We start from the raw sequence: 57671 nt of genomic DNA, 5'->3' as shown, positions 1-57671 counted from the left end.
CGGCAGGCCATTCGCACGCAGGAAGTCTGCTACCTCGTGGAAGGCTACCTCGATGTGCTGAGCTTGTACCAGGGCGGCATCAAGAACGTGGTGGCCTCGTCGGGTACCTCGCTCACTGAGGGTCAGATTCGGCTCATCAAGCGGTATTCCGACAACGTGACGGTGCTGTATGACGGCGACGCGGCTGGCATCAAGGCTTCGCTACGCGGCACCGATTTGCTGCTCGAAGGCGGCCTGAACGTGCGCGTGGTGCTCTTCCCCGACGGCGACGACCCCGACTCCTACATCCGCAAGGTGGGCGACCAGCGCTTCACCGAATACATCGAAACCAAGAGCCAAGACTTCATCAGCTTCAAAACCACGCTCGTGGCCCGCGAAGCCTCCGGCGACCCGGTGAAGAAGGCCGAGGCCATCCGCGACGTGCTACACAGCATCGCCAAGGTGCCAGACGCCATCAAGCGTCAGGTGTTTTTGCAGCAGACTTCAGGCATTTTCGGTATCGATGAGCAAGTGCTTATCACCGAGTACAATAAGCTGGTAAAATCGCCCGGCGCGGCAGCCAAACCCAGCGGCCCGCCCGATAACCGCGGCAACTACGGCAACGGTGCCGGCAGCGCCAATTCCGGTTTCCCCCCCAGTTCCAACCCGCGCTCAGCCCCCTCGCCGCGCCCGATGACGGACGAGGAAGAGGCTGAAATGCTGATGTATGGCGGAGCCGAAGCGGCCGCTGCCCTGCAAGGCATGAGCGCCGGTTTCCCATCGGGTGCCGCGCAAAAGGAGGAGGAAGAGGACCTGCCCGACATGCTTAAAGTGTGCGAGCGGGAGGTGCTGCGCCTGCTGGTGCTCTACGCCCCGCGCGAAGTGGAGGAGGAAATCAGCGTGGCGGCCTACCTGCTGGGCCAGCTCGACGAAGCGCCGCTCAAGACGCCACTCTTTGCCGAGATGTGGGAAATCTGTCGGCAGGAGTTGCTGGCCGGCCGCTTCCCCGACGCCCGCCTGCTGGCCCAGAACGAGCGGGAGGATATTCGCCAGCTCATCACCGACCTGGCCACCGAGCGCTACGAAATCAGCCCGAATTGGCGCACCAAGGAGATTTACGTCTTCAACGAAGTTGACCTGCCCAAGCTGGCCTGCGACAACGCCGTGCTGCGCCTCAACAAAGTGCACGTGCAGCGTGAGCTCGACCGGGCCATGGACCGCTTGCGCCTGCCTGGCCTCGACGACGTGGAAATGTTTGAGATTCTGGGCAACATCAAGAATCTTAAGCTGCTCGACAACCAGCTGGCCGGAATGCTGGGTACAGTTATTCCGCGCGGCACTTAATCCATCGGTTTGTCAATGCTCAATCGCCTCAATATCAACCGGCTGATTCTGGCCGTCGTCCTCACCGTAGCCAGCCTGGTCATTGGCATGACGGGCTTCACCTACATCGAGCACTACGGCCCCGTCGATGCGTTTTACATGACCGTGACGACCATTGCCACGGTGGGCTTTGGCGAAATTCACACGTTTTCGGAAGCAGGCCGGCTGTTCGTCTCCTTCTACATCCTCTACAACCTGGTGGTGGTGGCCTACCTCGTGTCGGTTTTCTCCTCCTTTATCTTTGACGGCGAGCTGCGCAAAATTTATAAGATGATTCGAACCGACCAGGAGATAAAGCGTTTCAGCGGCCACGTCATTGTGTGCGGTTTCGGCCGCAACGGCCGCCGCGCCTACCAGGAGCTGCGGGCCAGCGGCGCCCGCGTGGTGGTGGTCGAAGCCAATCAGGAGCTGATGAAAAACATCACCGAGGGCCACACCGGAGAGGATTACGACGGCGACGGCGCGCCCGGCGGCAACATCTTCACCGTCTTCGGTGATGCCACTACCGACCTCGTGCTCAAACAGGCCGGCGTAGAGCGGGCCTCGGCCCTCATCACCTCGCTGCCCAAAGACGCCGACAACGTATTTGTGGCCCTCTCGGCTCGCGCCCTTAACCCGCGCCTGAAAATAATTGCCCGCGCCTCGCTCAAAACTTCGGAAAGCAAGCTCCTCTCGGCCGGGGCCGACTCGGTGGTGATGCCGGACGAAATCGGCGGCTCGCACATGGCCAAGCTGGTGGTGCGTCCCGAAGTCATCCGCTTCCTGGACCTGATTTCGGGCCTCAGCGCCGATAAACTACGCCTCGAAGAAATGACGTTTCAGCAGCTGCGCCGGGATTTGCACGGTCGCAGCATCCGCGAGCTTGACGTGCGCTCCGTCACCGGAGCCACCATCATCGGCCTGCGCCAGGCCGACGGCTCCCTGCTCGTGAGCCCGCCCGTGGACTACGTGCCCAAAGCCGGCGACGTGCTGTTGGTGCTCGGCAGCGAGGAGCAAATTGAAAACTTCGAAGTGCGCTTCCGGCAACTGTAAATCTGAGTTATGAATTACGAGTTAAAAGTTATGAGTTGTGATAACGCCAACCGAACTGACCTAACTCCTAACTCCTAACTCTCAACCCATAATTCACCCAAGTGCACATACTGCAGCTTTGTCCCCGCGTTCCTTACCCGCTCACTACCGGGGGCGCTATTGCTATGTATGACGTGGCCGCCGGCCTGGTGCAGGCCGGCCACCGCGTCACCATGCTGGCCATCAACACGCCCAAGCACCACCAGCCGGCTGATGCGCTCGACCATTTGGGGCCGAATTTCCGGTTGGTGACGGTGGACGTGAACACGGACATTACGCCGGTAAAGGCCCTGAAAAACCTGCTGCTGAGCCGCCAGCCCTACATTGTGGAGCGCTTTATCAGCCCGGCTGTGGGGGAGACGCTGGTGGAGATTCTGCAAAGCGAAACGGTAGACGCGGTGCAGTTTGAGGGCACGTTTGCCGCCTGGTATGCCGAACTGCTGGGCCGCCGCGAAAATGCCAGCCTGCGCGTGCCGCCGCTGGTGCTGCGCGCCCACAACCTGGAGCACACCATCTGGCAGATGCTGGCCGGGCGCGAGGGCAACCCACTCAAACGTTTCTACCTGCGCGACATGGCCGCCCGGCTGGCGCGTTTCGAGCGCCGCCACCTGGCCCAGTTCGATGCCGTGGCCGCCATCACCGACGACGACGCGCAACGCCTGCGCGCCCTGGGCTGCCCCGAGCCGGTGGTGTTCATTCCCGCTGGCGTTGATTTTACGCGCTTTCAACCTGACCCGGCCGTGAAACCCAAGCCGCGCACCCTGTTCATGATTGGTTCGCTGAACTGGCTACCCAATCTGGAGGGCCTGCACTGGCTGCTGCGCGAAATCTGGCCCACCATCCACGCCGAAATGCCCGACGTGGAGCTGCACATCGCTGGCAGCGGCACCCCCGACGAGCTGTTGCGCCCGCGTACCGACAACGTGTTCGTGCACGGCTTTGTGGAATCGGCCCCGGCTTTTATGCAACAATATGAGTTGATGCTGGTGCCGCTGCTCAGCGGTGGCGGCATGCGTATAAAGATTATCGAGGCCATGGCGCTGGGCAAGGCCGTCCTAAGCACCCCGCTGGGCGCCGAAGGCATTGCCGTGCGCGATGGCCACGACATCGTGCTGCGCGACTCGGCCGCCGCGTGGCTGGACGCGCTCCGGGCCTGGGGCCGTCAGGAAATGCCCGTGGCCGCCATTGGCGCAGCGGCCGCCCACACTGCCACCCACGTCTACGACCGCCGCCGGGTAACCGAGCAGTTCGTGGGCTTATACGAGCGGCTACGGCCGGTGCCGGTTAGCTGATGGTGGCGGTTGTCCTTCAAGTAGTGTTTTGGGGCTGCCTGCTGCTGGTTGCGCACACCTACGTGCTGTTTCCGGTGCTGCTGGGCTGGCTGGCCCGGGGCCGCCAGCAAAACCCCGACGTGTACGCCCCCGGCGCGCCCGGCCTGCCGGCCGTGGACATCCTGCTGGCCGCTCACAATGAGGAGGCTGTAATTGAGGAGAAAATCCGCTCCACCTTCGCCACCACCTACCCGCTCGACCGGCTGCGGCTGCTGGTGGGCTCCGATAATTCCTCGGACCAAACCAACGCCCTGCTGGCCGCGCTGGCCGAAAAACACCCGCAGCTGCACTTCGAAGCCTACCACCAGCGCACCGGCAAGCCCGGCGTGATTGACCGCCTGGCCCGCCAGGCCACTGCCCCGGTGCTGGTGCTCACGGATGCCAACGTGTTTTTTGCGCCCGATACCCTGTTTGAACTCGTCAAACATTTTCATAACCCGGCCATCGGCCTGGTGGGCGGCAATATTCTCAACCCCGACCACCGCGCCGAAGGCATTTCGGGCCAGGAAAAGGCTTACCTGGAGCGCGAAAACCTGATGAAATACCAGGAAGGCGTGGTGTGGGGCGCCATGATGGGCGCGTTCGGCGGCTGCTTTGCGGTGCGCCGTGCCTGCTACCACCCGGCCCCGGCCGAGTTTCTGGTCGACGACTTCTACATCACCATGGCCGTGCTGCGCGACGGCTACCAGACCATCAATGAGCTGGACGCCCTTTGCTACGAGGACGTGTCGGACCACCTGCCCGAGGAATTCCGGCGCAAGGCGCGCATCTCGGCCGGCAATTTTCAGAACCTGCGCGAGTTTCGGCGGCTGCTGTGGCCGCCGTGGCGCGGGGTGGCGTTTGCGTGGTGGTCGCACAAGGTGCTGCGCTGGCTTACGCCGCAATTGCTGCTGCTGCTGCTGGCCGCCACGGTGGGGCTGGTAGTGGGCGGCGCGGGGTGGTTCTTCCAACTGGCGCTGGCGGGGCAGCTGGGACTGCCGCTGCTGCTGCTGCTCGATAAAGCCCTGCAGCGCACCGGCCGCCACCCCCGGCTGCTACGCTTCATCACGCACTTTTATAGCATGAACGCGGCCTTGCTGTTGGGCTACTGGCGCTACCTGCGGGGCATCAAAACGACGGTGTGGCAGCCCACGCAGCGCTTTCAGCAGGCGAAGTAGTGGCACTGTAAGTCGGTTTTTGTCCGTCTGTCATCCTGAGCGCAGCGAAGGACCTTATCGCCATGGAACGAAAGCCATTCTAGCTTGATAAGGTCCTTCGCTGCGCTCAGAATGACCGGATTTTTGATTTTCTAGGCTGCTTTAGCGTCTGGACGCAGCCATGGAAGCCACGCAGCCGTCGGAGGCTAACTTTGTGGCCGCCCTCGTTGTTATGGGCCGAAATACTCCACCCCATGCTTGACACCATCGAATCCGCCATTGCCGACATCCAGGCTGGCAAAGTGGTTATTGTCGTCGACGACGAGGACCGCGAAAACGAGGGCGACTTTATTTGCGCAGCCGAGTGCGCCACCCCCGAAATCATCAATTTCATGGCCACCCACGGCCGCGGGCTGGTCTGCGCCTCGCTGCCCGAAGAGCGCTGCGAAGCCCTGGGCCTCGACTTGATGGTGGGCCACAACACGGCCCTGCACGCCACGCCGTTCACGGTGTCGGTCGATTTGCTGAAGAACGGGGTGACCACCGGCATCTCGGCTTCCGACCGCAGCAAGACGATTCTGGCCCTTATCGACCCCACCACCAAGCCCGAGGAGCTGGGCAAGCCCGGCCACATTTTCCCCCTTAAAGCCCGCAAGGAAGGGGTGCTGCGCCGCGCCGGCCACACCGAGGCGGCCGTGGATTTGGCCCGCCTGGCGGGGCTGGCCCCGGCCGGGGTGTTGGTCGAAATTCTGAAGGAAGACGGCGAGATGGCCCGCCTGCCCGACCTCGAAATCGTGGCCAAAAAGTGGGACCTGAAACTGATTTCGGTGCAGGACCTCATCAAGTACCGCTTGGCTACCGAAAGCCTCATTACCCGCGAAATTTCGGTGAAGATGCCCACTGAGGAAGGCGACTTCGACCTGTACGCCTTCACTCAGAACTCGAACGGGGCCAAGCACCTGGCCCTGGTGAAGGGCGACATCAGCGGCCCCGAGCCGGTGCTGGTTCGCGTGCACAGCTCCTGCGTGACGGGCGACATCTTCGGCTCGTGCCGCTGCGACTGCGGCCCGCAGCTGCGCCAGGCCATGCGCCAGATTGAGCGCGAAGGCCGCGGTGTGATTGTGTACATGAACCAGGAAGGCCGTGGCATCGGCCTGCTCAACAAGCTGAAAGCCTACAAGCTGCAGGAGCAGGGCCGCGACACGGTGCAGGCCAACGAGGACTTGGGCTTCAAGGGCGACGAGCGCGACTACGGCGTGGGCGCGAGCATCCTGCGCGACCTGGGCGTGCGCCAGATGCGCCTGCTCACCAACAACCCCAAGAAGCGCACCGGCCTCATCGGCTACGGGCTGGAAATCGTGGACACGCTGCCCATCGAAATCAACGCCAACCCGCACAACGAGGCTTATTTGGCCACCAAGCGGGATAAAATGGGCCACACCATTATGAACGTTGTACCGGTCGAAACGCCGGCGGCTTAAGCTATACCGCATATTTGCCATAAAGGCCAGCCCACCGGGCTGGCCTTTTTTGTGTAGTCTCAGTGCTAAATCAAAGTGTGACAGTAAGCCTTTCTTTGAAAAATCCAGCCTGTATAGCAGGAATCAGTAAAATTCAATAACTTATAGTTCATTGGACTTGCCTTTCCGGTTCGAGGCTATGAATACTAGGTTTTTAGTCTGTTCACTGCTTTTGGCGCAAGTGCCGGTGTACGGTCAGGGCAACAGCGGCGTCCGATTAGACTTCGAGTTCAGTCGCATTGTCCTTGCCAGCGGCGACACGTTGGCGGGGCCGGTGGCAATGCACTACGCTACCGATATGCTGTACCTGGCGCAGCCCGATGGCACCATCCGGACCCTGGTCCCGGCTGCGGTGGCCGCTTTTGCAGTGCAGGGCGAAAGATTTGCGACGGGGCAGGGACGCTACCGGGCGGCCCATGCCGCCGACCCCACGGTGCTGCGGCTGTTTCGCACCCTGCCGTGGACCGGCGAACGCCCGGAGCAGCGGCCGGAGCCGTATTTCTTCGAGCAATTGGCCGAAGGCCCTGTCCTGCTGCTGCGGCGACAGTTGCTGGTGCCTCGCCAGATTGCCCTAAATATGTCGGGGCCTGCGCGCGGCGGTGGACTGAGCCGCGCCCTGCCGGTTGCGCCGGGAAAGCAACCAGTGGTAGACATCGCGCCGGTGCAATACCGAACCGTCAACGAGCTGCAGGATATTTTTTATCTGGCCTGGCCCACCGGCCTAATTCGGCCCCTGCGCAATCTCAAAAAAGACCTGTTGGCGGCTTTTCCTGGTCAGGCACAAAAGATACAGACTTATGCCAAAGCGCAGAGCTTAGGGTTTGCTACCGCTCATGAACTGCACGTTTTGGTGAGCTATGCCAATTCTCTAGCCATTGCCACTACGCCGTAAGTTAGGTGAGGCTACAAGTCAACTGCTGCCGCAGCATCGTGAGCATGGATTGGGCGGCGTGGAGGCGTACTTTGCAAGTATGTTGAGCCGCCTGTTGCTATCCTTGGTGCTGTTGTTCCTGTCGCTGCCGGCTGCAACTTATTTCGTTCAGGCCCAAGATGGAAGCAGCGAAGCCCCAAACCCCTGGATAACCCAGCCTTGTGACGACAGGCCCGACGAGGAAATTTTTCGCAAGCCCTCTGAAACCGGACACGGCGTAGACCAAGGGTTGGTGGACCTGATACACGGCTTTGGCAACCTGCTGCTGTTGCTGTGGTGGCTGTTCGCCGCCGGGCTGTTGCGATTGGTTATTGCCCTATTTAGGAAAACCGTTGCGGTGTGGGTAGTAATATGGCTGCCGTTTCTATTAGTGGGCTGGGTGGCGCTTGCCCCTCTGCAGGAGCTTCGGCAGAAATTGCGCTGGGTTGAGGAGTTTCAGGCGCAATGCCGTGCCTACGACCCACCCAGCCGGGCTTTATTGGCCTATAAACAGCGAAAATGGAACGAGGCCTTTCCGTATATCAGCATGGTCGTTGCCATGACCATGCTGTATGTTCCGGCCATTGGCCATGTGGTGAAGTACCAAAAACAGCCGCCATTGCTGTGACAAGCGCCAACGTGCAAAATAATTAGCTGTTTGCCCAGCCTGCGATACCCCCCCGTACCGCAATGGTGCTGAGGCTTGTCGCAGGCTGGGCTGGTGGCTGAAAACAGGACGGATTACTACACTTGCAGCGGCCGCACCTCCGCCTGCGCCAGCTGCTGCCGCAGCATCGTGAGCATCGATTGGGCGGCGTATTCCGTGTTCAGGGCCCGGCCCCGGTCCAGCACGTACTCGCGGGTGATGGTCTGGGTGGCGTCGGAGTAGGCTAGGCACACGGTCCCGACTTTCTTGGTTTCGGTGGCACCAGTGGGGCCGGCAATGCCGCTGATAGCCACGGCCACATCCACGCCCAGGCGGTGGCGGGCACCCTCGGCCATCTCGCGCACGGTGGCCTCACTCACGGCCCCGAACTCGGCCAGGGTTTCGGACTTCACGCCCAGCTCCTGCTGCTTGATGTCGTTGTGGTAGGCCACGATGCCGCCCCGGAAATACGCCGAACTGCCCGACACGCTGGTAAGGCGCTGCGCCACCATACCGCCGGTGCAGCTCTCGGCCGTGCCCACGGTGAGGCCTTTGGCGAGCAATAACTGGCCAATGGCAGCTTCGAGCGTGGTTTCTTCTTCGGCAAAAATGTACTCGCCGATGCGCTCCCGCAGGGCGGGCAGCAGGGCCAGCATCCGGCCGCGCAGGTCGGGCAGGCCATCGTCGGAGCCGGTGAGGCGCAGGCGCACGGCCCCGAAGCTGGGCAGGTAGGCCAGCTTGATGTTGGCGGGCAGGGCGTCTTCCCAATCCTCAATCTGCTTGGCCAGAAAGCTCTCGCCCAGCCCGGCCGTCATCACGACGACGTGCTCAATGGGGGCAATGTGGAACTGCGCCTGCAGGCGCGGCAGCACGTGGTCGGTCATCAGGCGCTTCATCTCGAAGGGCACTCCGGGCATGCTCACGAATATGGTGCCCTGGTCCGAAAACCACATGCCAGGCGCCGTACCTACGGCGTTGTGCAGCACCTCGCAGTTGGCCGGCACCAGGGCCTGCTGGCGGTTCACGTCGAGCATGGGCCGCTGGAAGCGCTTGAAAATCTCCTCCACGTGGCGCAACGTGGGCTCGTGCATCACCAGCTCAGAGCCAAAGTAGCGGGCCAGTACATGCTTGGTGAGGTCGTCTTTGGTGGGGCCGAGGCCACCGGTGATGAGCACCACCTGCGCCCGCTGCCGGGCCTGGTCGAGGGCGGCCACGATTTCATCGGCCCGGTCCGACACCGAGGAAATCTGCCGCACGCGCAGGCCAATCTTGCCCAGCTCCTGACCCATGAAGGCCGAATTGGTATCGATGACCTGACCGTAGAGCAACTCGTCGCCAATGGTCATGATTTCGACATCGGGCGGCGCGGCGTGGGGGAGTTGAGGGGCGTTGGAAGCAGGGGTGGGCTGGGCCGTGGGCATGAGTTAGGCGAAAAAAATAGGTTTGGCCGCAAAATTGTCTTCACTTTGCAGCAGCGGCGGCCTTAGGACAGCCACAGGGGCCTTCCGGTTTTCCCGTCGCAGCAGATTATTCCATGTTTACTCGCATTGCTGGTTCTGTGTTGGTAGCGGGCCTGTTGGCTGCCGCTGCGCCCGCCGCCCACGCCCAAACCAAAGCCAAGACCACGACCACCAAGAAAACTACCACGACCAAAACCACCACCCAGACCGCTGCCCAAAAAGCTGCTGCCGCCAAGGCGGCCGCCGCTAAAGCTGCTGCCGACAAAGCTGCTGCTGCCAAAGCCGCTGCTACTAAAGCTGCCACCACCACCCCAGCCCCGGCGCCCCTCACCGAGGCGCAGGCCAGCGCCGGCATCAAAGAAGCCCTCAATAAGGGCATCGTGAAGGCCGTGCAGTTTGCCTCCGAGCCCGACGGCTTCAACCTCAACGACGACATTCACATCCCCACGCCGCCCGACCTCGACATTGTGAAAACCACCGTGGGCCGCCTGCCGGGCATGAACACGCTGTTCACCCAACTCGAAACCCAGCTCAACCGCGCGGCCGAAGCTGCCGCGCCCAAGGCCAAGGACATTTTTCTGAACGCCCTCACCAACATCAGCATCACCGATGCCCTAACGTTGGTAACCAGTGGCCAGACCGACGCGGCCACGCAGTTCCTGCGCAAGTCGACCCAGCAGCAGCTGATTTCGGCCTTCCACCCCGACATCGAAGCCGCCATCGACCAGGTCGGGGCCGGCCGCGCCTATGCCACCATCACCAATCAGTACAACAAAATCCCGCTGATGACGCCCGTCAACCTCAGCTTGGCCGACTATACCACCCAGAAAGCCGTGGATGGCCTGTTCATCCTGCTGGCCAACGAGGAAGCTAAAATCCGCAAGAACCCCGCTGCCCGTACCAGCGACATCCTCAAAACGGTGTTCGGCCGCTAGTCGGTTATCACCAGATGGTTTGATTGAAAAAGCCCCGACTGGAATTCCAGCCGGGGCTTTTTTTGCGTTGAAACGCGGGGGCTTAGTAATCGTCGCTATCGAAGCTGCTGCCGCGCCGGCTGCCCCGGCCGCTGCTGTAGCCTTCGTCGTCATCGTCGTCGTCATCGTCGGCGAATTCGTCATCGTCATCGTCGAGGCTGGTAAAACCGCCGCGGTCGGAGTTTTCGGCGCGTTCGGCTTCCACAAATTCTTCTTCGCTCATGTTGGCCAGGTCAAGGGCTTCGTCATGCGAAGAGCCCGTGTCGGTCCACATCAGGTAGTCGGCGTATTTGGCCGAGAGGCGGTCTTCGGTGTTGCCGATGGCGGTAGCGCCACCTTTCTTGGCATACGTGTCCAGGTCGTCGTCGTCGGCGAGCAGGTCGTCGTCCAGGTCGTCGTCATCAATCATGGCCAGGGCGGATTAGGGTGAAGTGAAAAATGATGCTTGAGTAGGCCGCGAAGATACGGTCGCCGCGGATTTTCGTTTCTCTTTCTGCGCCATTGATTCCGAGAAAAAGGTAAGCTCAAGCTTAGAAATGACGTTTTTGCCAGATTGCCAGTGGCTATTTTCGTCAATAAATCAGGGGGGTGAAAGCCTGAAAAATGTGGGTGCTATCCGCGCACCAGTTGAAAATCCGTCACCACCAATTGCTCGTCGCAAAAGCCGTATTCGGCTGGCACGTTGGAGCTGAGCAGCAGCGTGCGGCCGGCGCGGGTGGCCTGCACATGTTCCTGGTACCAGGCCACGCCGGTGGTGTCGAGGTTGGTGGTGGGCTCGTCGAGCAGGAGCAGGGGCGCATCGGCATACAGCGCCAGGCCCAGCTTCAGCCGCTGCTTCATGCCCGACGAAAACTCGCGCACCAGTTGGTGCCGCGCCTTCTCCAGGTACATGATGCCGATGAGCTGGTCGAGCGTCACGCCGGGCCGCAGCGGCTTGAATTGGGTGTGAAATTGCAGCATCTCCAGCAGCGTCAGTTCTTCCAACAGCTCCAGGTAAGGCGCGGCGTAGGCCAGGTGCCGGGGCACGTCCTCCACGGCCAAATCCTGGCCCGCCAGCGAATAAGCCAGCGTGCCCTCGGTGGGTAGCAACTGCCCCGAAAAGGTATTCAGCAGTGTGCTTTTGCCCGCGCCATTGGGGCCGAGCACAGCGGTGGCGCTGCCCGGCCGGAAAACACGTGTCAGGCCTCGGAAAATCCAGTCGCGCTGGAAGCGCTTGCCCAAGCCGGTAGCGGTGATTTGCAAGGGGGGAGGTTGATTTGTTAAGTGGGGCAAGGCCGTCATGCCGAGCGCAGCGAAGCATCTTTACCGTAGTAGTAATTGAGTTTACTATTGCGGGCAAGATGCTTCGCTGCGCTCGGCATGACGGCCTTTACTGATACAAAACGGGCGTGCTTCTTACTCCGATTCGCTGCCATCGGGCCGGCCACGCTTGGGGCCTTTGATGATGCCCCGCGTGGCGGCACGCACAAATTCTACGGCCAGGTCGCGCTCGGGCGAAACTGGCAGCTCCCGCTCAATCTGGGCCAGCGCATCGTGGTTGTTCAGGCCGCCCAAAAACAGCGTGCGATACAACTGCTGCACCATATTGATGGCCTCTTCGGTGAAGCCCCGGCGGCGCAGGCCCACCGAATTTGCCCCGGCGTAGGAGAGGGGCTCACGGCCGGCCTTCACATACGGCGGCACATCCTTGCGCACCAGCGAGCCGCCCGAAATCATGGCGTGCGCCCCGATTTTAACGAACTGGTGCACCGCCGACGACCCGCCCACGATGGCGTAGTCGCCCACCTCGACATGCCCCGCTACCTGCACGGCATTAGCCAGAATGCAGTGGCTGCCGATAACGCAGTCGTGGGCGATGTGCACGTAGGCCATCAGGAGGCAGTGGCTGCCCACGCGGGTTTCGCCGCGGTCCACGGTGCCGCGGTTCACGGTCACGCACTCCCGAATCACGGTGTAGTCGCCGATAACGGCCGTGGTTTGCTCGCCGGCAAACTTCAAGTCCTGCGGCACGGCCCCAATCACAGCGCCCGGAAATACCTGGCAGTTGGCCCCGATGCGGGCCCCGTTCATGATGGTCACGTTCGGCCCAATCCAGGTGCCCTCCCCAATTTCGACATCGGCCGCAATGGTCGTAAACGGCTCGACGGTGACGCCCGCCGCGAGGCGTGCCGAAGGGTGAATAGAGGCGAGGGGGGAAATCATGTACTCAGTGGTCATTTATCATTTAACATTTAACAGAAGGTAAAGGCTTTATTCATTGCGGTAAGCCTTAGGTCTTGTTAAATGATAACTGTTAATTGTTAAATGAATTAGGCGTCTTTACGAACGATGGCAGCGCTCATTTCGGCTTCGCACACCACCTTGCCATTCACGAAAGCCTGGCCGCGCATCTTGGCAATGCCGCGCTTGATGGGGGCCAGCAACTGGCAATGATACACGATGGTATCTCCGGGCAGGACTTTCTTGCGGAACCGGGCATTCTCAATGCCCAGGAAATACTGCCAGTAATTCTCGGGGTCCGACACAGTGTTCATCACCAGAATACCGCCGGTCTGGGCCAGGCCCTCAATTTGCAGCACGCCGGGCATCACCGGGTTGCCGGGGAAATGGCCCTGGAAGAACGGCTCGTTAATCGTCACGTTTTTTACGGCCGTCACCACCTGGTCGTCCAGGTGGATGACTTTGTCAATCATCGTGAACGGGTAGCGGTGGGGCAGCACCTGCATAATGCGGTTGATGTCCATCACCGGCTCGCGGTTGGGGTCGTACACGGGCACCGGGTTGGTGCGCGACTCCAGCATCTTCTTCTTGATTTTCTTGGCAAAGGCCACGTTGGCAGCGTGGCCGGGGCGGGCGGCCAGAATCTGGCCTTTCAGCGGGCGGCCCACCAGGGCGAGGTCGCCCACGAGGTCGAGCAGCTTGTGGCGGGCGGGCTCGTTTTTGTGGCGCAGGTCCACATTATTCAGGATGCCTTCCTTCTTCACCGACACGCGGGGCTTGCCCAGCATTTTGGCCAGCTCAGTGAGCTCGTCGTCGCTCACCACGCGGTCCACCACCACGATGGCGTTGCTCAGGTCGCCGCCGCGAATGAGGTTGTTTTTGTAGAGCATTTCCAGCTCGTGCAAAAAGCAGAACGTGCGCGACGACGCAATTTCTTCGCTGAACAAGTCGATATCCGTGAGGGTGGCGTGTTGCGAGCCCAGCACCGGCGAGTTGTAGTCCACCATCACCGTGAGGCGGTAGTCGGAGAGGGGCAGGGCAGCAATTTCCACGCCGCGCGCATTGTCCACGTACCGAATGCTTTCCGGTATTTCGTAGTAGTTGCGCAGCGCATTCTGCTCTTCAAAACCCACAATGCTCAGGGCCTTGATGAACTCAGCCGACGACCCATCCATGATGGGCGGTTCGGGGCCGCTGAGCTGAATCAGCACGTTGTCGAGCTGCAAGCCCACGAGGGCGGCCAGCGTGTGCTCCACGGTATTCACCCGGGCACCGTTCTGCTCGATGGTGGTGCCGCGGCTCAGGTCCACCACGTTGTCCACGTCGGCGTCGACGATGGGCTGGCCGGGCAAATCAATCCGCTGAAACTTGTAGCCGTGGCCCACCGGCGCGGGGCAAAACGTCATGGTGGCCTCTACGCCGGTGTGCAGGCCAATGCCGCGCACCGTCACGGGCGCCTTGATAGTGTGTTGCTTGTCGTTCATTTAATTAGCTGTTAGCCATCAGCTGTTAGCTGTTAGCTTCACAATGACTCGTTGAGATGCTAACAGCTAACAGCTAGTAGCGAACGGCTCAACCCGGCTGCAAAGCTAGGGCTTTTCTGCCGCGTTTTTTGCCTTCTCCAGCTGAGCCACGCGCTGTTCGAGCTCGGGCAGGCGGCGGAAAACGATTTGGGCGCGCTGGTTTTGCTTGAAGTCGAAGGCCGTAGAGCCTTGCAGAATGGTACCTTCCTGCTTCACGTTCTTGCCAATGCCCGACTGCGCGGTGACGGTCGTTTTGTTGGCCAGCGTGACGTGTCCGGCCATGCCCACCTGCCCCGCCAGCACGCAATGGTCGCCGATTTTGGCCGAGCCGGCAATGCCCGATTGCGAGGCAATGACCGTGTGCCGACCAATTTCCACGTTGTGAGCCAGCTGCACGAGGTTGTCGATTTTGCTGCCGGTTCGCACAATGGTCGAGCCCAGCGTGGCGCAATCCACGGTGGCATTAGCCCCGATGCTCACGTAGTCTTCGAGCACCACGTTGCCGATTTGCGGAATGGCTTTATAAGAACCATCCGGCTGCGGGGCGAAGCCGAAGCCGTCGGACCCCACCACGGCGCCGGCTTTGATGACGCAAAACCGGCCGATGACCGTATCGGGATAAATCTTGGCCCCGGCGTGAATGATGCTGCCCGCGCCAATCGTGACCCGGTCGCCGATGTAGGCGTGCGGAAACACCAGCACGTTTTCGCCCAGCTTGCAATTCTCGCCGATGTAGGAAAACGCGCCCCGGTAGTGGCCTGGCCCAATTTCCGACGACTCGCCAATGAACGAAGGCTGCTCGACGCCGCGCTTGCCGGTGCGGGTGGCCTGGGCGTAAAATTCCAGCAGCTGGCTGAACGCCGTGTAAGGATTTTCGACCCGGATGAGAGCGGGCTTGATGGCTTGTTTCAGCTCCTGGGCCTGGCCCACGATGACGGCCGAAGCGCCGGTGTCGTAGAGAAACGGCTCGTATTTGCTGTTTGAGAGGAAGGTGAGCGAGCCGGCCTGCGCCTCTTCAATCTTGGCCAGGCTGGAGATGCGCAGGGTGGCGTCGCCCTCCACGGTGCCGCCGAGAACTTCGGCAATTTGCTGAACGGTAAATTCCATGAGGGCAAAATTAGGCGGCGGTTTCTGTTTTCAGGCTGGAGGAATCCGGCTACTTGTCATCCTGAGCGTAACGAAGGACCTTTTCATGCCTAACCGATTTGCAATATTCCAAAACGCGTAGGCATGGTAAGGCCCTGCGCTGCGCTCAGGATGACAAGCAAGTCCTACACAATTTCCTTCGGGTAGCAGATGTAGAATTTCTCCACGCGCTGGCTTAGGGCGCGGATGTTGGGCAAATCAGACGCTTCCATTACGTTCACCACGTCGCCTTTCTTGGTCAGAATTTCGATGGGCTCCTGGCTTTCGGCGTTGTAAGCGCTGTTGCTGAGGCGGCCGGGAATCATGAGTAGCGCGGCTTCGTCCATGGGAAGGCCAAATTTCTCGGCGATGAGCTCCTGAATGCCGAGGCGGAATTCATCGTCAAACGGCTCGGGGGCCAGCACAATTTTGAGCAGGTTGCGGTGCAAAATGCTTTTGGCGAGGTAGCTGAGCACGATATCAGCATGGCCGGCCCAGGCCTTGATGGCCGACCAGATATCGTAATCATCCAGCTCCACGAAATGGCTGAGAATTTTCTCATTTTTCTCGAACTCGTCCAGGCTCACGGCGCGGCCCAGGAAGTAGCCCAGGCAGCTGTTGGCAGGTACTTCCACGCCCTGGCGGGCCAGGTCGCGGGCCCGTTGCACCACCCGAATAACCATCTGCTCGGCTGAGGTGACAGTTTTGTGCAGGTACACCTGCCAGTACATCAGCCGGCGGCTCACCAGGAAATTCTCAACGGAGTACACGGCTTTTTCTTCCAGCACCAGCCTTTCGTCGTGCACGCGCAGCATCTTGATGAGGCGGTCGGCGCCGGGGCGGCCTTCCTCTACGCCGGTGTAAAAGGAGTCGCGGTTGAGGTAGTCGAGGCGGTCCATGTCGAGTTGGCTGCTCACCAACTGATGAAAAAATGGCCGCGGGTAGGTGCCCTTGAACATTTCAATGGCCAAATCGAGCTTGCCGTGAAATTCTTTGTTTAGGCGCTCCATCAAAAAGAGCGACAGCTGCTCGTGTGGCACATCCTGGAAAATGGCCGTTTCCAGGGCGTGCGATAGTGGGCCGTGGCCCACGTCGTGCAGTAGGATGGCGGCCATGGCCGCCTCGCCCTCGGCCGCTGAAATCTTCACGCCCTTGTCCTTGAGCGTGCGCAGGGCCAGCGACATCAAATGCATGGCGCCCAGCGCATGGTGGAAGCGCGTGTGCAACGCCCCGGGGTACACAAAGCCGGTGAGGCCGAGCTGCTGGATGCGCCGCAGCCGCTGGAAATACGGGTGCTCAATCAGGTCAAACAGAAACTCCGTCGGGATGGTGACGAAGCCGTACACGGGGTCGTTGAAGATTTTCTTTTTGTTCACGGAACGGGCGGAGGGGGGATGACGGGCAGAAAACAGAACAGTAGAAATACGGAGCGAATGGGTGAAATCAGGCAACATTTGCAGCGCCCGCCCGTCAATAACTGAACGCGAAGCTACGGCAGGCCGTTTGGGCAAGCTCAATCCTTCACGGGAAGCTGGCCGCGCCTAATCGGCAAGCCGGCTATATATCCATTCGGGACGTCTTACGTTAACTTCATTAACCAAGACGCTAAAGTCCCCAAGACCCAAGTCCTCACTATGCAACAAACCACCATCCTCTGGGCCGACGACGAAATCGACCTGCTCAAGCCGCACCTGCTGTTTCTCAAGGAGAAAGGCTACGACGTGACGCCCGTCAACAGCGGCGCTGATGCCATTGAGGAGATTCAGGAAAAGAGCTACGACCTCGTGTTTCTCGATGAGAACATGCCCGGGCTCACCGGCCTGCAAACCCTCACCGAAATCAAAGCCATTCGGCCCACCGTGCCCGTGGTGATGATTACCAAGAGCGAGGAAGAGCACATTATGGAGTCGGCCATCGGGGCCAAAATTGCCGATTACCTGATTAAGCCTGTGAACCCCAGCCAGATTCTGCTGTCGGTGAAAAAGGTGCTCGACAACAAGCGCCTCGTGAGCGAAGCCACCAACTCGGGTTACCAGCGCGATTTCCGCCAGCTCGGCATGCAGCTTTCCGACCGCCTCTCGCCTTCCGAATGGGCTGATGTGTACAAGAAGCTGGTGTACTGGGAGCTCGAAATTAACGAAACCGAAGGCAAGAGCATGGCCGAGGTTTTCAACATGCAGAAGGACGAGGCCAACACGTATTTCGGCCGCTTCATCACTGAGAATTACGAAGATTGGGTGAATGGCGACGACAAGGACGCGCCGCTTATGTCGCATCAACTGTTCAAAGAACGGGTGTTCCCGACGCTGAAGGCAACCGGCGACACGCCCGTGTACTTCGTGCTGATTGACAACCTGCGCTACGACCAGTGGAAAGTGCTGGAGCCTATTATTACCGAGATGTTTACGGTGGATAGCGAGGAAATGTACTACGCCATTTTGCCCACCACCACGGCCTATGCGCGGAACGCCATTTTCTCGGGCATGATGCCGAGCGAGATTCAGAAAAAGTACCCCAACCTTTGGGTGAACGACGACGACGACGAAGGCAAAAACCTGCACGAGGCTGAGTTCATGGAAATCAATTTCCAGAAAAACAACCAGAAGGTGAAGCACAGCTACAACAAGGTGACTAACCTGCAGGCCGGCAAAGACTTGCTAGGCAAAATGAGCAACCTGCACAACAACTATAAGTGCAACGTCATCGTGTACAACTTTGTGGACATGCTCTCGCACGCTCGCACCGACATGGCCATGATTAGGGAATTGGCCGCTGATGAATCGGCTTACCGCAGCATTACCCGCTCGTGGTTCCTGCATTCGCCGTTGTATGAAATGATGCAGCAGATTGCCGAGAAAAAAGGCAAGCTCATCATCACCACCGACCACGGCACCATCCGCTGCAAGCGTCCGTATAAGATTGTAGGTGACCGCAATACCAATACCAATCTGCGCTACAAGCACGGCAAAAACCTGGGTTTCGACGATTCGCGCGATGTGTACGTGGTGCGCAAGCCCGAATCCATTTTCCTGCCGCGCGAGAACGTGAGTACCGCGTATGTATTCACGATTGGCGACTATTTCTTCGCCTATCCGAATAATTACAACTACTACGTAAATTATTATAAGGACACGTTCCAGCACGGCGGTATTTCGCTGGAGGAATGCATTATTCCTTACATCACGCTCACGCCGAAAGGGTAATTAAATTGAGTTACAAGTAAAAAAAGCCGCCTCAATCGAGGCGGCCTTTTTTTGCTGTTTGCTGGTGCATTGGTTTCGTATAGGGATGTTTTAGGGTCATTAAAATTACCCCATTGACACCACGGCTGCCATAAATAGCGGTTGCGGCATTGCCCTTTAATATTTCGATTTTTTCGATATCATTCGGATTTAATGATTTGATGTCTTCTTCCTGAATCGATTTGCCATCCACAATATAAAGGGGACTATAGCCGGCGGGAATCGTGCTGGCACAAGCTATTCGAATGGTTTTGGTTTGAGCCTTTGTTGAGTCCTTGGATTGTGATGTTCCAAGTTGCGGCCGGCCTAACATAGCTGAATCTGCCGACTGCGCACGTGCATTGCCGGAAATCAGTACTGCGCCAATCCCAAATAGCGCAAGTAAAAAATGATTTTTTAGGAACATGCTGAGGGGAAATAAAATGAGAAATATTATCCAATTTAAACGACTTAATTTATGGATGCCATTTCTCATTAATTTGCACAGCTGAGAAACTGAATATTATTTCAACTTATCCAGCGCCGCCTTCAAACGAGGCAGGGCGGCTTGAATCGAATCCACCGTTTCGGCGCCCACTGAGGCGCGGAACCACGGCTCCGATGCCGGCGACCCAAAAGCCGAAAACGGCACCAGCGCCAGCTTGGCTTCGGAAATAAGGTAGGACGTGAGTTCGGCGGTGGTGGTGAGGACAGTGCCGTCGGGGGCGGTGCGGCCCAGCACGTCAATTTTGATGGTGAGGTAGATGGCGCCGGCCGGAGCTACGGCATCGACGGGGTAGCCCTGAGCTTTCAGCGCTTTCAAACCTTCGAAAAGGCCATCCAGTGAGCCTTGCAGGCGGCCTTTGATACTGGTCAGAAATTCATCGACGGCGGCGGTTTCGGGTAGGAAGTTGCCCATGGCCACCTGCTCGGCTTTGGGAGCCCAGGCCCCGACGTGGCCCAGAATGGCTTTCATTTTGTCGATGATGGCGGTAGGGCCGAAGCCGTAGCCCACGCGCACGCCGGTGGCGGCGAAGCATTTCGAGGTGCCGTCGATGTAAATGACGTAAGGGCGCAGCTCGGGGCGCAGGCTAACGGGGTCGTAGTGCTTGGCCTGGCCGAAGGTAAGCAGCCAGTAAATCTGGTCGTAGAGGATGTAGAGCGGCTTTTCATCTGGACCACGGCGCTTGTTCTCGGCAACCACCAGGTCGCAGATTTCCTCCAGGCCTTCCTTGGTGAATACGGTGCCGGTAGGGTTCAGCGGCGAGCAGAGGGCCAGCAGGTTAGCACCCGCTATGTGCGGGGCCAGGTCGGCGGCCGTGGGCATAAAATTATTTTCGGGCCGGGTGGGTACGGCTACGGGCGTGGCCCCTACCAAGTGGCAGTAGTGGTTGTTATTCCAACTGGGCAGCGGGAAAATGGCGCGGTCGCCTTCGTCGAGCAGGGCGCGGTAGGTGGCGTAAATGAGCGGGCGCGAGCCGCCGGCAATGAGAATGTCATTGGAGCCGTACTCCAGGCCCTGGCGGGTTTTCAAGAAGGCCGAGACGCTGTCGCGCAGCTCGCCCATGCCAGCGGCGGGCGGGTAGTTGGTCTGGCCGGCCTGGTAGGCGGCGATGATGCCTGCGGTGAGCCCGGCCGGAATCGGGAAGATTTTCGAGTCGAAATCGCCAATGGTCAGGTTGCAGATGTTGGCACCCTGGCGTACCTGCTCGCTCACCTGGTTGCCAATTCGAATGATTTCGGAGCCGATGAGGCCGGCGGCCATCTTGGATATTTGCATGGGAATACGGAGAAATGAGTGCCGCTGCGGCCCACGAAGGTATTTCAGCGCCGTCGAAACGCCCGTTGCTTTAGCCAGGGTGGCACTTTTCAGGCGCGGCGCGGCTGCGGTAGATGCGTTAAAACCAGTTGCTTGGCTTAAAAATCCGGAGCATCATGGAACTGACCTTGACCTTCGAGCAACATAAAAACGATTATTAGTGTTGCCACGGCCGTATTTTCGCCGAATGCTTCCCCTCACGCTCACCGTTCCTTCCTTGGCGGCCCTGCCCGCCGCCGCCGCCCGCCTGCAAGCCGCCATTGCCGAAGCCCGTTGCTCGGTAGTGGCCTTCGAGGGAGAGATGGGCGCGGGCAAAACCACCCTTATTCGGGCGCTGGCCGCCGCCCTAGGCGTGGCCGACGACGTGAGCAGCCCCACCTTTGCCCTGGTGAACGAGTACCGCGATGCCCGCGATACCCCCATCTATCATTTTGATTTTTATCGCATTGACTCCATTGCCGAAGCTGAGCGAATGGGCGCGGCGGAGTACCTCGATTCCGGGTATCTTTGTTTGGTAGAATGGCCGGCCCGGGTGGCGGCCCTCTTGCCCGTGCCCCACCTCGAAGTGCGCATCCAGGTATTGCCCAATGAAACCCGCGAAATAGAATTGAAAATTATTAATTAAGAATTAGAAATTGTCTCTGCATCGTGCTCTGTGCGGAGTAATTATTGATTGCTCATAATTTTTAATTCCCAATTAATAATTTATAATTCCCCCAAAATGCCCGAGCAGCTACCCTCCGGTTTTGAGTCTTTGGCCACCAGCCGCGCCTATTTCACGCAGGAGTCGATGCTGGCCGTGGAAACGCGCAAACGCAAGCTCTTCATCGGGATGCCGCGCGAAACCTCGCTCCAGGAAAACCGCCTCGGCCTCACGCCCGAAGCCGTGCAGCACCTCGTCTCGGCCGGGCACGAAGTAGTGATGGAAGCCGGGGCCGGCGAGCCCAGCAAATACGCCGACCACGCCTATTCCGAAGCCGGCGCCCAGATTGCCTACTCCACCGAGGAGGTGTTCAAGGCCGATATTCTACTGAAAGTGGCTCCGCCTACGCTCGAAGAAATTGAGCTGCTGCACCCCGGCCAAACCCTGATTTCGGCCCTGCAAATGGGTTCAATGACTTCGGAATACATTGCAGCGCTATCCCGTAAAAAAATTAACGCCATCGGCTTCGAGCTGATGAAAGACCCCAGCGGCGCCCGCCCCGTGGTACGCGCCATGAGCGAAATAGCGGGTTCGACGGTGATGCTGATTGCGGCCGAATACCTGGCCCGCTCCAACGAGGGCAAAGGTATTATTCTGGGCGGCATCACGGGCGTGCCGCCGTCGCAGGTGGTCATTCTCGGGGCCGGCACAGTGGCCGAGTATGCTGCACGCGCCGCCACCGGCCTCGGGGCCGAGGTGAAAGTGTTCGACAACCACCTCTACAAGCTGCGCCGGCTCAAGCATAACCTGGGCATGCAACTCTACACAAGTACGTTGGACACGTTCGCGCTAAGCCAGCAAATCCGCCGGGCCGACGTGGTAATTGGTGCGCTGGCGGTGGAAGACGGCCGCATTCCCTTCATGGTGCCCGAGGAAATGGTGTCGAGCATGGCCTCCGGCTCGGTCATCATCGACGTGAGCATCGACCAGGGCGGCTGCTTCGAAACCAGCGAGATGACCAGCCACAGCAACCCTATCTTCCGCAAATACGACGTGGTGCATTACTGCGTGCCCAACATCGCCTCGCGCGTGCCCCGCACCGCCACCAACGCGCTGAGCAACATCTTTACGCCCATCCTCCAGGAAATCAGCCAGCACGGCGGCATCAACGAAGTGCTGTTCACTAATGAGCATTTCCGCAGCGGCGTGTACATCTACCGCGGCTCGCTGACTAATGCGATGATTGCGAAGAAATTTAATTTACGGTATAAGGAATTGGGGCTGTTGATTGCGGTGCGGAATTAACCGGTGCTTGGTATTCCAATTCCGGAATAATTAGGAAAATTGACAGCGAATCAGGTCAGTAATAAATTATGTGGGTCGGTTGAGCCATTGCCGGAAGGCCTGCGTGCCCAGGGCATAAGCCACCACATCGAGCGGGTCTGCCACGGCTTGGCGTGAATAGCCTGGAAGAATGCCTTCAAACCAGACTGATACAAAAAACCAGGATGCCAGAAGCCAGGTATCGGGAAAAATAAATTTTCGGGAATGATTGCCGAGGCGGCGTTGGGCCGCTAAGGCTAGCGTGAGCATCACAGGCATGGCTAGGACATCGGCGAAGTATGAGGTAACAAGGGCCGGCAGCGGCACGTGCAATACGTACCGATTGAACAGGTGCAAACCATATCCCGATGCTGCCACTAAAAAGAGCGGCCGACGAAATTCTGGCCATTGCAGCATCTCAACCCGCCGCAAGTGTCACCAGCCACACTATAAAGGCGATGATGGCCGCGAAGAGCATCTGACCGCCAAGGGCAATCCGCTTGAAGAACCGTACTAATGGACTATCCCCAGGGTGGATTTCTACCCTGAAAAGGGCCGGTGTCGGCTGCTTTTCCAACTCGGCGCGCGCTAAGGCATTTTGTTGGGCACGCGGGTCGAGCAAATGCCCACAATGCTCGCAACGGTCATCGGAGCTTTGTTGCCACCTCGACCATTGCTGGCAATGCACGCATTTTTTCGTGGATATTAAGGATGATGAATCCATGCGGTAAAACAACTTGATGAGGCTGGCAGGAGTTGTTTGCCGCATTGTTAGTTGTAGCTCCCAACTAATTGCCTTGCTCAGCCAACGCCTTTGCTCAATTCTTATATTAGGTTATATAAAAGTAATGCCTTCCACGCCTCCACCAGCCGCCCCTCGGCCAGAAACTGGCGGCCCAGTTGCAGCAGTTGCTTCTTCAGTTCTGGGGCATCGTCCTGATGTTTGTTGAGCAGATAGGCCACCATCGGTTCGGATTTGAATTCTTCGACCTGCTCCGGCCTGGGCAAGGCGTCGCGCTCGATGTTGGCGAGGCGGCCCAGCTCATTGCCTGTGAGCACGTCGGAGGTGCGCAGGTGCTCGGGTAGCTGGTCGATGCCGATGCCGATGTGGCGGTTAGGCTTGGGCACTTCAAACAGGCTGGCACCGCTGGCCCGGCAATACCAGTCGCCGCCGAGGCGGGCCACCGCGTCCAGTTTGAAGGGGTCGATACCGGTGGCATCGGGCAGCAGGATATCCTGGCGGAAGTGGGCCCGCACCACCCGGCAGATGATGAGGTTGCCGGCCCCGTTATTCTGGCCCAGCTCAATAATCTGCTCCACAACGCACTCGAAGGCGGCCGGCGCTTCGGCCAAGCGGGGCGGGCGCACCAGTTCGGAAGCCAGCTCGGTGAGGCCGGCTTTGGTGAATTCGTTTACGCCCTTATCATATTCGGTGCTGGCCAGCGACATCTGCTCCACCAGCGCGTAATCGCAGATATTGATGACGACTTCGGGCACCTCGCGCACGTTTTCCAGTGTGTGCTTCTGGGTGTTGTCGCGCACGCGGTTGGCCGGCGAAAACACAAGGATGGGCGGGTTCGAGCTAAAGGCGTTGAAGAAGCTGAAAGGGCTCAGGTTCACGCGGCCGTCGGCATCGATGGTGCTGGCGAAGGCGACCGGGCGCGGAGCCACCGCGCCCACCAAGAAGGGGTGCCACTGGGCGGGCGTGAGGTCGGAAGGAGTGAGGGAGTGAAAATCGGAGCTAGGCACAGGCAGGAAATATGGGCAGGGCAACCCGTTGAACGGTCAAAGCTAGGTAGCTTTGGCCACATGAAAGGGGTAATGTTGGGACTGTTGCTGGCTGCGCTTGCAGGAACCGTCCGCGCCAAAAACCAACCCGCGTTGGCCGATACGGTGCGGCTGCGCCGGCACCTGCAGTTTCTCACCAGCACGCCGCAGCCGCGCAACTACCTGCACCCGGCCGTGCTCGATTCGGTGGCGGCCTACATTCAACGGCAGCTACGGGCGGCGGGGGCTTACGCGGTGGGCCCGCAGCCCTACGCCGTGCGCGGGCAGACGTACTGTAATGTGCTCGGCTCGTTCGGGCCGGTGGATGGCCCGCGCCTGATAATTGGGGCACACTACGACGTGTGCGGCGACCAGCCCGGCGCCGACGACAACGGTACCGGCGTGGCCGCGCTGCTGGAACTGGCCCGCCTGCTGGGGCAACAGTCTGAGCTGCCGTATCGCATCGATTTGGTAGCGTATACACTGGAGGAGCCGCCGTTTTTCCGCACTCCAAACATGGGTAGCTATGTGCACGCCGCGAGCCTGAAAGGCGCCGGTGTGCCGGTGCGCGGCATGGTGGCCCTCGAAATGCTGGGCTATTACGACGACCGGCGAGGCACCCAGCACTACCCGGTCTGGCCGCTAAAATTCATCTACGGCAGCCGGGGAAACTACGTAACCGTAGCCCAGAAATTCGGCAATGGCCGTTTCGGGCGGCAGTTTGCGCGGCGCTATCGGGGCGTGGCCGCTCTACCCGTGAAGCGTTTCAAGGCGCCGGCCTGGCTACCGGGCATCGATTTTTCCGACCACCTGAATTACTGGAAATTCGGTTACCAGGCGGTGCTGCTCACGGATACGGCCTTCTACCGCAACCGTAGCTACCACGAATCGACCGACACTATGGCCCGGCTGGACATGCGCCGCTTGGGGCTAGCCATAGAAGCATTACTGGCGACGGTTTTGACAGGGGAGTAAGCACTCACTAAGCAAAGTTGATTTATTCGCTAAAATGGTATAGGTTTGCTGAATACCTATAGCTCATTTAGGTTTTACCAAACTTTTGCGTCATGCTAGCTCCCGCCTGCCCCAAATGCGAATCCAAGGAAGCCACTAAAAGTGGCGTGGTGAACGAGCGGCAGCGGTTTCGGTGCAAAAACTGCGGTTATCACTACACCGTAGCCAAACTGGGCCGCGAGGTAGACAGCTACTACGTCATAAAGGCCCTGCAGCTCTACATTGAAGGTGTAAGCTACCGCGAGATTGAGCGGCTCCTGGGCGTGAGTCACGTGAGCGTGATGAACTGGGTAAAAAAATACGGCATGCGCGCTCCGCGCCAAACCGATTATCACCCCACCTATAAAATCCTCAATCAAGCGGAATTAGCCGCATTTTTTCAGGTGCCGGGCAACCTGAAAGGGGCGGGGATGGTGGTAACAGAGCTCGGGGATAAGTTTATGGTGATTCGTTGGGAGCGGTTCCGGACGCACTGAAGCAGGAAAAATATAGTGCTTACCAAAACGATGCCGGCCGATAGTTAACAGGCCGGGCATTTTGCTACTTAGCCGGACCAATCGGCTTGGGGCCGGGGTGTGCCCATTGGCGGCATTGGCTCAGCTTCAGAATAAAACTGGCAGCTTCGCGGCAACTCTCACTTACTTCTTCCTTCAGCACGATGCACACATCCCGTTACGCTTTGGCCCTGAGCGGCCTGTTGATGACCGGGGCCGCGTTTGGCCAGGTTACCCCACCGGCTACCGGCACGGCCCCGGCACCCGCCGCGCCCGCGCCCCCGCCCGCCGTGCCCACCCCAGCCAAGTCGGCCCCTTACGGTGGCGGTATGAAAATCAATATCTCGCCTGACGGCTCCAAGTATGTGCGCCTGATGCTTTGGACGCAGGTTTTTGCTCGCTACAACGAGAACAATACCGGCACCTTGCGCGCGCCCAATCAGCCCAAAGAAAGCCAGATAGACTTCGGCATTCGACGCTCGCGCATGGTGCTGCTGGCTCAACTCAACCCGCGCTTCCTTATTTATACTCACTTGGGTATCAATAACCAGAACGCGGTGAGTGGCGGGGTGTCGCCCACGGCAGATGGCAAAAAACCCCAGTTCTTCATTCACGAAGCCGTGACGGAGTACAAAGTGAATAAGTACCTGAATCTGGGCGCGGGCCTCCATTACTACAACGGCATTTCGCGCCTGAGCAGCGCCAGCACCACCAGCATTCTGCCCATCGACTTGCCGCTCACCAATTTTCCCACCATCGACGCGCTCGACCAATTTGCGCGTTGGATTGGGGTATATGCCAAAGGACGCATTGGGAAGTTCGACTACCGCGTGTCGATGAGCGACCCTTTCCTCACCAACCTACCCACCAACGCCGCCTACGTGGCGGGCGGTGTGCAAACCGGCAACCCGCTGGGCCTGGGCGTGACCAGTGCCACCGGCATCAACACCGGTACCAATACGGCCCAGTACAACCCACAGAATACCAGTCATGTGTATCAGGGGTACTTCAGCTATAATTTTCTGGAGCCCGAGGCCAACCTGCTGCCCTACACGCAGGGCAGCTACCTGGGCACCAAGCGGGTGTTCAGTGTAGGGGCGGGCTTTATGTTTAATAAAGAAGGCATGTACTCGCGGCCGACCAGCAGCACCGTGGCCCTGAGCACGCTCACGCCGGGGGCCGACCTATATGCCGCTGTGCCTACCGATAAGCACGATATCAAACTCTTCGGCGTCGATGCGTTTTACGATGCTCCGCTCGATACCACCAGCCGTACGGCCATCACACTCTATGGCGTGTACTACAATTACAATTTCGGTCCGAACTACGTGCGCTTTGTGGGGGCCGAAAACCCTGGCTACGGAGCTGCCGCCCTGCGCGGCAATGCCGTGCCGCAGTCGGGCACGGGCGGGGTCTTTTATGGCCAGGTGGGCTTGGTGATGCCCAAAAACCTGCTCGGTCCCAAAGCGCGGTTGCAGCCCTACGTGGCCTACCAACACGCCAACTACGAAGGCCTGAAAACCAGCACCGGCGATACCAAGGGCGTGAACATTGTGGATGCTGGCCTGAACGTGTTGCTCGACGGCCACAACGCCAAGGTGACGTTCAACTACCGCCCGCGCCCCGATTTTACCAATGTGAACGACGTGCAGTACCGCCCCGAAATTACGCTGCAAACGCAGGTGTTTCTGTAGACCGGTTTCGCTGTTTTCTCCTGCTTCAGCAACCCTTTTTTCTTTCCTAACGCAATGGAACAGAGTTTAAATCCGCCTTACGTGGCGGCAGCGGCCAGTGCCCACGACAACAACACGACCTCGACCAGTCAAATCTGGCAGGTCATCACGGCCTCGTCGGTGGGCACGGTGATTGAGTGGTACGATTTCTACATTTTCGGCTCGCTGGCGGCCATCATCGGGCCGGTGCTGTTTGGGCAGTCCGGCGATATTACCAAGTCGTTGCTGGGGGCGCTGGCCGTGTTTGGGGCGGGCTTTGTGGTACGGCCGTTTGGGGCCGTGTTCTTCGGGCGCATCGGCGACATGATTGGGCGGAAATACACCTTCCTAGTCACGCTGCTGATTATGGGCGGGGCTACGTTCATCACCGGCCTCATTCCCAGCTACGATACCATTGGCATCACGGCCCCGGTTATTGTGGTGGTTTTGCGCCTGTTGCAGGGCCTAGCCCTGGGCGGCGAGTACGGCGGCGCGGCCACCTACGTGGCCGAGTACGCCCCCGACCAGAAGCGCGGCTACTACACCAGCTTCATCCAGATTACGGCCACCGGCGGCCTTATTCTCAGCATCACCGTCATCCTCATCACCCGCAAGCTGATGGGCGAACCCGCCTTTAAAGAGTGGGGCTGGCGCATTCCGTTCCTGCTGTCGGGCTTCCTGGTGATTGCCTCATACTACATCCGCCGCCGGCTGCACGAGTCGCCACTGTTTGCCAAAGCTAAAGCCACCGGCACCACCAGCAAAAGCCCCCTGCGCGACTCGTTCGTGAACCCCATCAACCGCCGCCTGGTGCTTATCGCGCTGTTCGGGGCTACCATGGGCCAGGGCGTTATCTTCTACACCAGCCAGTTTCAGGCCTTTACGTTCATGAATGCCACACTGAAACTTGACATCGTTGATTCGAGCATCATCATGGTGGTTTCGATGCTGTTGGCTACGCCGCTGTTCGTGTATTTCGGCTCGCTGTCGGACCGCATTGGCCGCAAGAAAATCATCATGACGGGCATGATTTGCGGGGCGCTGTTCACCATGCCGCTGTTCTACGGCATCAAGGCCTTTGCCGGGCCGCTCACCGAAATCACGCCCGCCACGGTGGATGCCGCTGGCAAAGCCGTGCCCGCCGTCATGAAAGCCCTCACGCCCAACGTGCCGGCCATGATTGCGCTGGTGTTCTGCCTCGTTTTGTTCGTGACGATGGTGTACGGCCCCATTGCCGCCTACCTCGTCGAGCTGTTTCCCACCAAGGTGCGCTACACGTCGCTGTCGGTGCCCTACCACATTGGCAACGGCATTTTCGGCGGCTTCGTGCCGCTGGTGGCCACGTCCATTGGCGTGTGGGCGGCGGCGCAGCCGGCGGGCACGTTTGCCAAGGAGCACAGCAGCATCGTGGGCCTGGTTTACCCGGTGGTCATCGCCCTGATTTGCTTCCTGGTGGGCGTGGCCTACATGAAGGACGTGCGCAACGTGAAGCTCATTGAAGACCAGCCTGCTCCGGCCGCGTAGGCAGCCCGCCCCACGACCAACTCACGCCCGAAAAAGCCGCTGGTCCGCTGGGCCGGCGGCTTTTTCAGTAAATTGACGAGCCGCCGCAACTCCCGGTGCACCGGCTCCCGATGCCTGCCAAACCTCCTTTTCCCGTGTCGTCCCATCCCCATCCTGACCATTCGGAATCGCGCCGCGGCCACCGGCTACTTTTCCTGGCCGTGCTGTTCGGCGTGCTGCTCAATTTCCCCCTGCTGGCGGTGTTCGACCACGACGGGCGCGTGGGTGGCGTGCCGGTGCTTTACCTGTATGTGCTGCTGCTCTGGGCGCTGCTGGTGGGGCTGACGGCGTATTTGGTGCGGGAGAGGAGGGCAGAATGAACTCGCCAGTCATTGCGAGTGGAGCGCAGCGGAACGCGGCAATCCGTCCTGTCAAAGCCTGACACTCTATCAACCCAGACATCTTTAAACACAGATACTTTCCAAACCCGAAAAGTCTTTTTTACAATAAAAAAGCAGTCTGAGAACTTAGCCTTAGTCACATCAAGAGGACGGATTGCCGCGTTCCGCTGCGCTCCACTCGCAATGACACGACCTTAAAATAACTATGCCCAAGCTGCTCGTCATCGGCTTTTCGTTCGGCTACCTGGCCCTGCTTTTCGGCGTGGCCTACGCCGCCGAGCGCCGCTCGGCCGCCCGCAAAAGCCTGGTGAGCAACCCCTACGTCTACGCCCTGAGCATGGCCGTGTACTGCACGGCATGGACGTACTACGGCTCGGTGGGCCGGGCGGCGCACAACGGGCTGGAGTTCGTGGGCATCTACCTCGGGCCCACGCTTCTAGCCCCGGTGTGGTGGCTGGTGCTGCGCAAGATTATCCGCGTCAGCCGGCAGCAGCGGCTCACGTCCATTGCTGATTTTATCTCGGCCCGGTACGGCAAGAGCGCGGCGCTGGGCGCGCTCGTCACGGTGGTGTGCGTGCTGGGCATTGTGCCCTACATCGCGCTGCAAATCAAAGCCATTGCCGCATCGTTTGTGACCCTTACCGGGAGCGGGGCGGGGGCGGGCGGGGCAGCGGCGACCACGGCCCTCTACACCACGGGCGCGCTGGCGGTGTTCACCATTCTGTTCGGGGTGCGGTCGGTAGAGGCCACGGAGCGGCACGAGGGCATTGTACTGGCCGTGGCCCTGGAAAGCGTGCTGAAGCTGGTGGCCTTTCTGATACTAGGCCTGTTCGTTACGTTCGGGCTGTTTCACGGCTTTGCCGACGTATTCGACCAAGCGGCGGCGGTGCCGGCCCTGCGGCAGCTGTTCACGCTGCGCGGCTCGGGCACGAGCGGGGGCGAGTGGTTCACGCTGCTGGTCCTGAGCATGTCGGCGGTGCTGCTGCTGCCCCGGCAGTTTCAGGTGGCCGTGGTAGAGAATGTGGACGAAAACCACCTGCGCAAGGCCATGTGGCTGTTTCCGCTCTACCTCATTGTCATAAACTTGTTTGTGCTGCCGGTGGCCTTTAGTGGCATGCTGCGGCTGGGCCACAGCGGTATTGATGCCGATACTTTTGTGCTGGCGCTGCCGCTGGCGGCCGGCCATTCGTGGCTGGCGCTGCTCACCTACCTGGGCGGGCTGTCGGCGGCTAGCAGCATGATTATCGTCGAAACCGTGGCCCTGAGCGTGATGATGAGTAACCACCTGCTCATGCCGCTGCTGGTGCGCGTGCCCGTGGCCCGGCCCGAGGGCGGCCAGACGCGCTGGTTTGCCTACCTGGGCCGCGTGGCCCTCGAAAGCCGCCGGCTGGCCGTGGTGCTGGTGCTGCTTCTGGCCTACGGCTACTACGCCGAAGTGGGCAAAACCCTGCCGCTGGTGAACACCGGGCTGGTGTCCTTTGCGGCGGTGGCGCAGTTTGTGCCCGCCGTGCTGGGCGGGCTGTACTGGAAGGGCGGCTCGCGGCGCGGGGCCACGGTGGGGCTGCTGGCGGGGTTTGCCATCTGGTTTTTCACGCTGGTGCTGCCCACGCTGGTGGGGCCGGGCCGCCTGCCCGAGTCCGTGCTGACCGACGGCGTGGGCGGCCTCAGCGGCTTGCGGCCGTTTGCGCTGTTCGGGCTCGAAGGGCTTGGTTACCTCTCGCACGGCTTGTTCTGGAGCTGGTTTTTCAACATCGGGCTCTATGTGGGCCTCTCGCTGGCCTGGCCGCCAATGGCGCTGGAGCTGCGCCAGGCCGACGTGTTCGTGGACGTATTCACGCGCCGCAGCCTGGCCGAGGAAGTGGCTGGCTGGCAGGGCCGCACCCCATTCCCCGACGTGCGCGCCCTGCTGCTCGGCTTCCTCGGCAAGAAGCGCACTAACCAGGCCCTGCGCACCTTCGCCACCCGCTTCCCCGATGCCCTGCCCGCGCCGGAAGGTGGACTCACTCCCTCACTCAGTCACGCAGCCACCGCGCCCGCCGACCCGCGCCTGCTCACCTACGCCGAGAAGCTGCTGGCCGGCAGCCTGGGCCCGGCCAGCGCCCGCATGCTGGTGGCCTCGGTGGCCGGGGCTGAGCAAATCAGCTACGACAGCGTGGTGGGCATTCTCAAAGAAAGCCAGCAGCTGCTCGAAGCCAACCGCCAACTCCAGAAGCAAAGCCGCCAGCTCCAGCGCCTCACCGACGAATTGCGCGCCGCCTACGACCAGCTCCAAGCCCTTGACCACCGCAAGGACGAATTTCTATACACCGTGACGCACGAGCTGCGTACGCCCCTCACCAGCATCCGGGCGCTGGCCGAAATACTGGCCGACAACCCCGATTTGGAAACCGAGGAACGCCAGCATTTCCAGCTCACCATCGGCCGCGAGGCCGAGCGCCTCACCCGGCTCATCTCGCTGGTCCTTGATTTGGAGAAGTTCGAATCCGGCCAGGCCACCCTGGACCGCGCCCCTGTGCCGGTGGTCGACCTGGTGGCCGAAGCCCTCGACGCAGTGGGCCAGCTACTACGCGACAAGCACATTGCCCTGCACACGGACGTGCCCGCCAACCTGCCCGCCCTCCACGCCGACCGCGACCGCCTGATGCAGGTGCTCGTCAACCTGCTTTCCAACGCCATCAAGGCCTGCCGGTCCGACGGCACGGGCCGAATTGCGGTGCTGGCCTGGCCCACCGCCGACGTGCTCCTGCTCTGCGTGGAAGACAACGGCCGGGGCATCTCGCCCGCTGCCCAGCACCTCATCTTCGACAAGTTTTACCAGGCCCAGCACCAAACCACCCGCAAGCCCGAAGGCACCGGCCTCGGCCTGGCCATCACCCGTAAGATTGTGGAACTGCACCACGGCCGCATCTGGGTCGAAAGCAGCCTGGAGCAGGGCGCCCGCTTCTTTATCGAGCTGCCGCTGATGGGAAGCAGGGAGTGGGAAGCGGGGAGTGGCCCGCCCGGCCGTCATGCTTCGTTACGCTCTGCATGACGGCCGCTTCCCGCTTCTCACTCTCCACCCGCCCTCACCACCTCGCTGCATGAAAACGCCTCATATCCTTATTGTTGACGACGAGCCCAATATCGTCATGTCGCTCGAATTCCTGATGCGCAAAAACGGCTTCCAGGTCGGCATCGCCCGCAACGGCACCGAGGCCCTCGCCGCCATCGACCAAATCGCCTACGACCTCATCCTCCTCGATATCATGATGCCCGACGTGGACGGCCTGCAGGTGTGCCGCCAACTCCGCCAGCGCCCCGACCGTGCCGCCACCAAAGTCATTTTCCTCTCCGCCAAAAGCCGCGAAGCCGACGTGCAAAAAGGCTACGAAGTCGGGGCTGATTTATACATTCCCAAGCCCTTCAGCACCCGCCAGCTCATGGAAAAAGTGCGCGAGCTGCTGGGCGTGGCCGCGTGATAACTGAACGGTGTAGAGACGCGACACTTCGCGTCTCGTCGTTGAGTGATACTGCCGCACGTTAGCCGAACGCCGAGACGCGAAGTGTTGCGTTTCTACATCCACCCTTAATTCCCACCCGCTATGAAGCCCGCCTGTTCCTACGCCGCTACCCACGCCGCCAGCCTGGCCGACCCGGCCGGGTTCTGGGCTGCTCAGGCCGCCCATCTGCACTGGGACCACCAGCCCACCGAGCCCCTCAGCCAGGATGAAAACGGCTTCTACCGCTGGTTCAAGGGCGGGGAATTGAATACCGCCTACCTCTGCCTCGACTGGCAGGTGGCGCAGGGCCGCGCCGACCAGCCCGCCCTCATTTACGACTCACCCGTGACCCGCACCAAGCGCATATACACCTACGCCGAGCTGCTGGACCTCACCGCCCGGCTGGCCGGCGGCCTGCGCCAAATCGGCGTTGCGATGGGCGACCGCGTCATCATCTACATGCCCAACATGCCCGAGGCCGTGGTGGCCATGCTGGCCTGCGCCCGTCTCGGGGCCGTGCATTCAGTGGTGTTTGGGGGCTTCGCACCGCACGAGCTGGCGGTCCGGATTGACGACGCCCGACCCCGCGCCATCATCTGCGCCTCGGGAGGCATGGAGTTCGACCGCGTGATTCCCTACAAGCCTTTGGTGGAGGAGGCCCTGGCCAAAGCCACCTTCCGGCCGGCCCACGTCGTGGTCTGCCAGCGCGATTTCGTGGCCGCCGACATGCAGCCCGGCCGCGATGTCGACTACCAGGAATTATTGAAAGCAGCTCCTGTGCCCGCCGTGCCGGTTCCCGCCACGCACCCGCTCTACGTCCTCTACACCAGCGGCACCACTGGCCGCCCCAAGGGCGTGGTGCGCGACCACGGCGGCCACGCCGTGGCCCTGTTCTTCAGCATGCGCACTATCTACAACCTGGAGCCCGGCGAGGTCATTTTCACCGGCTCCGATATCGGCTGGGCCGTGGGCAGCTCTTACATCGTCTACGGACCTTTACTGAGGGGCTGCACCACGGTTTTATTCGAGGGCAAGCCCGTCCGCACGCCCGGTGCCGGCACCTTTTGGCGCATCATCGAGCAGTACAAGGTCCGCGTCATATTCACGGCCCCCACCGCCATCCGAGCCATCAAAAAGGAAGACCCCGAAGGACTGTTGGCCCGGAAATACGACCTGAGCAGCCTGCGCCACCTGTTTCTGGCCGGCGAGCGCTGCGACCCCGCCACCTACGCCTGGGCCGGCAAATTGCTCGGCGTGCCCGTCATCGACCACTGGTGGCAAACCGAATCGGGCTGGCCCATGCTGGCCACCCTGGTGGGCCTAGAGGGAATGCCCGCGCCCCGCCCGGGCAGCGCCGGCCACCCCGTGCCGGGCTACGATATTCAGATTCTGGACGAAGCCGGTCAGTCCGTGCCTCCCGGCACCACCGGCCTTGTGGCCGTGAAAATGCCGCTGCCCCCCGGCTGCTTTCCCACGCTCTGGCAGGACGATGCCCGTTTCCGCGAGTCCTACCTCAGCACCTTCCCCGGCTACTACCTCAGCGGCGATGGCGGCTACCGCGACCAGGAAGGCTACACCTACATCATGGGACGCGTCGACGACGTCATCAACGTGGCTGGCCACCGCCTCAGCACCGGCGAAATCGAGGAAATCCTGGCCGCTCACCCAGCCGTGGCCGAGTGCGCCGTCCTTGGCATTGCCGACCAGCTGCGCGGCCAAGTGCCCGTGGGGCTGGTTGTCCTCAAGGACGGCCAGACGATAGGAGAGGAGCAGCTGGAAAAGGAATTGGTGGCCGCCGTGCGCGGCCAGATTGGGGCGCTGGCCTGCTTCCGGAGCGTGCTGGTGGTGAAGCGCCTGCCCAAAACCCGCTCCGGCAAAATCCTCCGCAAAACCCTGCGCCAACTCGCCGACGGCGAGGGTTTCACCATGCCCGCCACCATCGACGACCCGCTGATTCTGGATGAAATCCGCGCCGGCCTGGTGCGGCGGGGTATCGGGGCAGCCTTTGAAACCACTTCTCTGCTGCCAAACAATTCATAACTCATAATTCAACACCCATAGCTCACCAAAATGTCTGCAATCCGCACCCGTACCCTCGAAGAATACCACGCCGACTACCAACAGTCCGTGCAGGACCCCGACGCCTTCTGGGCCGCCGCCGCCGAGCCCTTCACCTGGCGCCGGAAGTGGGACACCGTGCGCAGCGGCGAGTTTTCGCCGGCCGGCAACAGCCGTTGGTTCGACGGGGCCACCCTCAACCTCACCGAAAACTGCCTCGACCGCCACCTCGAGCAGCGCGCCAACAAGCTCGCCCTCATCTTCGAGCCCAACGACCCCAAAACCCGCCACCTGCGCCTCACCTACCGCGAGCTGCACGAGCAGGTGTGCCAGTTTGCCAACGTGCTCAAGAAAAACGGCGTGCGGAAAGGTGACCGCGTGGTTCTCTACATGCCCATGATTCCGAGCCTGGCTATTGCCGTACTGGCCTGCGCCCGCATCGGGGCAGTGCACGGCGTCATTTTCGCCGGTTTTTCGGCCACTGCCATTGCCGACCGCATCAACGACGCCGACGCTGCTTACGTCCTCACCGCCGACGGCCTGAACCGCGGGGCCAAGCAAATCCCGGTGAAGAGTGTGGTGGACGAGGCGCTGGAGCTCTGCCCCAGCGTGAAGCGCGTCATCGTGGTGGAGCACACCGGCTGGCCCGTGCAGTGGAAAGCCGGGCGCGACGTGTGGTACCACGACGAGGTTAAAGATGTCGAAAAAGACTGCCCTGCCGAGGAAATGGCTGCCGAAGACCCACTGTTCATCCTCTACACCAGCGGCAGCACCGGCAAGCCCAAGGGCGTGGTGCACACCCAGGCCGGCTACATGGTCTGGGCCGATTACACCTTCCGCAACGTGTTTCAGGTGGAAGAAAACGACGTGTACTGGTGCACCGCCGACATTGGCTGGGTTACGGGCCACACCTACGGCCTGTATGGCCCGCTGCTGGCCGGCAGCACCACGCTTTTGTTCGAGGGCGTGCCCACGTTCCCCTCGCCGGGCCGCTTCTGGGAGGTGATTGACAAGCACCACGTCACCATTTTCTACACAGCGCCCACGGCCATCCGCAGCCTCATGGCCGCGCCTATCGACCACGTGCTGGCCTACTCGCTCAGCAGCCTGCGCATTCTGGGCTCGGTGGGCGAGCCCATCAACGAAGAGGCCTGGCACTGGTACCACCAGCACGTAGGCAAGGGCCGCTGCCCCATCGTGGACACCTGGTGGCAGACCGAAACCGGCGGCATCATGATTTCGGCCATGGCCGGCATCACGCCCAGCGTGCCCGCCCGCGCTGGCCTGCCACTGCCCGGCGTGCAGCCTGTGCTCCTGAACCAGGACGGCACCGAAATCGAAGGCAACGACCAGGAAGGCTACCTCGCCATCAAGGCCAGCTGGCCCGGCGTTATCCGCACCACCTGGGGCGACCACGAGCGCGCCCGCCAGACGTATTTCGCGCCCTATCCGGGGTACTATTTCACCGGCGACGGCGCCCGGCGCGACGAAAACGGCCTCTACCGTATCATCGGCCGCGTCGATGACGTGATAAACGTGAGTGGCCACCGCTTCGGCACCGCCGAAATCGAAAACGCCATCAACCAGAGCGACTACGTGGTGGAAAGCGCCGTGGTGGGCTACCCGCACGACGTGAAGGGCCAGGGCATCTACGCCTACGTCATCTGCAAAAACGGCGTGCCCACCACCGACCTCGACCTGCAAATGACTGAAGCCAGCATCATCGAAGCCGTAGTAGCCGAAATCGGTCGCATCGCCAAGCCCGACAAGATTCAGCTCGTGTCGGGCCTGCCCAAAACCCGCTCCGGCAAAATCATGCGCCGCATCCTGCGCAAAGTGGCCGAAGGCGAAACCAGCAACCTCGGCGACGTAACCACCTTGCTCGACCCGCTGGTGGTGGACGAAATTCTGGCCGGTAGAAAGTAAATGTTGCGACACATTCAGCAGAAAGGCCGCTTCAGAAATTTCTGAAGCGGCCTTTCTGCTTTGGTTTTGACTAAGTTATTCCACCAAGAAAGTACGGCTGAGCGCCGCGCCGGTTGCGGCTTCCCGCACCCGCAGCACGTAGAGGCCCGGTGCCAAGCCGGCAGCGCGGCTCACCGGCAGCATTTCGGAGCCCGCCGCGTGGCGCACCGTCTGGGCCGGCAGCACGGCGCGGCCCAGCGCATCCGTTACCGTCAGGGAAAGTACCCTGGCCGGACCGGCCAAGTAGAGCACCGGGGCCGTGCCGCGCCCGGCCGGGTTGGGGGCTACCCCGGCCGTGATGTCAACCAGCACCCCGGCGCGGGCCGCCAGTGGCGTGAAGCTGCCTTCGTCGGCCCCGATGTCGGGGCGGGTAGCGTTACGGGTGTCGCCGTCAAGGTCGGTGGGCATGGGCAGGGGCGTGGCGGCCAGGGGCGTGCCGCCGCCCTCGGCGCGAGTGGGCTGCCCAGCCAGCAGGTGCGGATTGGTGGTGGCATTCACGAAGGGCGGCAGTTCTGTGAGCGAAGCCTGCTCCACCGCGGCGAAACGGGTTTGGTACTGGGCCAGCGTCTGGTCGAGGGCGGCCGGGGTGGTGCCCACCGCCGCGCCGTAGAAAATGGGCTTTTCCGGGGCGGGCGGGCCGGCGTAGTAAATGTTGTTGTTGGAGCCCGCGCTAACGCTGGTCGTAATAGTGTTGTTCTTGAAAAACGCCGCCGCAATGCCCCCGCCGCCACTGGTCAGCCCGCTCACCAGGTTCACGAAAATGTTGTTGCGCAAATCCACCGTTGGCCCGCCCGACATGTAGAGTGCGCCGCTCTTGTTGGCCGGGTTGGTGGCCGCGTAGGTCAGCACCACCGTGTTGTGGTAGGCATAGTTATTACCGCCCCGGAAGCTGAAGGCCCGCACCGATGTGCCCGCGTTGCTGGCCACTGCCCGCACGTCGTACACCATGTTGTTGGCCAAATAGTTTGTGGTTCCGCCCGTAATGTCGAAGCCCGCCGCGAAGCCGCTGGTGCCCAGCGCCTCAATGTCGTAGCTGCGGTTGCGCAGGAAGCGGTGGGTGGCCCCGCTGGCCACGTACAGGCCCATCACGATGCCGGTGCTGCCGCTGCCGCTCAGGCCGTGTACGCGGCAGTCGGTCACGTCCACGCTGTTGGTGGTGCCGGTGGAGTAAATGCCGTAGGTACCGCTGGTGCCCGTCACGCCGTTCACATCGGTGTTGAAGACGCGCGCATTGGTTTGCGATTTTAGGTAGATGCCGTAGGTGGCGAAGGCAATGCCGCCCGGCGTGCCTGCCGGTGGCACGCCAATGCTGAGCAGCTGGCTGACGGGGGCCGTGGTGCCGGGCGTGGGGCCTATTTCGGTCCCATCATCGTAGAGTGCAGTGGTGCCTTCCAGGTCGTAGCCGTAGGCGCAGTTCTGCACCGTGAGGCCGTAAAAATGGTTCTGGTCGTTGCCGCCGTTGAGCATTGCCACGCCGCAGGTGCGGGTGGTATTTGCCCGGTTCAGCGTCACGGTGGCGGCACTGAAGGTGTTGTGTGTTGCGCCGTTTTGCAGCAGGTAGCCGTATTCGAGCTGTTGCGGGGCCGTGGTGTTGGCGGCTTTGTCTTCCACGTCGATGCCGATGAACTGCACGTAGTCGGCCCCTTCCAGCGTGATGGCCGCATCGGTCGTGCCCGTGCCGGTACCCTGGATTTTGGGATTAAGCCCGGCGCTGCCTCCTTTCTGAAAAATGATGGGGCCGGCCGCCGTGCCGCTGGCGGTGAGGGCCGGAATCACCTCATCGAACACCACGCCCTGCGCTACGTTGAACGTGACGCCTCCGGCCGCTACCCCGCTCGCGTTCAGGGCCGTTACGGCCGCTGTGAAGGTGAGGTAGTTGTTGGCCCCCGTGCCGGCCGGATTGATGGTTTTAAGGCCGCTCAGCTGCGCCTGGGCGGCAGGAGCTGCCAGTAGCAGACCAGCGGCTAGTAAATTCTGGAACAAGTGTTTCATAACGAGGTGGGAAAAGGGGTGATTGACTCGCGTAAATGTAGAAAAAACCCCCTCGCTCCCGAACCATCTAACCGCCCTCGCTGGCTCGTCCCTGCATTTGGGGCGCAGTTGGTTGGTGGTAAGCCGCCGAAGGCTCTTGTTATCGTTGCAGGCTGTTTTCTTATAATCAATAAAAGCCTAGTGGCTTTGAGGTAACAAAAAAGCCGGCCCAATGAGCCGGCTTTTTTGTGATAGCCAAATGGGCTTCTACGTGTTTTAGCGCTTGCTGCCCGATTTGTAGTTGCCGCTGGCAGCGTATCTGTGCGAACGGTCGTTTTTCGGCGCCAGCCAGTACACGAGACCAGCCGTTACCGCGGCGGCGGCGGCAATTTTCACCAGCATGCCGCTGCGGTCGTGTTTCCACTGGGCATTATAGCCTTTTTCGGCCCAGATATTGGGCACGGTGCCGTGCGCCAGGTCATCGATAATTCCTTCTACGACGTTGATTTTGTCGGCCATCAGCAGCGGCAGCCAGTGCCGGTAATCATTCTCGCTGTACTTAAAAGCCACGCGCCGAATCATGCCGCTCAGGCCGGTGGGCGGCACCGAGTTCCCGACCACGGCCGTGTAGTCGGGCCGCTCGATGGAGTGCAGCACTTCGCGGTCGAGCGGCTGCTGCGTGGGACGCACCCAGGAGCGGCCGTTGTGCTCCTCGCCGGTGCGGTGGCGGTTGGGGTAGGTGGGTTCGTTTTTGGGGTCGGCGTCGATGCCCCAGCCGGGGATGTGGGCGAATTCTTCTGCGGTCTTTTTCATGGTGGGCGGCATTAGGCGTTAGCAGTGGGAGGAATGAGGACCGGCTTGATGATGTTGTCGAGCTTGGCCGAGAACATGCGGTAGCCGTCGGCCACGTCCTCCAGCGGAATGCGGTGCGTAATCAGCTCGCTGGGCTTGAGGATGCCCTTCATCACGTGGTCAATCAGACGGGGCAGGTGGCGCTTCACCGAGGCCTGGTTGCCGCGCATGGTGATGCCTTTGTTCATCATGTTGCCGATAGGCACCAGGTTGTCGGTGGGACCATACACGCCCACAATGGATATCACGCCGCCCTTGCGCACCGAGTTGATGGCCCAGTGCAGGGCCGTGGCCGAGCCGGCCTGGAGCAGGGTTTTGCGCCCGGTGATGGTTTGCATGGCGTTGCCGGCGGCCTCGGCTCCCACGGCGTCGATGCAGGCATCGGCCCCCAGCCAGTCGGTTTGCTTTTTGATGAACATCACCGGGTCGTCCATGTCCTTCTCGAAGTTGTAGGCCTCGCACTTGGCGAAGTTCTTGGCGAATTCCAGGCGGTAGTCGTACTGGTCGATGATGATGACGCGGCCCGCGCCAAACAGCCAGCTGCACCGGGCGGCCATGATGCCCACCGGACCCGCGCCAAACACCACCACTGTGTCGCCGGGCTGAATGCCGGCCATTTCGGCGGCCTGGTAGCCGGTCGGGGTGATGTCGGTGAGCAGCACGGCATCGTCGAGGCTCATGCCGGCCGGAATCACCGTGGGGCCGAAGTTGGCGTAGGGCACCCGCGCGTACTCGGCCTGGCCGCCATTGTGGCCGCCGCCCGTGTGCGCATACCCCAGGAAGCCGCCCACGGCCGTGGCCTCGGAGTTGGATTCGTGGCAGTTACCGTACATGCCCTCCTTGCAGAAAATGCAGCGGCCGCAGGCAATGTTGAAGGGCACCAGCACCCGGTCGCCCACTTTCACCTCGGTTACTTCGGCACCAATTTCCACGATTTCCCCGACGAATTCGTGCCCAAACGTCATGCCGACGCGGGTATCGGGGACGTTCCCATTGTACAGGTGCAGGTCGGACCCGCAGATACATGTGCGCAGCACCTTCACGATGGCATCCTCGGGATGCAGGATGGTGGGCATGGGCTTTTGAACGGCGCGGACCCTTTTCGGGCCCCTGAAATCCATTGCTAACATAGCGAAGTAGGGTTAGAGTGAGCGTGCGATGTGCCTCTATACTTACTTCGTCCCTGGCCTTAGGTTGCCATCCGGCAGCATTTAACCTATAAATACGTATTTGCCTACATGCCTGAAAGACAAATACGTAAGTGTTAATAACCAAGCCTGATTCAGCTCTTTTCATTACTCCGAATCAGCAAAGTCGAAATCACCCAAACACTTTCACCCGTTCACCCTTGCGCTTGGTGCGCAGGTGCAGTCGAATAATTTGCTGAATGTCCTTATTGTCGGTGTACTCCTTTATCGCGTCGCGGAAATCGGCCAGCTTACGTGCCGAAAACGACTCGTCCACGTAGCCGAAGCCCCGGTAGCGCCCATTCTCCACCAGCACAATGCTCTTTTCAAGTTCCGTGCGCCCCGGCCCGATGACCACAAACGACTCGTGCTCGTAGCTGATGGAGTCGATGGCCTCGTCCACGCGCAAGTTGTAGCTCTCGGGCGGCTCCTGGCCCACGCAGGCGCCCTGGCAGCGGTGCACCTGGTAGTCGAAGCACGCGCCCTGCGTTTTGTAGAGCCCGCACAGCTTCTGGCAGAGGTTGTACTTGGCCACTTTGTGGTAGAGAAAGCCCTGCGCCTTGTACTGGTTACCCAGCGCGATAATCGGAATTTCGGCGTTGCGGGCATCGGCGCGGCCGTAGGCCAGCACCTTGTAGCCGTCCTCGTTGGTGCGCAGGTAGATACCCGCCGGAAACACCGAGCGCCGCTGCGCCCGGTTGTAGGCCGGTTTCATCTGCTTAATCAGGTGCGACTCATACAGCAGTGCCACCAGCTCCGAGCCGGTCAGCTCCCAGGTAATGTCCGCAATGGAGTTCTTGAACTCCAGGCTCTTGCGCGACTTCACATCAATGGCAAAATGCTGCTGAATGCGCTTGTAGATGTTGATGCTTTTGCCCACGTAAATCACCTCGCCCGCCTCGTTGTGGAAGTAGTACACGCCCGTGGCCTGCGGCAGATTGGCCACCACCGAAGCCGGCAGCAGCGGCGGCATCAGCGCCTCCCGGATGGCGGTTTGTACGGCCGCCACGCGCTTGGGCGAGGGCTTTTTGGCGCGGGCTGCCTGGCCGCTGGGGGCCAGGGCATCTACGCGGGCCAGGGTGTGGCTGGTGTCCTGGCCGTGGGGCAGGTCCTCGTTTTCGCTGGTGATTTTGAGGAGCTTGCCGAAAAGCAGGGCCGTGGCGTGGGCATCGCCGGCGGCGCGGTGCCGGCCTTCGAGCGGGATGCCGATGTTCTGACAGAGCTTGCCCAGGCTGTAGCTGGGCTGGCCGGGAATGAGGCTGCGCGACAGCCGCACGGTGCACAGCGTTTTGCGCGAGTAGTTATAGCCGAGGTCGGCAAATTCTTTCTTCAGAAACGAGTAGTCGAACCGCACGTTGTGGGCCACAAACACGCAGCCTTCGGTCATTTCCACCACCTTGCGCGCTACCTCATGAAACTTAGGCGCGTCGCTCACCATGTCGTTGGTGATGCCCGTGAGCTGGGTGATGAACGGCGGAATGGCCCGGCCGGGGTTGAGCAGCGTGGCAAACTCGTCGACGATTTTCTCGCCGTCGTGAATGTAAATGGCTATTTCGGTGATGCGGTCCTGGGTGGGCTGCCCGCCGGTGGTTTCAAGGTCGATGATGGCGTACAAGGCGCGGCACGGAAGAGGGTCGAAAAGAAAGCTAACAAACTTAGCCCGGTAGAAGGTTGCGTTTTAGTGGTTAACGGTTCGTGATACGCTAAAGCACTCATTAACTAATAATCACTAACAGTTAACTACTAGCCATTAATCTACATCCGCTTTATCATCTGCCAGGCCTTGGCAAAAAAGCCCGTCTTGTCGTCCGACTTATCGTTTTGCGTTTCTTCGCCATCGGTCACGTCGCCGAGCAGGAAGCCCCAGGGCTCGGTGGTTTTGCTGGCATCAAACAATACTTTCAACACGGCCACCAGCGGAATGCTCAGAATCATGCCCGGCGTGCCCCACAGCTCGCCGCCCAGAATCAGGGCCACGATGGCGGCCATGGGGTTGATGCTCACCTTCGAGCCCGTAATCATGGGGGTGATGAAGTTGCCTTCCAGAAACTGCACGAACATGAATACGCCCACCACGGCCGCCGCCTTGCCAATGGAGCCGGTTTCGACCAGCGTCACCAGCGCCGGAATGGCCGAGCCCACCATGATGCCGATGTAGGGAATGACGGCCAGCACCGAGGCAAACACGGCAAAGAACACGGCGAATTTCACCCCCAGCAGCAGCAGCCCGATGGCATTGAGCACCGACACCACCACAATCACCGTGAGCAAGCCCTGGATGTAAGCCTGCACCACGGTCTGGATATTATCCATGGTGTGCAGCACTGTCGTGCGCTTGTCGGGAGCCACGAAGCGGAACATGAACTGCCGCATGTGGTCGCGGTAATAGAGAAAGCAGAAGATATAAATTGGAATCAGCGTGGTAACGCTTAGCACGGCGGCCGTCATGCTGAGCGTGGAACCCAGGTAGCCGCCGGCCGATTTCTTCACCGATTTCATCGTCTTATCAATCAGCTCTTCCTTGCTCATGGGCTGGTAGCCGAATTTCTGGCTGGCCCACTGCTGAATCTGGTCGAAATACACCAGTGTTTTTTCCTGGAGCTTGGGCAATTCGTCGCGCAGCGTCAGCAGCTGCGTGCCAAAGAGGTAGAACAAGCCCGCCAGTGCCGCCACCAGCAGCAGCAGCGTCATGATGATGGCCCAGATGCGCGGCAGCTTCCACTTTTCCAAGCGCACCACCAGCGGCAGCAGCAGTACCGAGAGCAGCCCCGCAAACAAAATGGGCAGCAGCACGCCGTCCAGCTTGTGCAGCACAAACACCAGCAGCGACAGCCCAATCAGCAGAAACGTGTAGTGGATAATGGGTGACTGCTTCACCTCAGCCGGCGCGTGGTTGTGCGCGGGCGTGGGTATGTTGCGCGGTTGGTTGATGGTATTGGGACGGGGGAACATAGTTATCAAGCGAAAAGCAGCAGGGGAGAAGCGCGAAAAAAAGCAGGCCGGCTGCCCCCGGCCGCGTGAACCCGGACGGTTGGAGCCGTGTTGGAAGCTAAATAATTTGGCGGGGTTGACTAAGCTCACTGGCAGCGGGCGGCTTGCCGTGCCGCTGTTTTCTGCGTTATTTTACCCCGGAACTGCCCTCCTTACGGATTTTTTTAGATGAACGACGAACAATTACCGCTGGCTCCGGCCGCGGCCGACCACGGCTACAACGAAGACAGCATCCGCTCGCTCGACTGGCGCGAGCACATTCGCCTGCGGCCCGGCATGTACATCGGCAAGCTCGGCGATGGCTCGGCCTACGACGACGGCATTTACGTGCTGGTGAAGGAAGTCGTGGACAACTGCATCGACGAGCACGTGATGGGCCACGGCCGCACCATCGATATCAAGATTTCGGACTCGAAAGTGCAGGTGCGCGACTACGGCCGCGGCATTCCGCTGGGCAAAGTGGTCGATGTGGTGAGCAAAATCAACACCGGTGGCAAGTACGACAGCAAGGTGTTTCAGAAGTCGGTGGGCCTTAACGGCGTAGGCACCAAGGCCGTGAACGCTCTGAGCGGCTACTTCCTAGTGCAGAGTGTGCGCGAAGGCGTGCTCAAGGCCGCCGAGTTTGCCCAGGGCAAGCTGGTGCAGGACCCCAAGCCCGCCAAAACCAGCCAGCGCAACGGCACGCTGGTAGTGTTCCAGCCCGACGACACGATTTTCAAGAACTACCGCTTCATCCCGGAGTACCTCGAAAATCAAATCTGGAACTACGTTTACCTCAACGCGGGCCTCACCATCAACTTCAACGGCCAGAAGTATTACTCCGAAAACGGCCTGCTCGACCTGCTGGCCCGCAAAGCCGACGTGGAGCACCTGCGCTACCCCATCATCCACCTGAAAGGGCCGGATATTGAGATGGCCATGACGCACGGCAACGACTACGGCGAGGAGTATTATTCCTTCGTGAACGGACAGTACACCACGCAGGGCGGCACGCACTTGGCGGCCTTCCGCGAGGCCGTGGTGAAGGCCGTGCGCGAATTTTACAAGAAGGACTACGATGCTTCCGATATCCGGGCCAGCATCATCGGGGCCATTTCGGTGCGCGTACAGGAGCCGGTGTTCGAATCGCAGACCAAGACCAAACTGGGCTCGGTGAACATGGGCGAAGACGGCCCCACGGTGCGCGGTTTCATTCTCGATTTCGTCAAGGAGCACCTCGACAACTACCTGCACAAAAACGCGCTGGTGGCCGAAGCCCTGCGCAAGCGCATTGAGCAGAGCGAACGGGAGCGCAAGGACATGGCCGGCGTGAAAAAGCTGGCCAACCAGCGCGCCAAAAAAGCCAACCTGCACAACCGCAAGCTGCGCGACTGCCGCTTCCACCTGGGCGAAAACAGCAAAGACGGAGCCGAGAAGGAAGCCCTCACCACACTGTTCATCACCGAGGGCGACTCTGCGTCGGGCAGCATCACCAAGAGCCGCAACGTGGAGCTGGAGGCCGTATTCAGCCTGCGCGGCAAGCCGCTAAACTGCTTCGGGCTGAAGAAGAAAATCGTGTACGAGAACGAGGAACTGAACCTGCTGCAGCACGCGCTCAACATCGAAGAAGGCATCGAACACCTGCGCTACAACCGCGTGGTGGTGGCCACCGACGCCGACGTCGACGGCATGCACATCCGCCTGCTGCTGCTCACGTTCTTCCTGCAGTTCTTCCCCGACCTCGTGCGCAACGGCCACGTGTTCATCCTCGAAACGCCCCTGTTCCGCGTCCGCAACAAGAAGGAAACCATCTATTGCTACAACGAGCAGGAAAAACAGGCCGCCATTAAAAAGCTGGGCCGCAACCCCGAAATCACCCGCTTCAAAGGCTTGGGCGAGATTTCGCCGGATGAGTTCGGCAAGTTCATCGGCGAGAACATCAAGCTCGAACCCGTGATTTTGCAGTCCGACCGCAGCATTCAGCAGGTGCTCACCTATTACATGGGCAAGAATACGCCCGCTCGCCAGGAATTCATCATCGACAACCTGCGCCTCGAAAAAGACCTCATTACTTCCGACGTGCTGCCCGTGGCCGAGGTAGCCGAAGCTGATGTAGTCTGAGCCGAAATTCAACCCAGCCGTCTCATTTTGGGAAAATTAGCCGGAAGCTCAGCCGCTGGCCGCATAAATTTTCCCGAAATGAGTAGCTAGTGTTTGGGAATAATTATTTTTTGTGTACGTTTGCCCCGTCGCCTAGGGGTAGACTAGTCGACATATTCCACGGAAAAGCCCGAGCCTTTGGTTCGGGCTTTTTTCTTTCGGGGTTGGCTTGTCCCGAAGTAGGCATCTTCAAGCCTTCGGCTTAGTGAAGTTTGGCTATTTTATTTAGTTTGCTTTTCGGCGATAAAAGTCCGAAATTTGGCTTTGCAGACGTAATGTGCTTCGGCGGTTTACCCGTCGAAGGATTATAGTTCGCTAATAATTTTGGGAACTTTCCGGGCCGGTCCGGAATTGTAATTTATTGCGCTCCGCGCTGATTCCGGTATTTTTGACGGCAGTACGCCGACCTCATTCGTTTCCCCTGTGGCTTCTCTCGATACTCCCAATTCCGACGCTCCCGACCAGGATTTCTTACAGCCCGGTGATTCCGTGGATTTTGATTTGTCTGCCTTCTCGCCTGCGGCGGATGCTGATGCTCAGGAATCCGCCGACTTATCAGACGAACCAACCGGGGAAGGGGCTGATGAAACCGCGCCATTGGCCGCCGATTTGTTCGGCAACGTGCCCCTGACGCCGCCCCAGCCTGAGGCCATTCCGGTGGAGGAAGAAACCGAGGAGGAGCCCAAATTCGCCCCCGGCGAAACCATCCACGACGTGGCCACCGTGCGCGGCATGTACCAGAACTGGTTTCTGGACTATGCCTCCTACGTGATTCTGGAGCGCGCCGTGCCCGCCATTGAGGACGGTCTCAAACCCGTGCAGCGCCGCATTCTGCACGCCATGAAGGAGATGGACGACGGCCGCTTCAACAAAGTGGCAAACGTCATCGGCCAGACGATGCAGTACCACCCGCACGGCGACGCCAGCATCGGCGATGCTATGGTGAACCTGGGCCAGAAAGACCTGCTCATCGAAACCCAGGGCAACTGGGGCGACGTGCGCACCGGCGACGGCGCCGCCGCACCCCGCTACATCGAAGCCCGCCTGAGCAAGTTTGCGCTCGACGTGGTGTTCAACCCTGATACCACCGAGTGGCAGCTGAGCTACGATGGCCGCAAGCGCGAGCCCACCACGCTGCCCGTGAAATTCCCACTGCTGCTGGCGCAGGGCGTGGAAGGCATTGCCGTGGGCCTGAGCACCAAGATTATGCCCCACAACTTCCGTGAGCTGTGCAAGGCCAGCATCGACGTGCTGCGGGGCAAGGAAGTGCAGCTGTTTCCGGACTTTTCGACCGGCGGCCTGTGCGACGTAAGCAACTACAACTCGGGCATGCGCGGGGCCAAAATCCGGCTGCGCGCCACCATCGAGAAGGTCGATAAAACGCTGCTTGTCATCCGCGACATTCCCTACGGCTCCACCACCACGGCGCTGATGGAGAGCATCGTAAAGGCCTCGGAAGCCAACAAAATCAAGATTAAGAAGGTAGTCGACAACACGGCCGCCGACGTGGAAATTCAGGTGCAGCTGCCCGCCGGTGTGTCGCCCGACCTGACCATGGACGCGCTGTACGCTTTCACCGACTGCGAAATCAGCATCTCGCCCAACACCTGCGTCATCATCGACGAAAAGCCGCGCTTCGTTGGCGTGGAGGATGTGCTGCGGCTGAGCACTAAGGCCACTGTGCGCCTGCTGGAGCGCGAGCTGGAAATCCGCCAGGACGAGCTGTGGGAGAAGTGGCACAACGCCTCGCTGGAGAAGATTTTCATCGAAAACCGCATCTACCGCAAGATTGAGGAGTGCGAAACCTGGCCCGAAATTCTCGAAACGATTGACAAGGGCCTGAAAAAGTTCGTGCGCGTGGAAGGGGAGAAGGCTAAGGCCGACGACCAGCGTATTGTGCTGCGCCGCCCCATTACCGAAGATGACCTCACGCGCCTGACCGAAATCCGCATCAAGCGCATCTCGAAATATGACGGCTTCAAGGCCGACGAGTACCTGCAACGGCTGGAAGCCGAACTAGCCGAAGTGGCCGACCACCTGGCCAACCTCACGCGCTACGCCATTGCCTACTTCGAGGGCTTGCTGAAGAAGTACGGCGCGGGCCGCGAGCGAAAAACCCAGCTCCGCACCTTCGATGTGGTGACGGCCCAGAAAGTGGCCATCGCCAACCAGAAGCTCTACGTGAACCGCTTAGACGGTTTCGTGGGCTACGGCCTCAAGAAGGACGAGTTTGTGTGCGACTGCTCCGACTTGGACGACATCATCGCCATTAAGCGTGACGGCACGTTCATGGTGACCAAAATCGGGGATAAGACCTTCGTGGGCAAGGACATCCTGCACGTTGGCGTATACAACAAGAATGATGACCGGCTGGTGTACAACATGGTGTACCTCGACGGTGCCTCTGGCATCAGCTTCGCCAAGCGCTTCCTGGTATCGGGCATCACCCGCGACAAAACCTATGACCTGACCAAGGGCACAAAGGGCACCAAAACGTTGTACCTCACGGCTAACCCTAACTCAGAATCGGAAATCGTCAGCATTCAGCTGTCTGACAAAGCCCCGGCGCGGGTGAAACAGTTCGACTTCGATTTTGCCGAGTTGGGCATCAAGGGCAAGGGCTCGATGGGCAACATCGTAACCAAGCAACCCATCAAGAAAATTACTCAGAAAACGTTGGGTGACTCGACGCTGGGCGGTCGCGAGATGTTCTTCGACAGCGTGGTGGGCCGTCTCAATACGGCCGGCCACGGCCGCTACCTGGGCACCTTCGACACCGAAAACGTGCTGCTGGTGGTGCACAAGGATGGCAGCTACGAGCTGACCGCGCCCGACCCGGCCATCCACTTCGACGTGCCCAATATGGTGCTGCTGCGCAAGCTGGAGCCCGACACGGTGCTCTCGGCGGTGTATCTGGATGGCGAAACCAAAATCCACTACGTCAAGCGGTTCAAGATTGAAACCAGCACGCTAGGCAAGCGCTTTACCTTCATCTCGGAAGCCAAAGGCTCGAAAATGTTGGCCGTTACGGCCAATCCCGAGCCGCTGGTTGAAGTGAAAATCCAGAAGGACAAGAAGGCTGACAAGGAAACCGAGAAAATTGCGCTGCACGAGTTTATTGACGTGAAAGGGTGGAAGGCGATGGGCAACAAGCTCAACTACTTCAAGGTCCACGCCCTCACGCTGCTCACCGACGAAGGCCCCGAGCCGCAGCGCCGCGAAGTGAAGAAGCGTACCGCCGCGCCCAAGCCCGGCGAAACTCCCGCCAGCGCCGAAGCCCCGGCCGAGCCGGCCGGCCCCGTCGACATCACCGCCGAGGACGTGGCCCGCGCCCAGGAGTTGCTGAAGCGTCCCAAGGCGCAGCTGGGGCTGTTCTAGCGCGGCCCCCTCGTGAAGCGGCGGAACCAAGCCGAGCGGCATGCTAATTGATGCTGCGTGGCTTGATTCCGCCGTTTTCGAATCCTTTTGCGCCCTTTCTTTACGGTTATGCTTGTGTTATTTCGGTGGTGGTCGTACGTAGCCTTAATGCTCCGATTGGGACGTGGTGGGCTTGGTTGCGCCTTTCTGCTAGGGGCACTGATTGTGCAGCCGGCAGCCGGTCAAATTCGCCTGCATTCCATCAAGCCTGCTGCCCGCCCGGCACCGACGACCGCACCGCCAGCTGACCCGCCTGCCGTGCGCATCAAGCTATTCCAGGCCGCTGCCCTTGCCAACAGCTTCAAAGATTCTGAGGCTCTTGCCGTGTATCAGGAAATCCTAAAAGAGATACCGACCCACTACCTGGCCCTGTGGCAGGCCGCCGTGCTGAGCGTGAAAATCGGCACCCGCTACTCCGATGAAACCCGCAAATCGGCTTATTTCGACCTCGGCCGCCAGTATGCCGACCGCGCCCTGCTGCTGAAGCCCGAGGGCGGCGAAAGCAACTACGCCGTGGCGCTGGCCCTCTTCAACCAAGCTACTTTATATCGCGCCGGAGCTCGCCTCAAGGCCTTCAGCGACCTGCGCTCGCACGTGTACTTAGCTACTGAGCGCCGGCCCGACCTGCCCGAAACCTGGCAGCTGCGCGGCCGTTGGCAGTACCGCGTGGCGCACTACAACCTGATTGAGCGCCTATACAGCAAAATCGTATTGGGCGGCGTGCCTCCTGGCGGCGACAGTAAAGAAGCCATGGCCGACCTGGAGAAAGCCCGCGAGCTGGCCCCCCAAAACCTTCAGTTCTGCTATGACTTGGCCCGGATGTACGTCTACCAGGGCCGCCGCCGCCGCGCCATTGCCGTGCTGCGCGAAGCCGAGCGCCTGCCCACCATCACCAGCGAAGACTTGGTAGTGAGCCGCCTGTGCCGCAAAATGCTGCCCCCGCTGCTCCGCGCCGATGCCCGCCGCCAGAAACGCCGGGTGCGCGAGGGCAAAAAGCCCAAACCGGCTATTCTGGCACCGGGCGAGTCCATCCGGGCGCGTCGCGACACCCTCAGCCGCAAGCAGTAGCTGCTAGCTTTGCATTTACATGACCATGCGCTTCCCGGTTTCGATACGGTTTTCCTCGCGTTGGCTGCCGCTGGTGGGCTGCCTGGCCGTAGCGGCCTGCCAGTCCGCGCCCTCCGAGCAGCCTGACACACTGGTGAACCTCGCCACTGTGCAGAGCGGCCCCCGCGTGCAGGCCGATGAGCTCAACGGAGCCATTGCCCGCGAGCCCCGCAATACCGCCCTGCTGGCCCGCCGAGCCACGCTGCGCCTTGCCGCCGGCCAGCCCAGCGCTGCCCTTGCCGACGTAGCCGCCGCCCTGGAAATAGACGACGCCAGCGGCAATCTGTATTTTATTCAGGCCAAGGCCTACCGTGCCCTGGGGCAACTCCCCGCCGCGCTAACCGCTGCCCGCCAGGCCGCCGACCAAGGTTTTACCGGCCCGGAACTGCCGCTTTTTGTTGGCGAAACCTACCTTGCCGCCCGCAACTATCCCGCCGCTCTCGACAACCTCGACCGCACCCTGCGCCTCGACCCCAACCAGCCCGCCGCGCTCTTCTACAAAGGCCTCGCCTACGCGGCCACCGCCGATACGAGTACCGCCGTGCAATACCTCCAGGATGCCCTGTCCCGCGACCCCCGCGAACCCGAAATCCTCCATCAGTTGGCTTTCCTGCTGAATGCTTGGCGCATTCCTGCCGAAGCGGCGCGCTACGCTGCATTGGGCATGAAACTCGATACCACTTCTGGCCTGTTGCGATACGATTACGGCCGTCAACTGGAGCTACAGGGCCATCCCGACAGCGCCCTCTGGTACTACCGCCGTGCCCTCGCGCTCGATACCAGCGTGTACCGGGCCGATTACCGCCTGGGCCTGGCCGCCGCCAAACTCCGCCAGCCGGTGGCCGTCATCCAGCATCTCACCCGCGCTTTGCGCCGCAACCCGCGCCTGCCCGAAGCCCGCGCCCTGCTCGCCGAAGCCCTCGAAACCCAGAACCGCCTGCCCGAAGCGTTGGCGCAATACCGTTTTCTGGTGGCCGAAAATCCTGGTAATCCTCACTGGACGTTTAAAGTGTGGAAGATGAACGGCCTGGTTCAGGCATCGCTGCCTGACAGCCTACGTACCGCCCCGCGCTACTATTACCGCCGACCCGTGGCCCGGCCCCGCATCGAACCCTTGACCCCGGTTTCGCCGTTGCGTCCGGCAGAAGTCAAACAGTAACCCGAAATTTCAATCAGAGCCGACATCGGTATTTGTTTGCCCGAAAAAAATACCGCCCCTCCCGGCGCAAGTGCTAACTTGCGCCCTGCCTGCCCCAAGCGGGGCCTTTTTACCTAGTATTATGCTCAACATCACCCTCCCCGACGGCTCCCAGCGCCAGCTGCCCGACGGCGCGACTGGCTACGACGTAGCCGCCAGCATTTCCGAAGGCCTTGCCCGCAATGCCCTCGCCGTCACCGTGAACGGTGACGTGCGCGACCTCCACCGCCCTTTGCCTGACAACGCCCAGGTCGCCATTCTTACCTGGAACGATACCGCTGGCAAATCCACTTACTGGCACTCCTCGGCTCACCTCATGGCCGAGGCGCTGGAAGCACTGTACCCAGGCGTGAAGTTGGCCATCGGCCCAGCCATCGAAAACGGCTTTTACTACGATGTCGACCTCGGCGAAGGCCGCAGCATCAGCAGCGAAGACTTCCCCGAAATCGAGAAGAAGATGCTGGAGCTGGCCAAAAACAAAAGCCAGTACGTCCGCAAGGAGGTCTCGAAGGCCGACGCCATTGCCTACTTCACCGAAAAACAGGACCCCTACAAGCTGGAGTTGCTTGAGAACCTGGAAGACGGCAACATCACCTTCTACACGCAGGGCGGCTTCACCGACCTCTGCCGCGGCCCGCACATCCCCGACACCGGCAACATCAAGGCCGCCAAGCTAATGAACGTGGCCGGCGCTTACTGGCGCGGCGACGAAAAGAACAAGCAGCTCACGCGCCTCTACGGCATCACCTTCCCCAAGGCCAAGGACCTGGCCGAGTACCTCGAGCGCCTCGAAGAAGCCAAACGCCGCGACCACCGCAAGCTTGGCAAAGAGCTGAAGCTGTTCGCTTTCTCCGAGAAAGTAGGCGCGGGGCTGCCCCTGTGGCTGCCCAAAGGCACCGCTCTGCGCGAGCGCCTCGAGCAGTTCCTGCGCAAAGCCCAGGTGAAGGCCGGCTATTCGCCCGTTGTCTCGCCCCACATCGGCGCCAAGGAGCTGTACGTAACCAGCGGCCACTACGAGAAATACGGTGCCGACTCGTTCCAGCCCATCAAAACGCCCAACCCCGGCGAGGAATTCTTCCTCAAGCCGATGAACTGCCCGCACCACTGCGAAATCTATAAAACGGAGCCTCGCAGCTACCGCGACCTACCCGTGCGCCTTGCTGAGTTCGGCACCGTGTACCGCTACGAGCAGTCGGGCGAGCTGCACGGCCTCACTCGCGTGCGCGGCTTCACGCAGGACGACGCCCACATTTTCTGCCGCCCCGACCAGGTGAAGGAGGAATTCATGAAGGTGATTGACATCGTGCTGTACGTGCTCAAAGCCCTCGATTTCCCCGATTTCACCGCCCAGATTTCGCTGCGCGACCCCGACAACAAAACCAAGTACATCGGCTCCGACGAAAATTGGGAAAAGGCCGAAAGCGCCATCCAAGAAGCCGCCCTTGAAAAAGGGCTCAACACCGTGACGGAATACGGTGAAGCCGCCTTCTACGGTCCCAAGCTCGACTTCATGGTGCGCGACGCCATCGGCCGCCGCTGGCAGTTGGGCACCATTCAGGTCGATTACAACCTGCCCGAGCGCTTCGACCTCGAATACACTGCCGCTGACAACTCCAAGCAGCGCCCAGTGATGATTCACCGCGCCCCGTTCGGCTCGCTCGAGCGCTTCGTAGCCGTGCTTATCGAGCACTGCGGCGGCAACTTCCCGCTCTGGCTCACGCCCGAGCAGTTCATCGTGCTGCCCATTTCCGACAAATACAGCGACTACGCCTACCAGGTGAAAGCACAGCTGGAGCAGCACGACCTGCGCGGCACCGTGGATGGCCGCGATGAGCGCATCGGCCGCAAAATCCGCGATGCTGAAATGGGCAAGATTCCCTACTTGCTGGTAGTAGGAGAGAAGGAAGCCCAGGATAATATCATTTCCGTGCGCAAGCACGGCGAGGGCGACCTTGGCTCCATGCCGCTGGAGGCGTTTGTAAAAAGCGTACAGAGCCAGATGGTGGATGCGATGTAATTAGCTGATAGCAAGTCTATCAGGTTGAACCCTGTGAAGCACTTTATTGCGCTGGAACAAGTAGTTCGGGCGTGATAAGGTGCTTCATTACGTTCAGCTTAGCAATGATTTAACGGACATCTACAAATTCCTTCGGCACGCAGCTTGGCTTTCCCATTTAAAATGCCGATATTTGCCCCCTGATAACCAGGCCTTACCCGGCCTAAACCGCCCAGAATCTCATTCCCCGCCACTTTTTTAGCAGGAGGACCAAACCATAGCAGCTCCGAATCGTCGGTACGTGCCCCGCCAGCAGGTGGAAGAGCCGTTCAAAATCAATCAAAAAATCCTGGCCCGCGAGGTACGCCTCGTCGGCGACAACGTCGAGCAGGGTATTTATCCGACCGACCAGGCCCGGAAAATGGCACAGGAGCAAAACCTCGACCTCGTTGAGATTTCGCCCACTGCCAACCCGCCCGTCTGCCGCGTCATCGACTACTCGAAATTTAAGTACGAGCAGAAGAAGAAAACCCGCGAGCTGAAAGCCAAGCAGACCAAAGTCGTGCTTAAGGAAATCCGCTTCGGTCCCAACACCGACGAGCACGATTTCGCTTTCAAGGTGAAGCACGCCCAGGAGTTTTTGCGTGAAGGCGCAAAAATCAAGAGCTATGTGCATTTTGTTGGACGTAGCATCGTATTCAAAGAGCGGGGCGAAATCCTACTGCTCAAGTTTGCCCAGGCCCTCGAGGACCTCGCCAAAGTAGAGCAGCTTCCTAAGCTCGAAGGCAAGCGCATGTTCCTCTACCTGGCCCCGAAAGCGGCTGCCGTAGTGAAACCCGCCGCCAAGCCCGCTGCTCCCGCCGATGCCAAGCCGAAAGCTCCCAAGCCGGCCGAGCCCAAGGCTGAAGCCACCGACAAGACCTCCGAACCGGCTCCAGCTTCTGCCGACGCCGCCGAATAGATTTTACCCGGTTGAAGATGGCTTCCCGACCCCTGGTCAGTCAGCAATCAACAATCAACAACCAACCCTCCAACACTTACTACAATGCCGAAAGTAAAGACGAAATCCGGTGCTAAGAAGCGCTTTGCGCTCACCGGAACGGGCAAGGTGAAGCGGAAGCACGCCTTCAAATCGCACATCCTCACGAAGAAGACGACCAAGCAGAAGCGCGGCCTGACCCACACCGGCCTCGTGAGCAGCGCCGACATGAACCGCGTGCGCCAGATGCTGAATTTCTAGAGTTTGTGAGGGTAGGAGGGTATGCGGGCAGGAGTTAATTCTGCCAATGACTCCTGCCCGCATACCCTCTTACCCTCTTACCCAATTTTCACCAGGCTTCCGGCCGCAACTTTAAGCTTCAGCAGATGCTGGGCGCCGGCTGCCAAAAACTCTCAAGGTTATGCCAAGAAGTGTCAACCACGTGGCCTCGCGCCACCGTCGTAAGAAAATCATGCGTTTGGCGAAAGGCTACTATGGCCGTCGCAAAAACGTGTGGACCGTAGCCAAGAATGCCGTTGAAAAAGGCCTTCTCTATGCTTACCGTGACCGTAAAGTAAAGAAGCGCGAATTCCGTGCTCTCTGGATTCAGCGTATCAACGCCGGTGCTCGTGAGCACGGCCTGTCGTATTCGCAGCTGATGGGCGGCCTGAAAAAGGCGGGCATCGAGCTCAACCGCAAAGTGCTGGCTGATTTGGCCCTGAACCACCCCGAAGCCTTCAAAGGCATCGTGGAGAAGGCAAAATAACTGCCCCTGCGCGCAATCCACCAAGAAAACGCTGGCCCTTGGGTTCAGCGTTTTCTTGTTTTGGGCCCAGCCTGTTAGGTCCGCTAAATCATTTCGTTCTCCGCCATGGGTCGTGGCATCTGCTGACCCTAAAAGGCTGAAAACGAAAAAACCGCTCCAGTACCAGACTGAAACGGTTTTCGACGTAGCGGGAGGCGGGCTCGAACCGCCGACCTCAGGGTTATGAATCCTGTGCTCTAACCAGCTGAGCTACCCCGCCGGGTTTTTTGTGGGTGCAAAGGTAACGTTACAAAAGGCCCCGAAGCAAGGTGCTGGGCCAAATTATACTGTATTTCTTCTGTGCGCCGCCTGTTTTACGGCAGCGGTACGCGGCTTCCTTCTCCTTCGTTCTATGGCATTGCCTGATACTCAAACTAAAACGCGTTTCGTGGTGGAATTCCCCATTAATGCGTCACCCAAAATTCTTTTTCCCTACCTGGCTACCGCTTCGGGCCTTTCTCAGTGGTTTTGCGACGATGTGCGCTATGTCGAGGGCCAGCGCCTAAACTTTATCTGGGACCACGAGAACCATTACGCCGAAATTTCGGGCCAGCGCCTCAATAAGGCCGTGCGCTTCGTGTTCCTCGACGAGCACCGCCAGTCGGTGCTTGATGCCAATTCTTTGGAGTTTACCCTCGATTCATCGCAGGTGACTGACGAAGTATATCTGCGCGTGGTGGACTACTCCTCCGCCCATGATGCCGCCGAGCAGCATGAAATGTGGGAAGGCCTGGTGGCCAAGCTGCGCGACCAGGTGGGCGGCTAAGCGGCCAAATCCTTGCGTAACCGCATCGAGGTACTTTTTCTCCTCAACTTACGTTTCTGCGCTGGCGCGTTCCTTTGCGCCCTCAAGCGCTGCCTAACATGCTCAAAAAGCTCGACAAGCTTATTCTAAAGGCCTTTGCCGGCCCGTTTCTGCTCACCTTCGCGGTGGTGCAGTTTATTCTGCTCACGCACACCTTGCTCAAGTATCTAGACGATATCATCGGCAAGGATTTGGGCACGGGTGTACTGTTGCAATTGCTGTTCTATTTCAGCGTGCTTATCGTGCCCGTTTCGTTGCCGTTGGCTGTGCTGCTGTCCTCGTTGATGACCTACGGCAACCTGGGCGAGCACCACGAGCTCACGGCCATCAAGGCCTCGGGCATTGCGCTCACGCGCATTCTGCGGCCGGTGCTGCTGCTTACGGCAGGCCTGGCCATTGGCGCGTTCTGGTTCAACGAAACCATCGTGCCCCGGGCCAACCTCAAAGCGTATAGCCTGCTGTGGGACGTGCGCCAGCAAAAGCTGGCTTTGGACATCCGCGAAGGCGTGTTCTACAGCGGCATTCCCGGCTACACCATCAAAGTGGATAAGAAAACCGGTGAAAATGGCGACCGGCTGCACGGCGTCATGATTTACGACCACACCCAGAAGTCGGGTAACGCCACGGTGATGCTGGCCGATTCCGGCCGCATGTTTACCACGCACGGAGGCGGTTATCTGAGTCTGGAACTCTTCCACGGCCACAACTACATCGAGCAGCCCGATTCGCGCGACCGCGCCGGGGCTAGCTTCGTGCGTCAGGGGTTCGACCATAATGTCATAACCTTTTCATTGGCTTCATTCAGCCTGGGCCGCACCAAGGAGGACTTGTTCAAGGAAAACCGGATGATGCTCAACATCCCGCAGCTGCATTCCGCCACCGATTCGGTGCAGAAAAAGCTGCACGTGGAGCAGAAACAGCTTCCCCGGCAAATGAATGCGTACTACACCTTCGCACGATTCGATACCACCGGGCGTAAGGCTAACCAGAAAGCAGAAGGCCTTCAGGTGCCCATTACCAAGCTGGCTCCCGTCACTGTATCCATCCTTCAACAGGCCGCCAACCGCGCCCGCAACCTCCAGGCTTTCGCCAATTCCACCTCTGACCGACTAAACGACTACGCCCGCAACTCGGCCCTGTTCCGAATTGAGGTTTACCGGAAGTACTCGCAGTCGGTCGCGGTGCTGTTGATGTTTCTGATTGGCGCGCCGCTGGGTTCGATTATCAAGAAAGGCGGCCTGGGCGTGCCCATTCTAATTTCCATTCTCTTTTTTATCGTGTACTACGTGCTCAGCATCATGGGCGAGAAGTACGGGCGCGAGTTTGTGATGCCGGTAGGCCTGGGCATGTGGATGTCGAATCTGGTGCTGCTGCCCGCTGGGTTATTCTTCCTTTACCAAGCCTACAACGACTCGGGCCTGCTCGAACTCGACTTCTGGCGACGGCTGCCGCAGCGCCTGGGCATCCCGGCCCTGCGCAAAATCACGGAACCGGTGGAAGAGGTTGTAGCGTAAGTCTCGGCTTGTGATGAGAAAAAGACCTCGGAT

General features: G+C 60.2%; 46 protein-coding genes, 1 tRNA gene and 1 pseudogene (1 of these 48 running past the window's edge). 30 read left to right on the top strand and 18 right to left on the bottom strand.

Annotation, left to right across the window (positions count from 1 at the left end; all coding sequences use genetic code 11):
• From dnaG to I7X13_RS03910, 7 genes are all read left to right on the top strand, one after another.
• On the top strand, positions 1-1323 hold the 3' portion of the coding sequence (gene dnaG / locus I7X13_RS03940) for a DNA primase (protein ID WP_198074419.1). It extends 780 nt beyond the left edge of the window; the window shows 1323 of its 2103 coding nt (coding positions 781-2103); its start codon lies off the left edge, out of view; its stop codon occupies positions 1321-1323.
• A gap of 15 nt (positions 1324-1338) precedes the next feature.
• Positions 1339-2394, top strand: coding sequence for a potassium channel family protein (locus tag I7X13_RS03935; protein ID WP_198068532.1), 1056 nt, complete (start codon positions 1339-1341; stop codon positions 2392-2394).
• Positions 2395-2495: 101 nt separating this feature from the next.
• A complete protein-coding gene (locus tag I7X13_RS03930; protein ID WP_317191518.1) occupies positions 2496-3725 on the top strand; it encodes a glycosyltransferase family 4 protein in 1230 nt (409 codons plus the stop codon).
• Positions 3726-3748: 23 nt separating this feature from the next.
• Positions 3749-4921: a glycosyltransferase gene (locus I7X13_RS03925; RefSeq protein ID WP_198068528.1), complete on the top strand. Its 1173-nt coding sequence runs from the start codon at positions 3749-3751 to the stop codon at positions 4919-4921.
• Between the two features lie 233 nt (positions 4922-5154).
• On the top strand, positions 5155-6381 hold the full coding sequence (locus I7X13_RS03920) for a bifunctional 3,4-dihydroxy-2-butanone-4-phosphate synthase/GTP cyclohydrolase II (RefSeq protein WP_198074418.1): 1227 nt from the start codon (positions 5155-5157) through the stop codon (positions 6379-6381).
• 211 nt (positions 6382-6592) lie between these two features.
• Entirely contained in the window at positions 6593-7312 is a 720-nt protein-coding gene (locus I7X13_RS03915; RefSeq protein ID WP_198074417.1) for a hypothetical protein, read from the top strand.
• Complete coding sequence (locus I7X13_RS03910; RefSeq protein WP_198074416.1) at positions 7296-7958, top strand: hypothetical protein; 663 nt, start codon at positions 7296-7298, stop codon at positions 7956-7958. The genes I7X13_RS03915 and I7X13_RS03910 overlap by 17 nt, the downstream gene beginning before the upstream one ends.
• Positions 7959-8074: 116 nt before the next feature.
• On the opposite strand, the gene I7X13_RS03905 is transcribed toward I7X13_RS03910, so the two are convergent.
• A complete protein-coding gene (locus I7X13_RS03905) occupies positions 8075-9397 on the bottom strand; it encodes a competence/damage-inducible protein A (RefSeq protein ID WP_198074415.1) in 1323 nt (440 codons plus the stop codon).
• Positions 9398-9510: 113 nt separating this feature from the next.
• Between I7X13_RS03905 and I7X13_RS03900 the strand changes: the two genes are divergently transcribed.
• Complete coding sequence (locus I7X13_RS03900) at positions 9511-10371, top strand: DUF4197 domain-containing protein (RefSeq protein WP_198074414.1); 861 nt, start codon at positions 9511-9513, stop codon at positions 10369-10371.
• Between the two features lie 82 nt (positions 10372-10453).
• Here I7X13_RS03900 and I7X13_RS03895 read toward each other — a convergent pair whose 3' ends face one another.
• From I7X13_RS03895 to I7X13_RS03870, 6 genes are all read right to left on the bottom strand, one after another.
• Positions 10454-10819 carry a hypothetical protein gene (locus tag I7X13_RS03895; RefSeq protein ID WP_198074413.1) on the bottom strand — a complete coding sequence of 122 codons (366 nt, stop codon included), beginning with the start codon at positions 10817-10819 and terminating at the stop codon, positions 10454-10456.
• A gap of 203 nt (positions 10820-11022) precedes the next feature.
• On the bottom strand, positions 11023-11652 hold the full coding sequence (locus I7X13_RS03890; RefSeq protein WP_198068514.1) for an ABC transporter ATP-binding protein: 630 nt from the start codon (positions 11650-11652) through the stop codon (positions 11023-11025).
• 153 nt (positions 11653-11805) lie between these two features.
• Positions 11806-12612 carry an acyl-ACP--UDP-N-acetylglucosamine O-acyltransferase gene (gene lpxA, locus I7X13_RS03885; protein ID WP_198068512.1) on the bottom strand — a complete coding sequence of 269 codons (807 nt, stop codon included), beginning with the start codon at positions 12610-12612 and terminating at the stop codon, positions 11806-11808.
• Between the two features lie 107 nt (positions 12613-12719).
• A complete protein-coding gene (locus I7X13_RS03880; protein WP_198074412.1) occupies positions 12720-14114 on the bottom strand; it encodes a bifunctional UDP-3-O-[3-hydroxymyristoyl] N-acetylglucosamine deacetylase/3-hydroxyacyl-ACP dehydratase in 1395 nt (464 codons plus the stop codon).
• A 105-nt stretch (positions 14115-14219) separates the two neighbouring features.
• Positions 14220-15260, bottom strand: coding sequence for a UDP-3-O-(3-hydroxymyristoyl)glucosamine N-acyltransferase (gene lpxD / locus I7X13_RS03875; protein ID WP_198068508.1), 1041 nt, complete (start codon positions 15258-15260; stop codon positions 14220-14222).
• A 164-nt stretch (positions 15261-15424) separates the two neighbouring features.
• Complete coding sequence (locus I7X13_RS03870) at positions 15425-16654, bottom strand: HD domain-containing protein (protein WP_198068506.1); 1230 nt, start codon at positions 16652-16654, stop codon at positions 15425-15427.
• A gap of 258 nt (positions 16655-16912) precedes the next feature.
• On the opposite strand from I7X13_RS03870, the gene porX reads away from it, so the two are divergent.
• Positions 16913-18481, top strand: a complete 1569-nt coding sequence (porX, locus tag I7X13_RS03865) for a T9SS response regulator signal transducer PorX (RefSeq protein ID WP_198074411.1) — start codon at positions 16913-16915, stop codon at positions 18479-18481.
• Between the two features lie 31 nt (positions 18482-18512).
• On the opposite strand, the gene I7X13_RS03860 is transcribed toward porX, so the two are convergent.
• Together I7X13_RS03860 and I7X13_RS03855 are read right to left on the bottom strand one after the other, a co-directional pair.
• Positions 18513-18926: a TonB-dependent receptor plug domain-containing protein gene (locus I7X13_RS03860; protein WP_233454651.1), complete on the bottom strand. Its 414-nt coding sequence runs from the start codon at positions 18924-18926 to the stop codon at positions 18513-18515.
• Between the two features lie 96 nt (positions 18927-19022).
• Positions 19023-20279: a pyridoxal phosphate-dependent aminotransferase gene (locus I7X13_RS03855; protein WP_233454650.1), complete on the bottom strand. Its 1257-nt coding sequence runs from the start codon at positions 20277-20279 to the stop codon at positions 19023-19025.
• Positions 20280-20505: 226 nt separating this feature from the next.
• Here I7X13_RS03855 and tsaE point away from each other — a divergent pair, with 226 nt between their 5' ends.
• Both tsaE and I7X13_RS03845 read left to right on the top strand, forming a co-directional pair.
• Positions 20506-20943: a tRNA (adenosine(37)-N6)-threonylcarbamoyltransferase complex ATPase subunit type 1 TsaE gene (gene tsaE, locus I7X13_RS03850; protein ID WP_198074409.1), complete on the top strand. Its 438-nt coding sequence runs from the start codon at positions 20506-20508 to the stop codon at positions 20941-20943.
• Positions 20944-21039: 96 nt separating this feature from the next.
• Positions 21040-22266 carry an alanine dehydrogenase gene (locus tag I7X13_RS03845; protein WP_198068502.1) on the top strand — a complete coding sequence of 409 codons (1227 nt, stop codon included), beginning with the start codon at positions 21040-21042 and terminating at the stop codon, positions 22264-22266.
• A gap of 66 nt (positions 22267-22332) precedes the next feature.
• Here the strand turns inward: I7X13_RS03845 and I7X13_RS03840 are convergent, their stop codons facing one another.
• The 3 genes from I7X13_RS03840 to I7X13_RS03830 all read right to left on the bottom strand — a co-directional run bounded on the left by I7X13_RS03840 (position 22333) and on the right by I7X13_RS03830 (position 24033).
• Positions 22333-22701, bottom strand: coding sequence for a hypothetical protein (locus I7X13_RS03840; protein WP_198074408.1), 369 nt, complete (start codon positions 22699-22701; stop codon positions 22333-22335).
• A gap of 1 nt (position 22702) precedes the next feature.
• Positions 22703-23008, bottom strand: coding sequence for a hypothetical protein (locus I7X13_RS03835; protein WP_198074407.1), 306 nt, complete (start codon positions 23006-23008; stop codon positions 22703-22705).
• 101 nt (positions 23009-23109) lie between these two features.
• Positions 23110-24033 (bottom strand): flavin reductase family protein, encoded by a 924-nt coding sequence (locus I7X13_RS03830; RefSeq protein ID WP_198074406.1) that lies wholly within the window; start codon positions 24031-24033, stop codon positions 23110-23112.
• 60 nt (positions 24034-24093) lie between these two features.
• Here I7X13_RS03830 and I7X13_RS03825 point away from each other — a divergent pair, with 60 nt between their 5' ends.
• From I7X13_RS03825 to acs, 9 genes are all read left to right on the top strand, one after another.
• Entirely contained in the window at positions 24094-25026 is a 933-nt protein-coding gene (locus I7X13_RS03825; protein ID WP_198074405.1) for a M28 family peptidase, read from the top strand.
• Positions 25027-25118: 92 nt separating this feature from the next.
• A complete protein-coding gene (locus I7X13_RS03820; protein ID WP_198068496.1) occupies positions 25119-25541 on the top strand; it encodes an IS1/IS1595 family N-terminal zinc-binding domain-containing protein in 423 nt (140 codons plus the stop codon).
• Positions 25542-25723: 182 nt separating this feature from the next.
• Positions 25724-27253 carry a hypothetical protein gene (locus I7X13_RS03815; protein ID WP_233454649.1) on the top strand — a complete coding sequence of 510 codons (1530 nt, stop codon included), beginning with the start codon at positions 25724-25726 and terminating at the stop codon, positions 27251-27253.
• 54 nt (positions 27254-27307) lie between these two features.
• Positions 27308-28795, top strand: coding sequence for an MFS transporter (locus tag I7X13_RS03810; protein WP_198074404.1), 1488 nt, complete (start codon positions 27308-27310; stop codon positions 28793-28795).
• A 134-nt stretch (positions 28796-28929) separates the two neighbouring features.
• Entirely contained in the window at positions 28930-29154 is a 225-nt protein-coding gene (locus I7X13_RS03805; RefSeq protein ID WP_198074403.1) for a hypothetical protein, read from the top strand.
• Between the two features lie 226 nt (positions 29155-29380).
• Positions 29381-32206 carry a sensor histidine kinase gene (locus I7X13_RS03800; protein WP_198074402.1) on the top strand — a complete coding sequence of 942 codons (2826 nt, stop codon included), beginning with the start codon at positions 29381-29383 and terminating at the stop codon, positions 32204-32206.
• A 49-nt stretch (positions 32207-32255) separates the two neighbouring features.
• Entirely contained in the window at positions 32256-32633 is a 378-nt protein-coding gene (locus I7X13_RS03795) for a response regulator transcription factor (RefSeq protein WP_198068488.1), read from the top strand.
• Positions 32634-32756: 123 nt separating this feature from the next.
• The gene (locus I7X13_RS03790; RefSeq protein WP_198074401.1) at positions 32757-34694 is read left to right on the top strand and encodes an AMP-binding protein; all 1938 of its coding nucleotides are present in this window, start codon (positions 32757-32759) and stop codon (positions 34692-34694) included.
• A gap of 30 nt (positions 34695-34724) precedes the next feature.
• Complete coding sequence (acs, locus tag I7X13_RS03785) at positions 34725-36638, top strand: acetate--CoA ligase (protein WP_198068484.1); 1914 nt, start codon at positions 34725-34727, stop codon at positions 36636-36638.
• Positions 36639-36713: 75 nt separating this feature from the next.
• Here acs and I7X13_RS03780 read toward each other — a convergent pair whose 3' ends face one another.
• The 5 genes from I7X13_RS03780 to I7X13_RS03760 all read right to left on the bottom strand — a co-directional run bounded on the left by I7X13_RS03780 (position 36714) and on the right by I7X13_RS03760 (position 43639).
• A complete protein-coding gene (locus I7X13_RS03780) occupies positions 36714-38669 on the bottom strand; it encodes a right-handed parallel beta-helix repeat-containing protein (RefSeq protein ID WP_198074400.1) in 1956 nt (651 codons plus the stop codon).
• Positions 38670-38924: 255 nt separating this feature from the next.
• Positions 38925-39461, bottom strand: coding sequence for a hypothetical protein (locus tag I7X13_RS03775; protein WP_198074399.1), 537 nt, complete (start codon positions 39459-39461; stop codon positions 38925-38927).
• 11 nt (positions 39462-39472) lie between these two features.
• Positions 39473-40630 carry a zinc-dependent alcohol dehydrogenase gene (locus I7X13_RS03770; protein WP_198074398.1) on the bottom strand — a complete coding sequence of 386 codons (1158 nt, stop codon included), beginning with the start codon at positions 40628-40630 and terminating at the stop codon, positions 39473-39475.
• Between the two features lie 190 nt (positions 40631-40820).
• Positions 40821-42302 (bottom strand): exonuclease domain-containing protein, encoded by a 1482-nt coding sequence (locus I7X13_RS03765; RefSeq protein WP_198074397.1) that lies wholly within the window; start codon positions 42300-42302, stop codon positions 40821-40823.
• A 140-nt stretch (positions 42303-42442) separates the two neighbouring features.
• Positions 42443-43639 carry an AI-2E family transporter gene (locus I7X13_RS03760; RefSeq protein WP_198074396.1) on the bottom strand — a complete coding sequence of 399 codons (1197 nt, stop codon included), beginning with the start codon at positions 43637-43639 and terminating at the stop codon, positions 42443-42445.
• Between the two features lie 207 nt (positions 43640-43846).
• Here I7X13_RS03760 and I7X13_RS03755 point away from each other — a divergent pair, with 207 nt between their 5' ends.
• The 8 genes and pseudogenes from I7X13_RS03755 (at position 43847) to rplT (ending at position 55280) form a co-directional block, all read left to right on the top strand.
• Positions 43847-45778, top strand: a complete 1932-nt coding sequence (locus I7X13_RS03755) for a DNA topoisomerase IV subunit B (protein ID WP_198068472.1) — start codon at positions 43847-43849, stop codon at positions 45776-45778.
• A 696-nt stretch (positions 45779-46474) separates the two neighbouring features.
• Complete coding sequence (locus I7X13_RS03750) at positions 46475-49195, top strand: DNA gyrase/topoisomerase IV subunit A (protein ID WP_317191528.1); 2721 nt, start codon at positions 46475-46477, stop codon at positions 49193-49195.
• A 297-nt stretch (positions 49196-49492) separates the two neighbouring features.
• Complete coding sequence (locus tag I7X13_RS03745; RefSeq protein WP_198074395.1) at positions 49493-50302, top strand: tetratricopeptide repeat protein; 810 nt, start codon at positions 49493-49495, stop codon at positions 50300-50302.
• Positions 50303-50321: 19 nt separating this feature from the next.
• Positions 50322-51500, top strand: a complete 1179-nt coding sequence (locus I7X13_RS03740) for a tetratricopeptide repeat protein (protein WP_198074394.1) — start codon at positions 50322-50324, stop codon at positions 51498-51500.
• Between the two features lie 121 nt (positions 51501-51621).
• On the top strand, positions 51622-53556 hold the full coding sequence (thrS, locus tag I7X13_RS03735) for a threonine--tRNA ligase (RefSeq protein ID WP_198074393.1): 1935 nt from the start codon (positions 51622-51624) through the stop codon (positions 53554-53556).
• A gap of 256 nt (positions 53557-53812) precedes the next feature.
• Positions 53813-54370, top strand: a pseudogene (gene infC, locus I7X13_RS03730) (translation initiation factor IF-3); the annotation flags it as partial.
• Positions 54371-54580: 210 nt separating this feature from the next.
• Positions 54581-54775: a 50S ribosomal protein L35 gene (gene rpmI / locus I7X13_RS03725; protein WP_070731735.1), complete on the top strand. Its 195-nt coding sequence runs from the start codon at positions 54581-54583 to the stop codon at positions 54773-54775.
• 160 nt (positions 54776-54935) lie between these two features.
• The gene (gene rplT, locus I7X13_RS03720; RefSeq protein WP_168672944.1) at positions 54936-55280 is read left to right on the top strand and encodes a 50S ribosomal protein L20; all 345 of its coding nucleotides are present in this window, start codon (positions 54936-54938) and stop codon (positions 55278-55280) included.
• A gap of 185 nt (positions 55281-55465) precedes the next feature.
• Here the strand turns inward: rplT and I7X13_RS03715 are convergent.
• Positions 55466-55539: transfer RNA gene (locus I7X13_RS03715), tRNA-Met, on the bottom strand.
• Between the two features lie 132 nt (positions 55540-55671).
• Between I7X13_RS03715 and I7X13_RS03710 the strand changes: the two genes are divergently transcribed.
• Together I7X13_RS03710 and I7X13_RS03705 are read left to right on the top strand one after the other, a co-directional pair.
• Complete coding sequence (locus I7X13_RS03710) at positions 55672-56085, top strand: START-like domain-containing protein (protein WP_211531973.1); 414 nt, start codon at positions 55672-55674, stop codon at positions 56083-56085.
• Between the two features lie 98 nt (positions 56086-56183).
• A complete protein-coding gene (locus tag I7X13_RS03705) occupies positions 56184-57638 on the top strand; it encodes an LptF/LptG family permease (RefSeq protein ID WP_198068464.1) in 1455 nt (484 codons plus the stop codon).
• The last annotated feature ends 33 nt before the right edge of the window (positions 57639-57671 follow it).

Origin of the sequence: Hymenobacter negativus (genome assembly GCF_016056375.1) — a bacterium.
Classification (GTDB): Bacteria; Bacteroidota; Bacteroidia; order Cytophagales; family Hymenobacteraceae; genus Hymenobacter; species Hymenobacter negativus_A.
Note: the sequence above shows the minus strand (reverse complement) of the source record. Positions and strands in the feature narration are given on the sequence as shown.

Excerpts from the sequence above, each read along its gene's own strand:
- I7X13_RS03935 (WP_198068532.1), top strand. The coding sequence starts at position 1,339 with ATGCTCAATCGCCTCAATATCAACCGGCTGATTCTGGCCGTCGTCCTC.
- I7X13_RS03920 (WP_198074418.1), top strand. The coding sequence starts at position 5,155 with ATGCTTGACACCATCGAATCCGCCATTGCCGACATCCAGGCTGGCAAA.
- I7X13_RS03905 (WP_198074415.1), bottom strand. The coding sequence starts at position 9,397 with ATGCCCACGGCCCAGCCCACCCCTGCTTCCAACGCCCCTCAACTCCCC.
- I7X13_RS03900 (WP_198074414.1), top strand. The coding sequence starts at position 9,511 with ATGTTTACTCGCATTGCTGGTTCTGTGTTGGTAGCGGGCCTGTTGGCT.
- I7X13_RS03895 (WP_198074413.1), bottom strand. The coding sequence starts at position 10,819 with ATGATTGATGACGACGACCTGGACGACGACCTGCTCGCCGACGACGAC.
- lpxA (WP_198068512.1), bottom strand. The coding sequence starts at position 12,612 with ATGATTTCCCCCCTCGCCTCTATTCACCCTTCGGCACGCCTCGCGGCG.
- I7X13_RS03880 (WP_198074412.1), bottom strand. The coding sequence starts at position 14,114 with ATGAACGACAAGCAACACACTATCAAGGCGCCCGTGACGGTGCGCGGC.
- lpxD (WP_198068508.1), bottom strand. The coding sequence starts at position 15,260 with ATGGAATTTACCGTTCAGCAAATTGCCGAAGTTCTCGGCGGCACCGTG.
- porX (WP_198074411.1), top strand. The coding sequence starts at position 16,913 with ATGCAACAAACCACCATCCTCTGGGCCGACGACGAAATCGACCTGCTC.
- I7X13_RS03860 (WP_233454651.1), bottom strand. The coding sequence starts at position 18,926 with ATGTTCCTAAAAAATCATTTTTTACTTGCGCTATTTGGGATTGGCGCA.
- I7X13_RS03855 (WP_233454650.1), bottom strand. The coding sequence starts at position 20,279 with ATGCAAATATCCAAGATGGCCGCCGGCCTCATCGGCTCCGAAATCATT.
- tsaE (WP_198074409.1), top strand. The coding sequence starts at position 20,506 with ATGCTTCCCCTCACGCTCACCGTTCCTTCCTTGGCGGCCCTGCCCGCC.
- I7X13_RS03845 (WP_198068502.1), top strand. The coding sequence starts at position 21,040 with ATGCCCGAGCAGCTACCCTCCGGTTTTGAGTCTTTGGCCACCAGCCGC.
- I7X13_RS03840 (WP_198074408.1), bottom strand. The coding sequence starts at position 22,701 with ATGCTGCAATGGCCAGAATTTCGTCGGCCGCTCTTTTTAGTGGCAGCA.
- I7X13_RS03835 (WP_198074407.1), bottom strand. The coding sequence starts at position 23,008 with ATGGATTCATCATCCTTAATATCCACGAAAAAATGCGTGCATTGCCAG.
- I7X13_RS03825 (WP_198074405.1), top strand. The coding sequence starts at position 24,094 with ATGAAAGGGGTAATGTTGGGACTGTTGCTGGCTGCGCTTGCAGGAACC.
- I7X13_RS03820 (WP_198068496.1), top strand. The coding sequence starts at position 25,119 with ATGCTAGCTCCCGCCTGCCCCAAATGCGAATCCAAGGAAGCCACTAAA.
- I7X13_RS03815 (WP_233454649.1), top strand. The coding sequence starts at position 25,724 with ATGCACACATCCCGTTACGCTTTGGCCCTGAGCGGCCTGTTGATGACC.
- I7X13_RS03810 (WP_198074404.1), top strand. The coding sequence starts at position 27,308 with ATGGAACAGAGTTTAAATCCGCCTTACGTGGCGGCAGCGGCCAGTGCC.
- I7X13_RS03800 (WP_198074402.1), top strand. The coding sequence starts at position 29,381 with ATGCCCAAGCTGCTCGTCATCGGCTTTTCGTTCGGCTACCTGGCCCTG.
- I7X13_RS03795 (WP_198068488.1), top strand. The coding sequence starts at position 32,256 with ATGAAAACGCCTCATATCCTTATTGTTGACGACGAGCCCAATATCGTC.
- I7X13_RS03790 (WP_198074401.1), top strand. The coding sequence starts at position 32,757 with ATGAAGCCCGCCTGTTCCTACGCCGCTACCCACGCCGCCAGCCTGGCC.
- acs (WP_198068484.1), top strand. The coding sequence starts at position 34,725 with ATGTCTGCAATCCGCACCCGTACCCTCGAAGAATACCACGCCGACTAC.
- I7X13_RS03780 (WP_198074400.1), bottom strand. The coding sequence starts at position 38,669 with ATGAAACACTTGTTCCAGAATTTACTAGCCGCTGGTCTGCTACTGGCA.
- I7X13_RS03775 (WP_198074399.1), bottom strand. The coding sequence starts at position 39,461 with ATGAAAAAGACCGCAGAAGAATTCGCCCACATCCCCGGCTGGGGCATC.
- I7X13_RS03770 (WP_198074398.1), bottom strand. The coding sequence starts at position 40,630 with ATGTTAGCAATGGATTTCAGGGGCCCGAAAAGGGTCCGCGCCGTTCAA.
- I7X13_RS03760 (WP_198074396.1), bottom strand. The coding sequence starts at position 43,639 with ATGTTCCCCCGTCCCAATACCATCAACCAACCGCGCAACATACCCACG.
- I7X13_RS03755 (WP_198068472.1), top strand. The coding sequence starts at position 43,847 with ATGAACGACGAACAATTACCGCTGGCTCCGGCCGCGGCCGACCACGGC.
- I7X13_RS03740 (WP_198074394.1), top strand. The coding sequence starts at position 50,322 with ATGACCATGCGCTTCCCGGTTTCGATACGGTTTTCCTCGCGTTGGCTG.
- thrS (WP_198074393.1), top strand. The coding sequence starts at position 51,622 with ATGCTCAACATCACCCTCCCCGACGGCTCCCAGCGCCAGCTGCCCGAC.
- rpmI (WP_070731735.1), top strand. The coding sequence starts at position 54,581 with ATGCCGAAAGTAAAGACGAAATCCGGTGCTAAGAAGCGCTTTGCGCTC.
- rplT (WP_168672944.1), top strand. The coding sequence starts at position 54,936 with ATGCCAAGAAGTGTCAACCACGTGGCCTCGCGCCACCGTCGTAAGAAA.
- I7X13_RS03710 (WP_211531973.1), top strand. The coding sequence starts at position 55,672 with ATGGCATTGCCTGATACTCAAACTAAAACGCGTTTCGTGGTGGAATTC.
- I7X13_RS03705 (WP_198068464.1), top strand. The coding sequence starts at position 56,184 with ATGCTCAAAAAGCTCGACAAGCTTATTCTAAAGGCCTTTGCCGGCCCG.